The organism is Pseudoalteromonas sp. S4741 (assembly GCF_005886135.1).
GTDB classification, from domain to species: Bacteria; Pseudomonadota; Gammaproteobacteria; order Enterobacterales; family Alteromonadaceae; genus Pseudoalteromonas; species Pseudoalteromonas tetraodonis.
The window spans coordinates 1-57,671 of sequence record NZ_PNCN01000034.1 but is presented as its reverse complement, the minus strand read 5'-3'; the positions used below and the strand labels follow the sequence as shown (position 1 = coordinate 57,671).

At 40.9% G+C, this 57,671-nt stretch carries 56 protein-coding genes, 1 tRNA gene and 2 pseudogenes (1 of these 59 running past the window's edge); 19 read left to right on the top strand and 40 right to left on the bottom strand.

From position 1 onward, the window contains the following. Together pstA and CWC30_RS06565 are read right to left on the bottom strand one after the other, a co-directional pair. Positions 1-385 carry the beginning of a phosphate ABC transporter permease PstA gene (gene pstA, locus CWC30_RS06570; RefSeq protein ID WP_138626698.1) on the bottom strand. Its footprint begins 1,265 nt before the window's first position, so the window shows 385 of its 1,650 coding nt (coding positions 1-385); its start codon is at positions 383-385; its stop codon lies beyond the left edge, outside the window. 15 nt (positions 386-400) lie between these two features. Beyond that, positions 401-2,635 carry an ABC transporter permease subunit gene (locus CWC30_RS06565; protein WP_036980289.1) on the bottom strand — a complete coding sequence of 745 codons (2,235 nt, stop codon included), beginning with the start codon at positions 2,633-2,635 and terminating at the stop codon, positions 401-403. A gap of 327 nt (positions 2,636-2,962) precedes the next feature. Here CWC30_RS06565 and CWC30_RS06560 point away from each other — a divergent pair, with 327 nt between their 5' ends. Then, positions 2,963-3,469, top strand: a complete 507-nt coding sequence (locus tag CWC30_RS06560; protein WP_069439792.1) for a glycine cleavage system transcriptional repressor — start codon at positions 2,963-2,965, stop codon at positions 3,467-3,469. 115 nt (positions 3,470-3,584) lie between these two features. Here the strand turns inward: CWC30_RS06560 and CWC30_RS06555 are convergent, their stop codons facing one another. From CWC30_RS06555 to CWC30_RS19225, 9 genes and pseudogenes are all read right to left on the bottom strand, one after another. After that, the gene (locus tag CWC30_RS06555; RefSeq protein ID WP_138626697.1) at positions 3,585-4,040 is read right to left on the bottom strand and encodes a hypothetical protein; all 456 of its coding nucleotides are present in this window, start codon (positions 4,038-4,040) and stop codon (positions 3,585-3,587) included. Positions 4,041-4,183: 143 nt separating this feature from the next. Continuing rightward, positions 4,184-7,299, bottom strand: a pseudogene (locus CWC30_RS06550) (efflux RND transporter permease subunit). A gap of 8 nt (positions 7,300-7,307) precedes the next feature. Next, complete coding sequence (locus tag CWC30_RS06545; protein ID WP_069439790.1) at positions 7,308-8,807, bottom strand: efflux RND transporter periplasmic adaptor subunit; 1,500 nt, start codon at positions 8,805-8,807, stop codon at positions 7,308-7,310. Beyond that, complete coding sequence (locus CWC30_RS06540; RefSeq protein ID WP_138626696.1) at positions 8,797-10,122, bottom strand: TolC family protein; 1,326 nt, start codon at positions 10,120-10,122, stop codon at positions 8,797-8,799. Before CWC30_RS06540 ends, CWC30_RS06545 begins: the two co-directional genes overlap by 11 nt. A 103-nt stretch (positions 10,123-10,225) precedes the next feature. Then, positions 10,226-10,564, bottom strand: a complete 339-nt coding sequence (locus tag CWC30_RS06535) for a hypothetical protein (protein WP_249929836.1) — start codon at positions 10,562-10,564, stop codon at positions 10,226-10,228. A gap of 99 nt (positions 10,565-10,663) precedes the next feature. Beyond that, positions 10,664-11,272: a paraquat-inducible protein A gene (locus tag CWC30_RS06530; protein ID WP_069439788.1), complete on the bottom strand. Its 609-nt coding sequence runs from the start codon at positions 11,270-11,272 to the stop codon at positions 10,664-10,666. Between the two features lie 53 nt (positions 11,273-11,325). Then, the gene (locus tag CWC30_RS06525) at positions 11,326-12,600 is read right to left on the bottom strand and encodes an EAL and HDOD domain-containing protein (protein ID WP_138626694.1); all 1,275 of its coding nucleotides are present in this window, start codon (positions 12,598-12,600) and stop codon (positions 11,326-11,328) included. A gap of 138 nt (positions 12,601-12,738) precedes the next feature. Continuing rightward, positions 12,739-13,434 (bottom strand): annotated as a pseudogene (locus tag CWC30_RS06520) (IS66 family transposase); the annotation flags it as partial. A gap of 12 nt (positions 13,435-13,446) precedes the next feature. After that, positions 13,447-13,602, bottom strand: a complete 156-nt coding sequence (locus CWC30_RS19225) for a hypothetical protein (protein ID WP_502704748.1) — start codon at positions 13,600-13,602, stop codon at positions 13,447-13,449. Positions 13,603-13,889: 287 nt separating this feature from the next. Between CWC30_RS19225 and CWC30_RS06515 the strand changes: the two genes are divergently transcribed. Together CWC30_RS06515 and CWC30_RS06510 are read left to right on the top strand one after the other, a co-directional pair. Then, positions 13,890-14,456: a PhnA domain-containing protein gene (locus CWC30_RS06515; RefSeq protein ID WP_138626693.1), complete on the top strand. Its 567-nt coding sequence runs from the start codon at positions 13,890-13,892 to the stop codon at positions 14,454-14,456. Positions 14,457-14,591: 135 nt separating this feature from the next. Next, entirely contained in the window at positions 14,592-15,398 is an 807-nt protein-coding gene (locus CWC30_RS06510; RefSeq protein WP_138626692.1) for an META domain-containing protein, read from the top strand. A 69-nt stretch (positions 15,399-15,467) separates the two neighbouring features. On the opposite strand, the gene CWC30_RS06505 is transcribed toward CWC30_RS06510, so the two are convergent. After that, positions 15,468-16,307 (bottom strand): 23S rRNA (adenine(2030)-N(6))-methyltransferase RlmJ, encoded by an 840-nt coding sequence (locus tag CWC30_RS06505; RefSeq protein WP_138626691.1) that lies wholly within the window; start codon positions 16,305-16,307, stop codon positions 15,468-15,470. A 238-nt stretch (positions 16,308-16,545) separates the two neighbouring features. Here CWC30_RS06505 and CWC30_RS06500 point away from each other — a divergent pair, with 238 nt between their 5' ends. From CWC30_RS06500 to CWC30_RS06460, 9 genes are all read left to right on the top strand, one after another. Then, the gene (locus CWC30_RS06500; RefSeq protein WP_008113449.1) at positions 16,546-16,776 is read left to right on the top strand and encodes a hypothetical protein; all 231 of its coding nucleotides are present in this window, start codon (positions 16,546-16,548) and stop codon (positions 16,774-16,776) included. Next, a complete protein-coding gene (locus CWC30_RS06495; protein WP_013466007.1) occupies positions 16,776-17,081 on the top strand; it encodes a cell division protein ZapA in 306 nt (101 codons plus the stop codon). The genes CWC30_RS06500 and CWC30_RS06495 overlap by 1 nt, the downstream gene beginning before the upstream one ends. A 56-nt stretch (positions 17,082-17,137) precedes the next feature. After that, entirely contained in the window at positions 17,138-18,157 is a 1,020-nt protein-coding gene (locus CWC30_RS06490) for an MBL fold metallo-hydrolase (RefSeq protein WP_138626690.1), read from the top strand. Positions 18,158-18,213: 56 nt separating this feature from the next. After that, positions 18,214-19,662: a transglycosylase SLT domain-containing protein gene (locus CWC30_RS06485; protein ID WP_138626689.1), complete on the top strand. Its 1,449-nt coding sequence runs from the start codon at positions 18,214-18,216 to the stop codon at positions 19,660-19,662. Positions 19,663-19,727: 65 nt separating this feature from the next. Further along, on the top strand, positions 19,728-20,216 hold the full coding sequence (locus tag CWC30_RS06480) for an FKBP-type peptidyl-prolyl cis-trans isomerase (protein WP_138626688.1): 489 nt from the start codon (positions 19,728-19,730) through the stop codon (positions 20,214-20,216). Between the two features lie 21 nt (positions 20,217-20,237). Further along, complete coding sequence (locus tag CWC30_RS06475) at positions 20,238-20,966, top strand: SDR family NAD(P)-dependent oxidoreductase (RefSeq protein WP_013466010.1); 729 nt, start codon at positions 20,238-20,240, stop codon at positions 20,964-20,966. After that, entirely contained in the window at positions 20,963-21,802 is an 840-nt protein-coding gene (locus CWC30_RS06470) for an amidohydrolase family protein (RefSeq protein ID WP_138626687.1), read from the top strand. Before CWC30_RS06475 ends, CWC30_RS06470 begins: the two co-directional genes overlap by 4 nt. Positions 21,803-21,850: 48 nt before the next feature. Beyond that, positions 21,851-23,413, top strand: coding sequence for a S41 family peptidase (locus CWC30_RS06465; protein ID WP_138626686.1), 1,563 nt, complete (start codon positions 21,851-21,853; stop codon positions 23,411-23,413). Between the two features lie 3 nt (positions 23,414-23,416). Then, positions 23,417-23,797, top strand: a complete 381-nt coding sequence (locus CWC30_RS06460; protein ID WP_069439783.1) for a hypothetical protein — start codon at positions 23,417-23,419, stop codon at positions 23,795-23,797. A 51-nt stretch (positions 23,798-23,848) separates the two neighbouring features. Here CWC30_RS06460 and CWC30_RS06455 read toward each other — a convergent pair whose 3' ends face one another. From CWC30_RS06455 to CWC30_RS06440, 4 genes are all read right to left on the bottom strand, one after another. Then, complete coding sequence (locus CWC30_RS06455; RefSeq protein WP_010391702.1) at positions 23,849-25,024, bottom strand: mandelate racemase/muconate lactonizing enzyme family protein; 1,176 nt, start codon at positions 25,022-25,024, stop codon at positions 23,849-23,851. Positions 25,025-25,051: 27 nt separating this feature from the next. After that, positions 25,052-25,819 carry a class II aldolase/adducin family protein gene (locus CWC30_RS06450; RefSeq protein ID WP_033103740.1) on the bottom strand — a complete coding sequence of 256 codons (768 nt, stop codon included), beginning with the start codon at positions 25,817-25,819 and terminating at the stop codon, positions 25,052-25,054. A 134-nt stretch (positions 25,820-25,953) separates the two neighbouring features. Continuing rightward, on the bottom strand, positions 25,954-26,277 hold the full coding sequence (locus CWC30_RS06445; RefSeq protein WP_010391700.1) for a c-type cytochrome: 324 nt from the start codon (positions 26,275-26,277) through the stop codon (positions 25,954-25,956). A 171-nt stretch (positions 26,278-26,448) separates the two neighbouring features. After that, positions 26,449-26,988, bottom strand: coding sequence for a DUF2058 domain-containing protein (locus CWC30_RS06440; protein ID WP_010391699.1), 540 nt, complete (start codon positions 26,986-26,988; stop codon positions 26,449-26,451). Positions 26,989-27,182: 194 nt separating this feature from the next. Here CWC30_RS06440 and CWC30_RS06435 point away from each other — a divergent pair, with 194 nt between their 5' ends. Continuing rightward, a complete protein-coding gene (locus tag CWC30_RS06435; protein WP_138626685.1) occupies positions 27,183-28,331 on the top strand; it encodes an MFS transporter in 1,149 nt (382 codons plus the stop codon). Here the strand turns inward: CWC30_RS06435 and CWC30_RS06430 are convergent. After that, positions 28,298-28,798, bottom strand: a complete 501-nt coding sequence (locus CWC30_RS06430; protein ID WP_138626684.1) for a prolyl-tRNA synthetase associated domain-containing protein — start codon at positions 28,796-28,798, stop codon at positions 28,298-28,300. The two genes, CWC30_RS06435 and CWC30_RS06430, sit on opposite strands and share 34 nt — an antisense overlap. A gap of 1 nt (position 28,799) precedes the next feature. Further along, the gene (locus tag CWC30_RS06425) at positions 28,800-29,186 is read right to left on the bottom strand and encodes a hypothetical protein (protein WP_138626683.1); all 387 of its coding nucleotides are present in this window, start codon (positions 29,184-29,186) and stop codon (positions 28,800-28,802) included. Between the two features lie 165 nt (positions 29,187-29,351). On the opposite strand from CWC30_RS06425, the gene CWC30_RS06420 reads away from it, so the two are divergent. Then, positions 29,352-29,427, top strand: a tRNA-Ala gene (locus CWC30_RS06420). Between the two features lie 179 nt (positions 29,428-29,606). Here the strand turns inward: CWC30_RS06420 and CWC30_RS06415 are convergent. Together CWC30_RS06415 and proB are read right to left on the bottom strand one after the other, a co-directional pair. After that, positions 29,607-30,854, bottom strand: a complete 1,248-nt coding sequence (locus tag CWC30_RS06415) for a glutamate-5-semialdehyde dehydrogenase (protein ID WP_138626682.1) — start codon at positions 30,852-30,854, stop codon at positions 29,607-29,609. Beyond that, entirely contained in the window at positions 30,851-31,957 is a 1,107-nt protein-coding gene (gene proB, locus CWC30_RS06410) for a glutamate 5-kinase (RefSeq protein ID WP_036980350.1), read from the bottom strand. Before proB ends, CWC30_RS06415 begins: the two co-directional genes overlap by 4 nt. 861 nt (positions 31,958-32,818) lie before the next feature. Between proB and CWC30_RS06405 the strand changes: the two genes are divergently transcribed. Beyond that, the gene (locus tag CWC30_RS06405; protein ID WP_138626681.1) at positions 32,819-34,678 is read left to right on the top strand and encodes a cation:proton antiporter; all 1,860 of its coding nucleotides are present in this window, start codon (positions 32,819-32,821) and stop codon (positions 34,676-34,678) included. 133 nt (positions 34,679-34,811) lie between these two features. Here CWC30_RS06405 and CWC30_RS06400 read toward each other — a convergent pair whose 3' ends face one another. The 15 genes from CWC30_RS06400 to cutA all read right to left on the bottom strand — a co-directional run bounded on the left by CWC30_RS06400 (position 34,812) and on the right by cutA (position 50,320). Continuing rightward, positions 34,812-35,450, bottom strand: a complete 639-nt coding sequence (locus CWC30_RS06400; protein ID WP_013466021.1) for a tetratricopeptide repeat protein — start codon at positions 35,448-35,450, stop codon at positions 34,812-34,814. 123 nt (positions 35,451-35,573) lie between these two features. Then, positions 35,574-36,887, bottom strand: coding sequence for an adenylosuccinate synthase (locus CWC30_RS06395; protein ID WP_024601937.1), 1,314 nt, complete (start codon positions 36,885-36,887; stop codon positions 35,574-35,576). A gap of 208 nt (positions 36,888-37,095) precedes the next feature. Next, entirely contained in the window at positions 37,096-37,974 is an 879-nt protein-coding gene (hflC, locus tag CWC30_RS06390; protein ID WP_008113491.1) for a protease modulator HflC, read from the bottom strand. A 5-nt stretch (positions 37,975-37,979) separates the two neighbouring features. Continuing rightward, complete coding sequence (hflK, locus tag CWC30_RS06385) at positions 37,980-39,149, bottom strand: FtsH protease activity modulator HflK (protein ID WP_010391686.1); 1,170 nt, start codon at positions 39,147-39,149, stop codon at positions 37,980-37,982. 100 nt (positions 39,150-39,249) lie between these two features. Beyond that, the gene (gene hflX / locus CWC30_RS06380) at positions 39,250-40,539 is read right to left on the bottom strand and encodes a ribosome rescue GTPase HflX (RefSeq protein ID WP_036980358.1); all 1,290 of its coding nucleotides are present in this window, start codon (positions 40,537-40,539) and stop codon (positions 39,250-39,252) included. Between the two features lie 16 nt (positions 40,540-40,555). Then, positions 40,556-40,819 carry an RNA chaperone Hfq gene (hfq, locus tag CWC30_RS06375; protein ID WP_008113494.1) on the bottom strand — a complete coding sequence of 88 codons (264 nt, stop codon included), beginning with the start codon at positions 40,817-40,819 and terminating at the stop codon, positions 40,556-40,558. Positions 40,820-40,900: 81 nt separating this feature from the next. Further along, the gene (gene miaA / locus CWC30_RS06370) at positions 40,901-41,818 is read right to left on the bottom strand and encodes a tRNA (adenosine(37)-N6)-dimethylallyltransferase MiaA (protein WP_028835550.1); all 918 of its coding nucleotides are present in this window, start codon (positions 41,816-41,818) and stop codon (positions 40,901-40,903) included. 10 nt (positions 41,819-41,828) lie between these two features. Further along, positions 41,829-43,655, bottom strand: a complete 1,827-nt coding sequence (mutL, locus tag CWC30_RS06365) for a DNA mismatch repair endonuclease MutL (protein ID WP_138626680.1) — start codon at positions 43,653-43,655, stop codon at positions 41,829-41,831. 29 nt (positions 43,656-43,684) lie between these two features. Then, positions 43,685-45,028 carry an N-acetylmuramoyl-L-alanine amidase gene (locus tag CWC30_RS06360; RefSeq protein ID WP_036980362.1) on the bottom strand — a complete coding sequence of 448 codons (1,344 nt, stop codon included), beginning with the start codon at positions 45,026-45,028 and terminating at the stop codon, positions 43,685-43,687. Positions 45,029-45,056: 28 nt separating this feature from the next. Further along, complete coding sequence (gene tsaE / locus CWC30_RS06355) at positions 45,057-45,524, bottom strand: tRNA (adenosine(37)-N6)-threonylcarbamoyltransferase complex ATPase subunit type 1 TsaE (RefSeq protein ID WP_013466030.1); 468 nt, start codon at positions 45,522-45,524, stop codon at positions 45,057-45,059. A 126-nt stretch (positions 45,525-45,650) separates the two neighbouring features. Then, positions 45,651-46,991: an acetyl-CoA carboxylase biotin carboxylase subunit gene (gene accC / locus CWC30_RS06350; protein ID WP_010391679.1), complete on the bottom strand. Its 1,341-nt coding sequence runs from the start codon at positions 46,989-46,991 to the stop codon at positions 45,651-45,653. 26 nt (positions 46,992-47,017) lie between these two features. Further along, positions 47,018-47,479 carry an acetyl-CoA carboxylase biotin carboxyl carrier protein gene (accB, locus tag CWC30_RS06345; protein WP_138626679.1) on the bottom strand — a complete coding sequence of 154 codons (462 nt, stop codon included), beginning with the start codon at positions 47,477-47,479 and terminating at the stop codon, positions 47,018-47,020. Positions 47,480-47,512: 33 nt separating this feature from the next. Continuing rightward, entirely contained in the window at positions 47,513-47,965 is a 453-nt protein-coding gene (gene aroQ, locus CWC30_RS06340; protein WP_036980376.1) for a type II 3-dehydroquinate dehydratase, read from the bottom strand. A gap of 229 nt (positions 47,966-48,194) precedes the next feature. Beyond that, positions 48,195-50,000 carry a protein-disulfide reductase DsbD gene (locus tag CWC30_RS06335; RefSeq protein ID WP_138626678.1) on the bottom strand — a complete coding sequence of 602 codons (1,806 nt, stop codon included), beginning with the start codon at positions 49,998-50,000 and terminating at the stop codon, positions 48,195-48,197. Further along, positions 50,000-50,320, bottom strand: a complete 321-nt coding sequence (gene cutA / locus CWC30_RS06330) for a divalent-cation tolerance protein CutA (protein ID WP_036980381.1) — start codon at positions 50,318-50,320, stop codon at positions 50,000-50,002. The genes CWC30_RS06335 and cutA overlap by 1 nt, the downstream gene beginning before the upstream one ends. A 240-nt stretch (positions 50,321-50,560) precedes the next feature. On the opposite strand from cutA, the gene CWC30_RS06325 reads away from it, so the two are divergent. The 4 genes from CWC30_RS06325 (at position 50,561) to rnk (ending at position 53,726) form a co-directional block, all read left to right on the top strand. Then, positions 50,561-51,040, top strand: a complete 480-nt coding sequence (locus CWC30_RS06325; RefSeq protein WP_069439776.1) for an FxsA family protein — start codon at positions 50,561-50,563, stop codon at positions 51,038-51,040. Between the two features lie 109 nt (positions 51,041-51,149). Next, entirely contained in the window at positions 51,150-51,437 is a 288-nt protein-coding gene (locus CWC30_RS06320; RefSeq protein WP_004587676.1) for a co-chaperone GroES, read from the top strand. Between the two features lie 48 nt (positions 51,438-51,485). Then, a complete protein-coding gene (gene groL, locus CWC30_RS06315; protein WP_036980391.1) occupies positions 51,486-53,135 on the top strand; it encodes a chaperonin GroEL in 1,650 nt (549 codons plus the stop codon). Between the two features lie 177 nt (positions 53,136-53,312). Further along, positions 53,313-53,726, top strand: a complete 414-nt coding sequence (rnk, locus tag CWC30_RS06310; protein WP_138626677.1) for a nucleoside diphosphate kinase regulator — start codon at positions 53,313-53,315, stop codon at positions 53,724-53,726. Positions 53,727-53,807: 81 nt separating this feature from the next. Here the strand turns inward: rnk and CWC30_RS19045 are convergent, their stop codons facing one another. The 5 genes from CWC30_RS19045 to CWC30_RS06300 form a co-directional block, all read right to left on the bottom strand. Further along, on the bottom strand, positions 53,808-54,290 hold the full coding sequence (locus tag CWC30_RS19045) for a methyl-accepting chemotaxis protein (RefSeq protein WP_283956813.1): 483 nt from the start codon (positions 54,288-54,290) through the stop codon (positions 53,808-53,810). Between the two features lie 15 nt (positions 54,291-54,305). Further along, positions 54,306-54,905 carry a HAMP domain-containing protein gene (locus CWC30_RS19040; RefSeq protein ID WP_283956808.1) on the bottom strand — a complete coding sequence of 200 codons (600 nt, stop codon included), beginning with the start codon at positions 54,903-54,905 and terminating at the stop codon, positions 54,306-54,308. Between the two features lie 220 nt (positions 54,906-55,125). After that, a complete protein-coding gene (locus CWC30_RS18685; protein ID WP_502704749.1) occupies positions 55,126-55,287 on the bottom strand; it encodes a PDC sensor domain-containing protein in 162 nt (53 codons plus the stop codon). Between the two features lie 155 nt (positions 55,288-55,442). Then, a complete protein-coding gene (locus CWC30_RS18680; protein ID WP_249929834.1) occupies positions 55,443-55,715 on the bottom strand; it encodes a hypothetical protein in 273 nt (90 codons plus the stop codon). A 118-nt stretch (positions 55,716-55,833) separates the two neighbouring features. Further along, on the bottom strand, positions 55,834-57,336 hold the full coding sequence (locus tag CWC30_RS06300; protein WP_138626676.1) for an NAD(P)H-hydrate dehydratase: 1,503 nt from the start codon (positions 57,334-57,336) through the stop codon (positions 55,834-55,836). Between the last annotated feature and the right edge of the window lie 335 nt (positions 57,337-57,671).

Sequence of the window (57,671 nt, the reverse complement as noted above, 5' to 3'; positions counted from 1 at the left end):
CAAATACCGCGAGTGCTTTTGGTGCTGAGCTTTGTGTAATATCAGTTTCAAGTATCCAGCGAAAGTCTAAATCTACATACTCACGGTTACCGGTTTTAATTAGTAAACGCTCAACCTCGTCTTTTTCAAATTTAGAAACATCAATACCGGTTGCCGCTAAACGCGACTTAGGTACTAATTCACGGTCGTAAATTTCACCAATAACGGTTTGTTTAGTAACCGAGCCTTCAAGCTCATATTGCATAACTTGAGATGGCCAAAAAAAGCTTAATCCCTTCCATGCAATCATGGCGAGTAAACCAATTACTGAAATTAAACTGATGCTGACGGCACCACCGGTCATCCAAATCCAAGGAGAACCAGACTTAAACCACTGTTTTACCATGTCGTGTTTCTCCACTTACATTGAGCTATATTTTTCACGCAGCTGCTGACGAACAAATTCAGCAACGGTGTTGAAAATAAAGGTAAATATGAATAATACAAAGGCGGCTAAGAATAGAATTCGATAATGCGAACTCCCCACTTCCGACTCCGGCATTTCGACGGCAATATTAGCGGCTAAGGTACGCATACCTTGGAAAATACTCCAATCCATAATCGGCGTATTACCGGTTGCCATCAGTACAATCATGGTTTCGCCTACGGCGCGACCTAACCCCATCATGACCGCAGAGAAAATACCTGGGCTAGCCGTTAGTAACACCACGCGAATTAGCGTTTGCCACTGCGTTGCACCTAATGCTAACGAGCCATTCGATAAATGCTTAGGAACGCTGAATACCGCATCTTCCGCAATTGAGAAGATAGTAGGAATAACTGCAAAGCCCATCGCAATACCCACTACTAATGAATTACGCTGATCGAAGGTCATGCCTAATTCATTTGTTAGGTATTGACGCACATTGCCATCAAACATCCACAGTTCAATACTTTCGCTCATCGCAAATGACAACCAACCAATAAATAACACCACAGGAATTAATAAAATTGAATGTGAGCCTTCAGGAATTTTATGGCGAATAGCTGCAGGTAATTTAGTCCAACCTAAAGCGGTTGCTAAAATACCTAATGGTAGTAATACGAGTAAGCCAACAATAGCCGGCAGGTGCTCTTCAATTAAAGGCGCTAACCACAAGCCAGCTAAAAAGCCGAGTATTACCGTTGGCAGAGCTTCCATTATTTCAACGGTCGGCTTAACCACGCGACGTAATTCGCTCGACATAAAATAAGCGGTGTAAATAGCGGCTGAAATAGCAATAGGCACAGCAAATAACATTGCATACATAGCAGCCTTTAAAGTACCAAATGAAATTGGTACCAGTGAGAACTTAGATTCAAAATCATCACTTGCAGACGTTGATTGCCAAATATAACCCGGCTCAGGGTAACCCTCGTACCATACTTCTTGCCAAAGCGCTGACCACGTTACTTCTGGGTGTTCGTTATGAATTTCTAATACCGTTAGCTTGTTATCAGCCAAAATCAGCGCGACATTTGAACGCGGAGCAATAGCAAACTGTTCAATTGCACCTTCACTGACTTTACCTTGCCACAACTTTGCTTCACTGGTTGTGTAATAAACACCTAGCTCACCATTTTGACCGGTTGTGAAAAAGGTGCGACGGTAAAACTCAGTAAAAATATTTAACTTACTTTGCTTAGTGGTTTCAAACGAACGAATTTTTTGAAACTCGCGACCTGAGTCAGTGTTTACTTCAAACCACTGCGATATTTCACCATTATCATTGGCCAGCATGAGTGAGTTTGCGCCAGCTAATAATTGTGATGACACGATATTAGCGTTTTCTTCGTTAGCAGATAATAATTGGATTTGCTCTACTTCACTTGGGTAGCGAGTATCGAATACGTAAATTTGATTAGCAGAGCGAACAAATGTGCGGGTGGTATCCGGCGACATTAATAACTCATCTACGCGACCATCAATGTTCAATTCGGTACGTTCAACTTGCCATTCGACTTCACCGGTAAACATATTTTCTTCGGCTACAAAGCTGCTAAATACCACACGTTTATCGGCGGTAAGTGCCACAACGGCTGTTTTGTCCTCATAATGACTAAAGGCAAAACGCTTAATAGCAGCACCTTGCTCATCAACTTCGAGTGCCATCTCACCCGGTGGATAACCTAAACGCGGAGTTAGCTTACGTTCATTATTAGGAAAGGTGACTAAAAACTTAGGCGCTACAATTATCACTGTGCCATTTTCTAAGCCATACGCATAATGACCTTGAAAAGGGGCACTATTTGCAAAGCTGGTTACCTTCGCAGGTAAAGTGGCATTAAGTGTTTTTAGTTTTTTACCAAAGTTTGCTTTATCAACACTATAGAAGTTAACTTGACCTTGATTATCAAGTAAGTAAGCAACCTCAGTTTGTTCTTCAACACCAAGCCCAACTATTTGCTCAGCATTAGCAACATTAAAGCTAGCGCGCTTTTCAACTTTAGCTGACTCAAAAATAGGCTGCACTACATAAAGAAGGTAAAAAAAGATCAATAGCAGTGCTATCAATACCATTATACCGCCTGCGGTTATGCCAAACTTAGCAAACCGGTCTTTAAATAGACGGCTTCGATCCGTATTAAAAGTCGGTTTATTCGGATTTGAAGTCATCAAAACACCCTTATATCTTAACGTTGGGCGCATTATATTTCATCAAAGTGACAGTAATGTTACAGTCGTAATAATTCTTTACTGGAACCACGAAATAATATTAACGTATTGTTTTATTAAATAATTGTATTTATTTATGTGTTATTAATAAACTAAATCAATTATTAATTGGACAAACTATTTATCCAAGACAATACTCAATGGGCATCTAATATAACAATCCTTTTGTGGTTAGCTTTTACATACATTAAGAATCACATACATTAGATCGCATCACTTAATGCCTATGCATTTATTTTTTCATTTGGGCTTAAAAAGAGAACTATTATGAAGCAGTTGGTAATAAGCATTATAGGGGAAGATCGCCCCGGTTTAGTAGAAAGTATTTCATCGGTTATATTGGAAAACCACGGTAATTGGTTAAGCAGTAATTTAAGTCATTTACTTGGCCACTTTGCTGGCATTATACAAGTTGAGGTGGCTGAAGAGCATTTACAGGCATTTCAAGATGCGCTTAATGGACTTCCTAAATTAGATGTCCGCATTGAAAAAGGCAACACCGAAATTGAGCCTGTTGAACTCGAGCAGCTTAATTTTGTGATCACCGGGAACGATCGTCCCGGTATTGTCCAAGAGTTGGCAAATGTTATTCGTCATAAAGGCGCTAATATTACGAACTTAAACTCTAGGCAGCAAAGTGCGCCAAACTGGGGGGTGCCAATTTTTAGTGCCGTTGCCACCGTTAGCCTGCCTAATGGGCTTAACAAAGACGAAGTAATTAACGCTCTTGAGTCAATTACGAGTGACTTAATGGTTGATGTTGAACAAAGTTAAATGTGCTCTATTATTTTCAATACAAAAAGGCGCTAATTACAGCGCCTTTTTTATATTTGCTTTTTATATCAATTATACAATCGCGGTATTAATCAGCGACAAATAACACATAGTGCTACATGTCGGCGTGGCGGTTAATACTTTGTATCATTTGCTTTAATCCTTGCTCTTCAAGTTGCAACAGCTCACTTAGTTTTTCTTGAGCCTCAGGTGATTGTGCTTTATCAGCCAAATAACTATATGCGTTCAATACTTTTTGATGCTGCTTTGATAAATATTCTTGAATTACTTGCTCATCTAACTGGTTACTGCGATCTAAATCAGTAAAGTTAATGATTTCTGAGTTCTCTGAAAAATATTCATAACAATACGTATCTAAAGTGTTTATTTGCGTGATGGCTTTAAAGCCAATCAAATCCTCAGCGAGCTTTTTTTCATACTCTACACAATAATCAATTAGCTGTTTGTTATGTTCCCCGAGTAAATCCCTTATACTAAAAAAATTAGCGGCCATTTGTGTGTGAAACTGGACGGTCCAATCGAACACTTCTTGGATTGTTTTAACTTGCATGTGCGTTCCTTACTATTTAACCCTAATGATTAAATAGATGCGTGAATCATGCCAATAAAAAATATAATAAAATCAGTGGCTAGACTAAGTTTGGGTAACTTGCACTGATTTTTACAGTACAAGTTACACAACCAGTGTAAAAATTATAGGTTTCGCTTTCGCCATAATAAATACACAGCAGGCAATACCAGCAATGTTAAAACAATGGCGCTAAACATACCGCCAACTATAGGGGCGGCTATTCGACTCATTACTTCACTGCCCGTGCCTGTGCCATATAACACCGGTAACAGACCAATCACTATGGTTGCTACTGTCATCATTACAGGGCGAACGCGCAAACCGGCGCCTTCTAATATGGCGTGCTTAAGCTGCTCAATACTCATGCTTTTTCCTAATTGAGAGGCGGCCTCTACCTGCGCTTTATACGCTTGGTTTAAATACACCAACATAATAACGCCTATTTCTACGGCCACCCCAGCAAGGGCAATAAAGCCGACCCCCACAGCAACAGAGAAGTTAAAGCCTTCTAAGTACATGAGCCAAATACCCCCTATCATCGCCAGTGGTAATGTCGCCATAATAATAAAGACTTCAGTGAAGCTTCTAAAATTCAGGTAAAGCAGTACCACAATAATGGCTAAGGTAAGCGGCAACACATAACTCAGTTTGGCCTTAGCGCGCTCCATATATTCGTATTGCCCTGCCCAAGTTATAGAATACCCTGCGGGTAAAATTAGCTGCTCGTTTAGTAACTGCTGAGCACTTTCTACATAGCTGCCAATGTCAGTATCTTTAATATCAATAAAGCTCCAGCCATTTAAACGGGCATTTTCACTTTTTATGCCAGGAGGGCCATCGCTAATGTATACATCAGCCACGTCGGCAAGTGCAATACGTTGCCCAGCAGGGGTTACAATAGGCAGTAGCATTAACTCCTCTGGCGAATCACGATACGCTTGCGGATAACGAATATTAACTGGGTATCGCTCTTGACCCTCAACCGTTTCAGTCACGTTCATTCCCCCAATGGCGGTTGCGACCACTTGCTGCACATCTGCAATATTTAAACTATAACGCGCTGCTTTTTCGCGGTTAATATCGACCTTAATATAACGCCCACCCGCTACTCGCTCTGAGTAAACCGACGCCGTACCGGGAAAGTCTTTAAGCAGTGCCTCTATTTGTTGACCTATTTTTTGAATTTCATTCAAATTAGGCCCCGCGACTTTTATACCCACTGGGGTTTTAATCCCTGTAGCCAGCATATCTATTCGCGTTTTAATAGGCATTACCCAAGCGTTTGTGAGTCCTGGGAACTTTACTAAAGCATCCAGCTCTTGTTTGAGCTTTTCGGTGGTCATGCCCTCGCGCCATTGATCTTTAGGCTTAAACTGTATAAAGGTTTCAATCATGGTCAGTGGTGCCGGATCGGTTGCCGTTTCCGCTCGTCCAATTTTACCAAATACGGTTTTTACCTCGGGCACAGTGGCAATCAGCTTATCGGATTGCTGTAATAGCTCGCGCGCTTTACCAATAGAAATCCCAGGGTAAGTGGTTGGCATATACATTAAATCCCCCTCATCAAGAGGTGGAATAAACTCACTGCCTATTTTATTTACCGGATAAAGGCCCACTAAAGTAATAATCAGTGCCACCAACAAGGTGCTTTTGGGGAACTTTAAGACCATATTTAACAGTGGCTTATAACTATTTACCAGTAAACGGTTTACCGGATTTTTATTTTCAGATATCACCTTACCGCGAATAAAGTACCCCATCAGTACGGGTACTAAGGTAATTGCTAAGCCGGCAGAAGCCGCCATTGCATAGGTTTTTGTGTACGCTAATGGCGCAAACATTCGCCCTTCTTGAGCTTCTAAAATAAACACCGGCATAAAGCTAACTGTAATGATTAATAAGCTAAAAAATAATGCAGGCCCTACTTCACTGGCAGAATCAATCACCACTTGCCAGCGGTTTTCATTTGTTAGCGGCTTTTTCTCCATGTGTTTGTGCATGTTTTCAATCATCACAATCGCACCATCTGTCATGGCACCTATCGCTATAGCAATCCCGCCTAATGACATGATATTGGCATTAATCCCTTGCCAATACATGATAATAAAGGCGGTGAGTATGCCTAAAGGCAAGGTAATAATAGCCACCAACGATGAGCGTACATGGAATAAAAACACCACGCACACTAATGCCACTACAATCAGCTCTTCCATCAGTTTAGAGGTAAGGTTATCAATAGCGTCTTTTATTAAATGAGAGCGATCGTACACAGGTACAATTTCAACCCCCTCAGGCAGGCCTTTTTTAAGTGACTCCAATTTAGCTTTGACGAGCTCTATGGTTTTTTGCGCGTTTTCACCAAAGCGCATCACTACTACGCCACCAGCCACCTCGCCTTCGCCGTTAAGCTCGGCAACACCACGGCGCATTTGAGGACCTAAACGCACATTAGCAACATCACGTAACTGTAGTGCAGTACCGTTAGCGTTTATACCTAAAGGAATAGCTTCTAAATCAGCCCACTTTTTACATAACCAGTGCTGGTAACCATGTATTCGGCCTCTGCCATTTCAACAACTGATGCCCCCATTTCTTGGTTGCCTTGCTTAATGGCAGTTTGAATAAGGCTTAGCGGAATACCATAGGCACGTAACTTATCGGGCTGTACGTTAACTTGGTATTGTTTCACCATGCCACCTACCGATGCTAATTCGGATACACCGGGCACAGTTTGCAGTTCAAACTTTAAAAACCAATCTTGTAAACTGCGTAGCTGACTAATATCGTGCTTACCTGTGGTATCAGTGAGTGCATATAAATACACCCAACCAACTCCTGTGGCATCGGGGCCTAGCTCTGCAATTGCCGTATTAGGTAAACGCGCAGATACTTGACTTAAATATTCTTGAACACGACTTCGTGCCCAGTATAAATCGGTGTCTTCGTCAAAAATAACGTACACATAGGAGTCACCAAAAAACGAAAAACCGCGTACTGTTTGCGCCCCTGGTACCGATAACATCGCCGTGGTTATAGGAAATGTAACCTGATCTTGCACTACTTGCGGCGCTTGCCCAGGGTAAGATGTTTTAACAATAACCTGTACATCAGATAAATCGGGTAAGGCATCTACTGGGGTGTTTTTTACAGCATACAAGCCGCCACCAATCAATATAGCGGTCAGTAACAGTACAAAAAAACGATTTACAACAGACCAGCGAATAATTGCTGTAATCATAACCACTCCTACTCGTGCTGACTGTGCATAGCATGCACAGAAGTCATTGTATGGATCACAAACTCACCTTGCTCAATACTAAAGGTAAATGTAACTTCATCATTTAGCTTAAACGCCTCAATGGTTACATTTTTTGCTAACACAAAGTCCATAGTTGCAGGTCCGCGCCCCCACTTTTCAATCGCCTCACGACTAATATTCATAACTCGCGTGCTAGGGTCTATGCTATTAATCACTCCATTCACAGTAGCCATACTTGGGGCACTATCACTCATTGTCATTGTGCTGTGCGAAGGTGCTTGCATACGCTTAAAGTCAGAGCTTTTACTCGACTCTGAATCAATTAAAAACTGCGCAGAAGTAACCACTTCATCTTCTGCCATAACACCCGATAAAATCTCAGTATGAGTCGCATCGCTTCGCCCTAAGGTTACTTCAACCGATTTAAAACGCCCCTCACCAAGCGCAATTACAATGCGGTTTTGGCTACCAGTGCGAATAACCGCCTCTTTAGGCACAATTAACTGCTTTTCAGCTTTTTGGCTATGAATACTCACTTGCGCAAACATATTTGGTTTTAACTGGTGACCTTGGTTATTAAAGCGCAAACGCACTCGTAAAGTACGATTTTTAGCATCTAAAGTAGGGTAAATATAATCAACTTGCCCTTGCCAACGTTGACCACTTAAATAATCGAGTGTCATGGTTACCGGTAAGCCAACACGGATCAGCTCAGCTTGGCGTTCAAATACCTCAGCCTCAACCCACACTTCATCAAGCTGAGCAATACTCATCATTGATGTATCTGGTTTAACGTAAAACCCTTCACGAATATTAAGCTCATCAACAACGCCACCTTGGCGAGAATAAAAAGTAATATTTTGTAGCACTTGCTGACTTTTTTGTAAGCGTGAAATAAAACCCTCAGACACATTAAGCGATTTTAAACGTGCTTTAGCCGCACGAATTAACACCGGATTATTGCGCTTTAACGCTAAAACAAACTCTTCTTGGGCATTGACTAATTGCGGTGAATACAAGGTATAAAGTGGCTCATCTTGTTTAACCTGATCGCCCGCGGCCTTCACATACAATGTCTCTACCCAGCCCTCTACCCGCGGGTGAATATGAATGAGCTGATCTTGGTTATATTGTACATAGCCTACCGTGTTGACTTCATTTTCCAGCACTGCAAACTCCACCGGTGCCGTGCGTACACCTAAGTTATTAATCACGGTAGGTGAAATTTTAACACTGCCGGGGCCTTCATTTTCACCACTGTCTGACTCTTCATAAACAGGCACTAAATCCATACCCATAGGTGATAAACCCGGTTCATCACGACGATAATTACTGTCCATTGGTGCCACCCAATAAAGCGGCTCTTTTTTACTACTGGTTTTGTTATCGCTTGGCATAGTGTGCTCAGCTGGCAAGCTCAATAACACCCCGGCCGTCAGCGCTGCACTGCATATAGCCACCAATGACAATTTTAAATTAGTATTCATAGGTTAGCTCCTGCTGTGTTAAGTTCTTTAAGCTGGCGTCATCAGCACTGGCGTAATAATTTAACCGTGCAATAATAATTTTTTGATCAACGTGAATATTAAGTGCGTCTATTTTGGCATTTAATTCGCTGATCCGCGCTTGCATCACATCCGAAAAATTACCATCATCGCGGGTAAAAGCATTAAGGGTCGCTTGGGATTGCTCGGCCATTTGCGGCAATAATTTAGTTTTATAGAGCGCTGCTCGCTGACTTAATCGTGTTAATTGGCTGACTTCCTTAAAATACATTCCTTGTAGCTTTTTAAGGGCAATTAATTTTTGAGTTTTTGCTTCTTCGCTATCAGCAATCGCGGCATTAACGAGTTGATCTTGGCGATTGTCGGTAAATAGCGGTAAATCGATACTCACTCCCACAGAGAAAAGGTCTGCTCGCGAGCCCCCCATTGGCATATCATCACGATAACCATATCCCATATTCACACCAATTTGCGGTTTATAGCCTTGCTCAGCCACACTGATTTGAGTTTGCTTTGCCTCTATTGCATTATCAATCGCCATAATAGCGGGGTGCTTTAATAGCAATGCCATTAATTGCTGAAACTCTAACTCCGTGTAGTTTTTTAACGCTGAAACCTGTGAAAAGTCCTCACCAACAGGCTGGCTTAGCATGTCGATGGGCAACCATTGTGTTAACCGCTTTTTAGCACCTTTAAGCTGTTGATCAAGTTGCATTAGTTTATCTTCAAGGCGGGTTAGCTCTAATTGCGCACGAATAATATCTTGCTGGCGTGTTTTACCCACCGAGCTTACATAACTTGATTCGGTAATATCGATTAGCTGAGTAAACAAGGCTTTGTCCTGCTCAATAAGTGCAATAGTTCGCTGCGCTCTGAACGCATTGAGCCATGACTCGGTCACTGTGGTTTTTACCTGCGCGAGCCTATCTTTACGAATCCAAGGCTCTGCCGCAGCCGACTGAGACAGTGCTTTTTGCTGCAATGCTAAACTATCGCCTCGGCTTAACGATTGGCTAATTCCTACTTTAAATTGGGTCATATTCTCTTGATCAAAAGCAAAACCATTAGTGGGTAAGTTCATTAACCCTAGCGTGAGTACCGGATCAGGTAAGGTACCTGCGGCAATACTTTTTGCTTCAATTGATGTTTGTTTTTGTTTGCTGGCTTTAAGCCAAGGCTCATGGTTTAAGGCATAGTTAATTGCCTCATTTAAACTCAGTTCAGCACTGTGTACAGAGAGACTAATGCTCAATAAGCTGCTCACAAAAACAGCTTTTAATACTGCGAAGTGATTCATCACTTGCTCCACTTAAAATTCAAAAATAAAAAACGATTAATTTTTTAAGCAGATAGATGACAAAAAGCTAAATGACTAGATTTTAAACACACCTATCCTGCGGTTATGCAGGCATAGGAGGGCGATAAAGAGATCGTGCAAAATTAGGTTTGCGCTGCATGACAGCAAGGTGCACTTTTTCAGGGGGTAATTTGGAAGCTATAAATAGCGAGTTTACATGCAAGGCCGAATGCGAATTACAAGCACTCATCGGGCAACTGCAATCTTGACTTAACGTGCTTTGCTCACTACAGCAATCCATAGACATGGTTGTTGTATCAGTGTCGTCACTCATCGCCATTTCACTATGCTGCATCGATGCATGGGTTGCCATGTTCATATGCGGCACATCACATACCATAGATACAGACGCAACGGCTTGACCCACAAAAGTGAGTAACAAAGTTAGCGTGAGTAAAATACAGTAAATACGTTACAATGAATTAACCTAATAATAAATAGACATTTAAAGTTTATGGTAACTGCGTTTAAAACTCAATAATTAACTGGTTTTTACCACTGGCTTTATCAAGCTACTAGCCGCAATAGCGAACAGGCAATAGCCGGTAAAATACCAAAAACCAGTACCAAACTCAGCATGCATATTTAGTAAGTCTTCTGAGTTCGCGTTTGCATTACCAGCCATGTAAGCCACGATTAATGCAATAACAAACACATCCACCATACTCCATTTACTTAAGCCAATTATCACTTTACCAAGCTTGTACTTAAATGAAGTCTCCTTCAGTGCACAATAAAACAATTGAAGTAGCAGCTTAATTGTTGGGATCACTATTGAAAAAAACGCCACTAATATCGCCACTAAGTAGTTTTTGTTATCGGCCAGTTCGTTGACGGTGCCCCAAATACTGCGCGTTTTTTGATAAGCGCTGATCTCGCCTTCAAGTTTGTCTAATCCCAACATACTCGAGATCATCATTAGCATATTGCGGGTGTTTTGATTTCCTTCATCTGCCAGCATTTCAATACCGGCTTGAGCAAGTTTAGATTTATCAATTTTGCCTTCCATACTCAGCACTGGCTGAGTCACCCCGGGGATTAATAAAGCTAAGGCTATTAAAATAGTCGTGATAGGTAAAAATAAACGCATGCTGTTGTACTAAGTAAAATCAATATGTGCCAATCATACCCAAACGCTTTGCGTTAGTCTTGTTCAATAATGGTGGCTAATAACTCATCCGCATACTGGCGTGCATCCAACATGGCGCTAAATACGGTCTCAATATTCGAGGCTGGGCGAATAGTTTCTAACAACTTTTTAGCCATTTGCCAGTTATCTTCTTCTACCGCTTTGACTAAATGCAATGAATTACCCATCATGCCTTCAAAACTTAAAAGTGCACCAGATAATTCAGCCCCTAAACTAAACTCTTTGGCAATAGCTTCCAGTTCCATATCTAAAATAGCATCAAGCACCGACATCAAGCCGACTAAATAACCTTGCTCTGCAATAATCTTTCCGCCAGGCTCTAAAATTATTTGCATAAACTGCGCTCGACATAAGCCTAAACGAGTAAGTTCACTAGGCTTGTCTGAGCCAAGTTCGCTCAGCACCAGTACTCGTACAAACTTTCTAATAGAATCTTCCCCTAAATACACAACCGCTTGTGGAATTGACGTAATCACTAAATTTTTATTAGCAGAGCGAGCATTAACTAGTTTGAGAACACGTGCGGTTAAACCCACATCTTTAGAAATACGTTGATTAATTTCATTAAAATCCAAGTCAGGACGAGATGTGCAGCGCAATAAATCAAAAACCGCCATTTTTAACGGCTCAACATTACCGTAACTGAGCATTTCTGGCTGTGCAAAAAAGAATCCTTGAAAGTAATCGCACCCTGCCTCTTTAAGCTGCCTAAATTCGTCATAGGTTTCAATTCGCTCTACCACTATTTTAACCTCAGGGTGATTGCGTTTGAGCTTTTTAAGTAGCATGGTGGTTTTTATTATAGGCTCTTCTACTTCAAGCTTTATATAATCAACCAAATTGAGCAAAGGTTGCCATTTTTTATGCGCGTCATAATCATCTAACGCAAATACATACCCTGCTTTTTTTAGCTCAGTTACTCGTTGAGTAACAAGCTCGATATTTTCAGTACGCTCAACAATTTCAATTACAGTATTTTCAGGCTGCAATAATGTAGGTAAATCCTCTAAAAGCCCTTCGCTAGATAGGTTTATAAACACGGTCTGATTAAGCGCCAGCTTTTCCACCCCAACCAGCATTAACGCATTAAAAAAAAGTCGCCCAGTGGCCTGCCCGTCGGTTGTTCCCGCAGGAAAGGCATTATTAACTGAATCGCGATAAAGTAACTCAAAGGCAAAAATGCTTCTATCTGCATGAAAAATGGGTTGCCTAGCAATATATTGAGTGACCAAAATAGATGAATTTTTTACGTCTGGATTATTTGGCATTACCCTTCCTGTTTTGCAGTGATGTAAACGTTATTTTATTGTTATACCTAACCAGTATAGTGAAACTTTAAAGACTTGCTGCAATTTTAATTCGAATATAAAACAAGCAACTAAGCCTAAAATAAAAAGCTTTTGTAACTATTCAGCCTCATCTGAAATGAATATATCAGGCAGCTGATTTTTGAATAATAACTCAAGGGCTAGGCTTACAGATACATATTGTTTTTTGCAAGTCGATAAATAGCTTCTCAGCAAGCAGAACATTTCAGCTCCTTGCCTACTTCTAAAACACCCCGGTATTTTTTGATGAACCTTGGTCATCCTAATATCATTCTCGCCTTGGTTGTTGGTAAATGGCACGCCAGTTCTCATCATGAAACGTAAAACATCATCTTGATAATCTCTTAGTCGTTCCAATAATACTCGGGATTGGGTTCGCTTTAATCGGCCTCGCTGACCTTTCACTCGACTATTTTTATCTGGTGGTGGACATTTAACGTCACCTTGAAGCAATATTTTTTGATATTGATCACGATATTTCTGTTTAGCCCCTTTATCTAGGTCGGGATTATCTATTTGAGCTTTATTCATTTCTTTAAGTAAGGTTTGCATATCCTTCGCCCATTGCATGCCGTCTTGCTCCCAAGCCCTTTCTAATTCTCGGATGTGGTGAGCATTACATAATGCATGTTGGCATTGGGTATATTGATAATATGGCTTCCAATGGTCATGGCATAGCACACCGGTAAAGTGCGGTAAAATACCGCCCTCATCCATCGCTATTTTTCCTCTTTTTTCATGAGGATAAAAATAAGTCCACCAAGTCGTTGATGCACCATGAAGCCATCACCGTTTACCGCCAATATTAATGCCAGTCTCATCAACATGCAAAGTTTGATGCGGGTTTTGTAATGCCGCTTTGATGATACCTTCTGCGCCCGATGACTTTACCAGTGCCACTGAGTGTTTTATCTTCTTGTAACTGAATTTTAGTTTGCTCAACTATTTCAGTGATATTTATGCTGTTTAAATTCATTAAAGCTAGAGCGATAGGGTAATCGCTCTAGCTTGGCATACTGGCAGGATCAGCAAATAGCTAAAAATGATCCTTAGAAAATAGTTTGTCTTGGTGAAGAGTTACAATTTATATTCATAAAATAAAAAACCTTTATTAACCTTATTTTTTATAAGGTTTTGCTGCTATCAGCCGCTCTGAGCATACCCAAAGGTTATGGTTATAAGGTATAATGTGTTTATAAATTTTTTATAAACTCTCAAGAGCCCCTAATATGAGCATTGAACAAGCCTTAATAGAGCGTAGCAACAATAAATGTGAACTCTGCGCAGCAACAGATAACTTAACTGTATACGAAGTACCTCCAGTTACCGAAGCTCATTCAGATAAATGCATTTACACCTGTCAAACATGTAAAGATCAAATTGAGGGCACCCGCGATTTAACTCCTACTCATTGGCATTGTTTAAATGACAGCATGTGGAGCCAAACACCGGCGGTACAAGTTGTTGCTTATCGCATGCTGATACGACTAGCAGCCGATAATGGCTGGGCACAAGACGCACTTGATATGATTTACCTTGAAGAAGACACATTAACATGGGCTCAGCAAGCGCTTGCTGAAGATGATGATATTAAACACATTGATAGTAATGGCGTAGTGCTACAAGCTGGCGATACCGTCACCTTAATAAAAGACTTAGATGTGAAAGGTAGCAGCTTAACGGCAAAGCGCGGTACTGCTGTGCGCAATATTGGCTTAACCAGCAACCCAGAACATATTGAAGGGCGTGTTGATGGACAACGTATTGTAATTTTAACTAAATACGTTAAAAAATAAGTAACGAATCAAGGCGCCTAGCGTCTTTTTTTATATCTCAACTTTCTGTATTGGCTGTATTTACAAGTTAAGCGATGATTAAGTAACTTAGCCGTATGCTATTGTTTATATCCGTAATTATATCTAGGAACTGTTATGTTCTCACCAAAGCCAAACGCAATCTTAAAGTCGGTTGCAGGCCTATGTTTTTTAGCAAGTGGCACTCTTATGCTTAGCGCATGTAACGATGACACCACACAGCAAAATAGTGCTGTGAAACAAACAACAGCCTTTCTACCAGTACAAGTTAGCTACCTAGATCGCAGCCTATTAGCGCCTAATTCACAGCTAACCATTACCTTGGTTGATGTGTCAAAAATGGATGTAGCAGCAACCGTTATTTCTGAGCAGGTAATTGATTTAGTAGGCGCACCTCCGTATAAAGTAGAGCTTGAATACAACCTTGAAAAAATTGATCCAGCCCATCGCTACAGCGTGCGCGCAACCATTAATAATCAAGGAAACTTACTATACACCAGCACAACAAGTAACTCGCCTTTTGCTAATACGGCCTCATCAGAGCCTTTAGAAATTATTGTTTCAAAAGTAGCGCCAAAGCCAGACGTTGACTTAGTAAATACCTACTTCAAAACCGTTTCAATCGACGGCAATCCCGTTGAAGTGAATACTAAAGAGCCATTTATTCAATTTAATAGTGACAACACTGTGCACGGTTTTTTAGGGTGCAATAACTTTAATGGCGGTTATGAAGTATCGAAGCAAACGGTTACTTTTACGCAGTTAGCTACCACGCAAAAAATGTGTCATGAAAATATGGAACAAGAAAGCGCCATGGCGGGTGTGCTGCAAGCAGCAACGCAATGGCAAATTAACGGTGAAAAATTAGTATTACAAAATGAGGCAGGCAAGCAACTTGCAACCTTTAACGCTGTTTACTTTTAACTAAGCGTAACAATACTCCGCACCTAAGCAGATCACGATAAAGCCCAGTTAAACTGGGCTTATTTATTTTTATTCGGCAACTAACTGCTCGCTGCGATAAAAGCCACTTGGCTTACTCAACAAACTTACTAGTTCAGGTAGCACGTCATCCATTGCTTGTTTTAATTTCCAGGGTGGATTTATCACTATCATTCCAGAGGCAGTCATACCATGTACATCAGTATCGGCTTCGGTACCTAATTCAAATAATTGAATATTTCTAATTCCCGCGTCAATTAAACCCTGCTCCATATTATCAATACGTTCTCTGTCCACAACCGGATACCAGATCATGTAAGTCCCTGTTGCAAAGCGTTGATGCGCTTTAACAATGGTTTGTACTACCGTATTGTAATCGTCTTTTATTTCATAAGGTGGGTCTATTAACACACAGGCTCTGCGCGAAGCTGGCGGTAACAAACCAATTAAGCCTGCAAATCCATTTTCGCCGCGTACACGAATAGAGCGCTTACCTTGCATGTTTTCTTCAAGTAAGACTAAATCTCGCGGATGCAGCTCAAAAAACCAGCCCTTATCTTGACGGCGTAAAAAGTGCTCGGCTATTTTTGGTGAGCCTGGGTAAAACGCCAGCGATGCGCTCTCATTAAATGATTTTATTAGCTCAATGTAGTCATTTAAGGCACTGTGTTGGCTAGTATATTGCCACAGTTTTTCAATGCCATCTTGGTACTCTTGGGTTTTTTGCGCGTCAGGTGCAGCAAGCTCAAAAAAACCAGCCCCCGAATGCGTATCAATATAGTCAAGCGGCTTATCTTTAATTGTTTGATAACCCAGTACTTGCGCTAACACTAAATGTTTAAGTACATCAGCAGGGTTACCCGCATGAAAGGAGTGTCTGTAACTAAGCATTATTTATTTTCACCATACGCTATTTAATAAAATCAGTGAACCATAAGCACACTACTTTGACAGTCGATACCAGCAAAAGCGGGGGTTTACGTGAACCGCTTCTGAATGAAAAAGCCAATAGCGTGAATTATCCCTTAACATAGAATAAAAATCACCTAAAACCAGCGTAAATGCTGGCAAATAAACACACTTTGCTTTACATTTGCATGACATTAATTACAGTTATATGAGCGCATTTATGAACAACAACACTCTTCAACAACTCGAACAACTGATCGACCAACTAATTACCCGTAATAATCAGTTACAAACTGATATTACAGAGCTTAAAGAGCAAAACAGCAAGCTACTTGATGAAAATGAGTTATTGCAGTTAGAAGCCCTTGAAAATGAAGAAAAACAAAAAGATGCAAGTACCACCTTGTCATCATTGTTAGATAAATTACAAAGCGCGCAACAGGCAAGCTAATGTCTGAGCTGCAAAACCAGCGAGTCACTGTTGAATTGCTTGGTAAAGAGCAGCAATTTGCTTGTCCTGCGGGGCAAGAAGAGGCACTAAAAGCGGCCGCCAAAAATCTGAATGATTTAGTTGAACAAATGAAACAACGTTCAACAGTCAGAAACGATCAAAAAGCATTACTTATGGCTGCCTTAAATTTAAGCCACGAATTGCTTGAAGCGAAAACTCAAAAATCAGTTGAGCTTGAATATCAAGATCAACTGATTGATAAATTGAGTCAATACTTAAGCTCGAACTCTGAGCACACTAAATAAAAGCGCATCTTGCGCTTTTATTGTTTTTACCGTCAAAAATACAGCTAGAAATAAAGATGCAACCATTTTTAAGTAAAACTCAAAAAATAGGTAAGTGCTTACTGCCTTTAATTTGCTTGCTTATGCAAACAAAAAGCGAGGCAGCAATTGAGTGGCAACCGTTGTCAGCTAATATTCAATTTCTTAAGCAACCTGAAAGACTTCGTTTTTACGATTCTAACCAAGTATTAATTGAAGGCAGTGAATGTGCATTACTCGTTGATGCCAGTGGTAACTTTGCGGTGGTAGAACAACTGGTAACCGAGCTAAAACAACGTCTAAAGACGCCTTTGTGTTATTTAGTTGCAACCCACTTTCATGACGATCACTTACTGGGGATGGCGGCTATGCAGCATTACTTCCCAGACGCAAAACTTATTACTCATCAACAAGTCGCTAACGACTTTTCGCTTTACCAGCAAGCCTTAACAGACAAGCTAGAGGGATTCGAGAAAAGCATTGAGCTGAGCTATCAACGATTAGCCACCTTACCCGATGCTGAGCAAGTTCAATGGCGAGAAAAGCTTACCCGCGCTAAAAAGCGCTTATTTCGCTGGCAAGACTATCAATTAACACCACCAAAAATGAGTATTAGTGAATCTAAAACGTTAGATTTAGGTGGCTATACACTCACTATAAACCCGCATCAGGCACATACCAATGGCGATCTAACACTACTTGCCGACAAAGGTAAAACCTTAATTGGTGGTGATATCATCGATTGGTTACCTTACCCTGGGCATGGCGAGCTTAAGCAATGGCAACGCTTATTAAAAAAATATATAAATAATAATACGCTGTCACTTTTTATTCCTGGACATGGCGATTTAGTCAATAAAGTTAAACTAAAACAGTCACTCACGTTTTTAGAAGCAATTACGGAGCATGTTAAAAACAACTCTGAAGCCAGTATTGAGCAATTACAAAAAAACTTCCCTAGTGAGGCACTAAAACCTTATCAACAAGAACCACTTGATATAAAATCAAGTCACTTATTTTTGCAATCGGGATTACTTCGCGCTAAAAACAGTCAATAACTGAACACAATGGATTGTGTTAAAATATGGAAATATATTTTTTAAAAAGGAACAAAATGCGTCACTTGATCTTATGCTTTGCCATTGTATTGCTATGCAGCTGTAAAACCACTCAGCCAGAGATCATTGCGCCTGCAGTTCCCACACCTGTAGAGTCAAAACCGGCATTATCAAATACGCCGACCTCTAAAAACACTCACAAAGTCATTAATAAAAAAGCCACAGCCAAAGCCCCTGAAATAGCTCAACCCACAGAGTTATGGGCACATATTGCTGATAACTTACATTTACCGGTTGAGCAAAATCAGGCGTTAAAAAAACGCATTAACTGGTATTTAAAACAGCCTAATTATTTAAAAATAGTGTCTCGACGTGCAGCGCCTTTTTTATACCATATTGTAAAAAAAGTTGAGCAAAAGCGCTTGCCGATGGAGCTCGCCTTATTACCGTTTGTAGAAAGTGGCTTTAGACCTACCGCACGCTCAAGCGAGCACGCTGTGGGAGTGTGGCAACTCGTTGCAGCAACCGCGCATCATTTTGGGGTTAAATCAGATCAATGGTATGACGGACGCCAGGATGTATTAGCCTCAACCGATGCGGCACTTGATTATTTAAGCTATTTACATAAACGTTTTGATGGTAATTGGCTACATGCACTTGCGGCCTATAATACCGGTGAAGGCCGAGTTAAGCGCGCTATAAAACGCAATCAAAAACGAGGTAAATCAACTGACTTTTGGGCACTAACACTGCCAAAAGAAACCGCAGACTATGTACCAAAACTATTAGCACTGAGCTATTTAGTGAAACACCCTAAGGCAAATTTTAAACGGCCAAAGCTTCCTTATAAAGCACTGACTACCTCACTAAATGTGGCAAAACAGTTTGATTTTTCAGTTATGGCCAAGCTCTCTGGCATGGGCGCCAAACAACTGCATGCCCTTAATCGGGGTTATTTAAAAAATCAAAGCTCTCCCCATGGACCGCACACTCTGTTATTACCTATAGAGCAACAAGCTTTATTAAAAAACCGCTTTTTTAAAGCCAATTTTGCAGGCGAATACATCGTTAAGAAAAATGACACGCTGTACGGTATTGCTAGGCATTTTGGCTTGCCTTTAGAAGTATTAAAACAGCTCAATAATAAGAAAAATAACTTTATTGGCGTTGGCGAAAAGCTTATTTTAGGGGAGCCGCAAACTTTGCCTGAGTCGCTCACTATTAACTATAAAATAAGCCCTTATCTAGAACAAAAAGAGCAAATCATTCCAACCATCGAGGTAGATTACCACGTAAAACCCGGTGATAACCTTTGGAATATAAGTCAGTTATACGGCGTTGCTCATAGCGATTTAGCGCGTTGGAATAAATTATCTGCCTCAAGCGTATTAAAACCTGGGACTCAGTTGGTTTTATTTATACCTCAAGCCGCGACACCTAAAACTACACCGGCGAAAAAAGACCTGTTACTCGACTTACAAAATACATTAAATCATCCACGTTAAGTTTCTAAAGCGCAGTATTTCGCGTAAAATTGCCTTTAATTAATTTAAAACTCAAAGAGACAAGCATGCAAATCAGTAAAAATTCGGCCGTTGAATTTCATTACACCCTAAGCGAAGCGGGTGAACAAATCGAAAGCAGCCTAAACGACGCGCCATTAAGTTATATTCACGGCAGCAAAGGCATGCTTCCAGGTTTAGAAACCGCACTTGAAGGTAAAGCCGCTGGTGATAAATTTAGCGTTACGTTATCTCCAAGTGAATCATACGGTGAGCGTGTTGATGACTTAATTCAGCGCATTCCGCTTAAGCACCTTCAAGGTGATGTAAAAGTATGGAAACCAGGCATGACTGCTATGGTGCAATCAAACCAAGGTCGCCACCAAGTAACCATTGTAAAAGTAGGCCGCTTTAATGCTGATTGTGATTTAAACCACCCATTTGCTGGTAAAACACTGACTTTTGATGTTGAGGTTGTCTCAGTTCGAGAAGCAACAAACGAAGAGATTTCTCACGGCCATGTTCATGCTGAAGGTGGTTGCGGCCACGCACATTAATTGCTAATTAAAGGAACAAGTATGTCAAAAGTTGCAATAGTAACCGGTGGCTCTAAAGGCATAGGCTTTGCTGTGGTTCAGCGATTATTAACGAGCGGCTATCAGGTTCATAACCTAGATATTGAACCCAGTGAGAGTGGTGTTTTTCATCAATGTGATGTTAGTAATGTAACCGCCGTACGCCAGTGTATACAGGCTATTATTGAAAAAACACAACGCATTGATGTACTTGTTTCAAATGCTGGCAAGCACCTAAGTGCCACAATTGAGCAAACCGATGAAGCGACATTCGATGCGTTAATGGCACTGAATGTTAAAGGTGCGTACGCGGCTATACAAAGCGTATTACCAGCCATGAAAGCACAGCAAGATGGCGCTATTGTGTTAATTGCCTCAGATCAGGCCATTATTGGCAAACAAAATTCATTTGCTTATAACCTGACTAAACATGCACTGGCTTCGATGGCTAAAACCACCGCCTTAGATTACGCAAGCTTTAATATTCGCACTAATGCCGTGTGTCCTGGCACCATAGAAACACCGTTATTTCATAATGCGATTGATGCATACTGCAAAAAAAGTGGCGCAAATAAGGCAGATATTGTTGCCGAAGAAGCTGCTTTACAACCACTTAATCGTTTAGGCCAAGCCGATGAAGTTGCAGCACTGGTAAACTTTTTAGTAAGTCCAGAAGCCAGCTTTATTACCGGCAGTTTGCAACGCATTGATGGCGGTTACACAGCGCAATGAGTACTAAAATTATTGACCCGCATGTGCATTTTTTTAATTTGCTGGAGGGTCAATACACCTGGCTGCAAGGTGCTAACCCACCCGCTTGGCCTAACTTAGATAAAATAAAACAACCGATTAGCGTTGCTGAACTAATCAAAAGTACGGACTTTGAACTCGTTGGTTTAGTGCATATAGAAGCTGGCTTTGATAATGAGCAACCTATTAATGAATTAAACTGGTTAGCAAAGCATATAAAAAGGCTACCTTACAAAGCGATTAGCTTTGCAACAATTAACCAGCCAAATAACGCATTTAAACTAGCACTTAAATATCTAAAACATTCATCCCTTATCGGCATTAGAGATATCACTGAAGGTCATGATGCCACGCGCTTATTGAGCCCTCATTGTCTCGATAACCTGCGCCACTTGAGCCACTTAAAACTGCATTTTGAAGCGCAATTTGAAATAGAAAACCTCAACATCACCGAGCAACTTATTTCTTATGCCAACCAAGTTAGTGACTTACAAATCATCATTAATCACGCAGGGCTTGCACACAACCTTGCTAACTGGCAACGCGCCATTGAATTACTCGCACAACAGTCTAATGTTGCGATGAAGTTTTCAGGCTTTGAATTACTCATGCTTAATAGCGAGCAGCAAACCCAATGTTTTACACATATTTTAAAGCATTTTGGTATGCAAAGAGTGATGTTTGCCAGCAACTTCCCCGTGTGCCAAATTAACATTAACTACAATGAGTTATGGCAACATTATCGAAGCCTATGTAGCGATGATCTTACATGGCAACATTTGAGTTACAAAAATGCTGCGCGCCTCTATCAACTCTAAATAAAAACCGCTATATTTAGCTCAACAGTTTAAAAAACGAGCATGCGTATGGCCATTCTTAACTCATCTTCTTTTAAATACACATTACTCTCTTTATCGCTAGCCGCTTTATTAACAGGTTGTGGCGGTGGGGGCAGCGACAATGCGACCAACCCAACAACTAATAACGGTGGCTGGACTTCTGGTGTTTTTGCTAACTCAGGGCAATTTAAAGGTCAATGCCAAGCAATTAATGAAAAAAACTGGCTACGCTCTTGGAGTAACGAAACCTACTTATGGTACGACGAAATTATTGATACTAATCCGGCATTAACGTCAGGCGTCATTGATTACTTTAATACTTTAAAAACGGAGCAATTGACTGAGTCGGGTGCGAAAAAAGATAACTTTCACTTTAGTTTGCCAACCGATGAGTGGCAAAGACAAAATCAATCAGGCCTAAGCTTTGGTTATGGCTTTAATATAAAAATAATCGCTGGTAGTGCGCCGCGCCAAGCAATTGTTAGCTATACAGAGCCAAATACCCCTGCTAGTAATCAAAATATTATTAGGGGCTTTGAGCTTTTAGAAGTTGATGGTGTTGATTTTATTAACACGACCTCATCAAGCGAGGTAGCTATTATTAACGCAGGTTTATTCCCAGAACAAACAGGTAAAGTTACCGAATTTGTATTTAGGGATATCAGCACTAATGAAAATCGCATTGTTACGCTCACATCTCAAAATATCGAGTCGCAACCAGTAATGAACGTACGTACTGATTTAGCAAACGGCGATGTGGGTTACTTTCAATTTAATAGCCACAACGCGATAGCCGAAACGCAGCTTTACAACGCCTTTAACCAACTCGCTGCCAGCAGCATTAAAGATTTAGTCATTGATGTGCGCTATAACGGCGGTGGTTTGTTACAAATGGCCAGCCAAGTAGGCTATATGGTGGCAGGTGACAATACCCAAGGCAAAATATTTGAACGCACTATTTTTAACGATAAATACCCCAATACCAACCCTATCACAGGGCAAACACTGACCCCCATGCCCTTTACAAATCGTTTTGTCGGGTTTGAAAATAACCCTGCAATAGCTGCAGGCACCCCATTACCAACGTTAAATTTAGATCGGGTATTTGTACTCACCACCAGCAGTACCTGCTCAGCCAGTGAGGCTATAATTAACGGGCTGCGCGGAGCCGATGTTGAAATCATTCAGATAGGGGCTGGCACCTGTGGTAAACCGTATGGCTTTTACCCAACCGATAACTGCGACACTACTTATTTTACCATTCAATTTACTGGCGAAAATAATAAAGGTTTTGGTGAATATTCAGATGGCTTTGCACCGCAAAATACCATTGATAATGCGCGCCAGCCCGTACTTATTGCAGGCTGTGCTGTTGCCGATGACTTTAGCAAACGCTTAGGTGATGCAAGTGAAGGCTTACTTAATACCGCACTTAGTTATAGAGCAACCGGCAGTTGCCCAGCCCCAAGCTCAATAAATAGTGTTCTCGGTTTTGCGCCCACTATCGCCACCGATATGCCTGAAGTAAAAGACGCGCGAATTCAGACTGTACTAAAACAGAATATTATTCTTAGCGATAACATGAGATAAGCAATGAAGATTTTATTAGCAATAACTGCAATTTCGCTATTTTTAAGTGGGTGCTTAGCACAAAGCTCAGAGCCCACACCTAAATTGCAACATGCGTTACTAATTGAGCCTAATAGCGCTAAAGTAGCCGACGCAATTGCGCAGCTGCTGCATAGCTCGCAGGTTCAATTAGCAGACGATGTTTTTGTCACCTCAAGTACAGTTACCCTTGAGCAACTTAATCATAAAGATCCTCAGGGCAACCCTATTATGGGCAAGCAACTTAATATGCCAGATCAATTTGAGCTCGTGACTAAGGGAGAGCGCTGTTTTGTTCGCCACCTTGATAGCAAAGCAACCATTGAACTAAAACAAGTACTTTGTAAAATAAACCCACAGCGATAAAAAAGCCGGTAAGTGACAACTCACTTACCGGCGATTCCTCCACAGAGTAAACTATTTTATTTCTACACGTTGTGAGCGCATTACAATTTCATCGTTAAGCTCAATCCCAAGACCTGGTTCTTCAGATACTTCAAAAAAGCCATTTTTAGGTTGTGGATCTTGTAAGCATAGCTCTCTATTCCACTTTTTAATCGCGTAAGTATGATGCTCGTGAATTAAAAAGTTAGGGATCGCTGTTTCTAAGTGCAATGATGCCGCCGTTGCAACCGGCCCACCACATACGTGTGCCTGAATACGCACATCAAAAATATCAGCGTAATCACATACTTTTTTAGTTTCAGTAAAGCCACCACATAAGCCGATATCTGGCTGTAGTACATCAATACTTTGATCTTCTAAATAAGGACGTACACCCCAGCGGTTATACAAGCGCTCGCCGCCTGCAATAGGCACAGCCACTTTATCAGCCACTTTTGCATGTAATGAATGGTTTAGGTAATTCACCGGCTCTTCAAAATACATACAGTCAAATTCTTCTGCAATTTCACCAATTTGAATTGCCGATGTCGCCCCTGGTAAGCTATGACATTCAAAAATAATATCTACTTCGTCACCCACGGCTTCACGAATAGCCTGCATACGAGCGCGGTATAGTTTCATTTCTGGACGAGAAATAATATTTGTGCGGTCGTAATAGGTGTTGCCGTCTTTATCGTATTGAATTGGATCGACCTTTACCGCATCGTAACCTTCCGCCACCGCTTTTAGTGCCGCTTCTGCATATTCTTGTGGCTGTACCAGCGCTTTAAATTCACTGTCCCAGTCAAACTGCAGCTGTGATGCATAAGTACGCAACTTGTCGTTAACTTTACCGCCAAGCAACTGATAAACCGGTAAACCCAATGCTTTACCTTTTATATCCCAAAGCGCCGTATCAATCGCACTCATTGCTGCGTAAACCACCGGCCCACCACCTAAACCCCAAAAACTTTCACGTAACATGCGCGACCATAGTTTTTCAGTTTGAAACGGGTCATGGCCAATTAAAAAGGCATCGGCCATTTCTTTGATCATCGCAGCAGCGGCACTGTGACCTAAATCGTACGCAAGACCTGCTTCACCCACACCGCTAATACCTTCATCGGTATGAATTCGAACAAATACCGGCGTCCATGCAGGCCGATCAGGGCAATGAATATCAAAGACTTCAACGCGATTTACTTTCATAAAAATTCCTTATTAACCTTCAGTGGGTTATTTTGCAAAACTAGGATCAAGACGATACGCTTTTCGTAACATGGCAGGCCATGCTAGCTGGCCCCCTGTACTGCCGCTGTGAACGACGTTCGCTTGGTTATAAATGTTATCAATAATAGCTTGAGGCACAGCAGTCGCTTCTTGCGCACTTGATTGAATGGCTAACTGTATTTCACAGGCACGCTGAAGGTCATAAAAGCGCATAAACGCATCGCCTACCGTCGGGCCTACTGTTAAACCGCCGTGGTTAACCAATAGCATATGATTGGTGGTGCCTAAATCTGTTTGCAGGCGTTTACGTTCATCGTCATTCACCGCTAAACCTTCATAGCCATGGTAAGACAGAGACGGCAATGAAAACATCGAATACTGACTTAACGGTAACAGCCCTTCTTTTTGTGTTGCAACCGCAATGGTTTCTTTGGTGTGCAGGTGTATAACGCAATGTGCATCCTCACGTACTTCGTGAATGGCACTGTGAATAGTGAACCCTGCAGGGTTAATATTAAAGGGTGTATCGTCAATAATGCGGCCATTTAAATCTACTTTGACTAAGTTAGATGCAGTGATCTCATCAAACGTTAAGCCAAAGGCATTCACTAAATAATGATCAGTGCCCGGTAGGCGAGCAGAAAGGTGCGTATAAATTAAATCCCCCCAACGAAAATGGTCAACTAATCGATAACATGCGGCTAAATCAACACGTAGTTGCCACTCTTGTTCTGATACTTTATTTTTTAAATTGAGCTGGGGTAAATCAAACATAACAAGCCTTTTAAAACACAGCATAGCGCTAGTGATTGTAGATGTTTAGAAGTCTAAATGAGTATTTGCATGATGGCAATCACCAAATAAAAAAGCCACACATAGGTGTGGCTCTTTTTAATTAGCGTTAACGATTATTGTACTTTTGATAGGTAATCGGCAATCGCTTCAAATTCTTCATCAGTCACAGTCGCAACCATCGCTTTCATCGCCATAGACATACCGTTGTTACGAGCGCCTGACTTGATGTCTTTCATTTGCGCTACTAAATATTCTTTGTTTTGGCCATTTAGTTTAGGGTACATCGCCATAATAGGTGCTTTACCTTCTGCACCATGACATGTTTGACAATTTTTAGCTGTGTAAAGTGCAGCGCCATCTGCAGCGGCTGCTGAAAATGAAAAACTTGCGGCTAAACCAATACCCGCGCCTAATAAAAGTGTTTTTATCTTGCTCATTGTATTTACTCTTCTTTTTACGGTTAAAAAAAACGGTTGTGATTATTGTAGTCAATAAATCTTTAAAAAGCATACGTCCTTGGTAAGGTTTGACGATCAATCAGAACAAATACGTGTATCCCTCATAAAACACATACTAGCTTGCTTTAACTGAGCAGATACTTAATAGGCTTACCAAATAAGATCGTCTGGCACTTCAAAATCAGCATACGGATCGTCTTCATCTTTGGCTTTATTTTCAGGCTCAACATGAAACACAATATACTTTTCATCCACCTCAGCCACTTTACGCGCAGGCTCATCTTCTAATACGTAAAACTGACCTTCTAAAACACAAATAGCTAAACGTCCGCCCGAGAGCGCCTTTTGCGTTTGCTCATTCACATCAAGCCCTTTCACTTTATTTTCATAAGTGAAGTTAAAGGTACGCTCACCGCGAATTGACTCTTGATTATGATGCTCTAAAATTTGCTTCACACGCGCTACTTGTTCGCGCTGCTTTAATTCTTCTTGGCGCGCTTTATTGAGCTCTTCAGCTTTTTGCTGCTGCTCCAACTTAGTTTGCTGAATATGCTTTTGTAAATCGTTCGGGTTGCTCGTCGCTCCCTTCTTTTGCTTTTTCTGTTGCTTGCGCTTTTCTGATTTAGCAACTTTAGCTTTATGTGATGTTGTTAAACCAGCTTGGAGCAATTGCTCTTGTAGTGACCCCATGGCGTGTTCCCACTAAAAACGAATATTAATGCTATTTTAATCACCAACGAGCGTAAATAACAGCGCTATTGGTATTAATCTAACAAACTACTGAAAACAAAGCATGATTTAGCGCAATAAAGGTTAATTTATGAAAACCCTAGCAGTTTTGTATATAATGCAGCTCAACTAATAAGCAATGTTAACGGCAGTCGATGCGCTTACCTCACTTACTCTTTTGTTCTGTTTTCATTTTTTTTGTTTTATACGCACCACAGCCATTATTAAGTTTATTTGCTACTGAATTTAATGTTGCTCCTGCTGTTGCGGGCAGCTTAATGACGGCCACTATGCTGCCTTTAGCCATTGCCCCTTTGGTATATGGTTTGTTTTTAGCCAAGCGAAACCCATTATTAATTTTACGCACTGCAATGTTATTCCTCGGTGTCGGCTGCTTATTATTTATTTATGCTCCTAGTTTTGAGCTACTGTTACTTGTTCGGTTTTTACAAGGGCTAACTTTACCTGCCGCTTTAACCGCTATGACCAGTTATATTGGTATGAGTTATCAAGCCGATACATTACAAAAAAATATGACGCTATATATAGGTAGTACGATTGTCGGTGGTTATTTTGGCCGAGTATTGGCTGCGCTCTTTAGCGATGTTTGGTCGTGGCAGAGTTTTTATTACCTAATAGCAGCCATGCTGATTATTCTAGCGTTAAGTATTCCCCATAAACGTTTTAATCTCGTTAAATCAACCGAGGTTTTATCGCCATTAGATTATATAAAACAACTTAAAGAGGGCTCTGCACTTAAGCTCTATGGTGCCATTTTTTGTATGTTTTTTTGCTTTGCAGCATTATTAAACTACTTGCCTTTTATTTTAAAAAATACCTTTTTAATTAATAACACGCGCGACATTGGCTTTGTTTATAGTGGCTATTTGGTGGGTGCTTTGGCTTCTATTTTCACTCCTTGGCTATTAAAAAAAATGACTTCAGCCTGGCGATTGTTGGCCGCGGTATTCGTGTTTTATAACCTCAGTATTGTATTATTAATGAGTCATTCACTGTTGTTGTTTTTAATTGCATTCACACTCTTTTGTGGCGCTATGTTTGTAATTCATTCCACAGCGGCACCACTGGTTAATAAAATCAGTCACGCACCGCCAAGCGTTACCAACGGATGCTATGTATCATTTTATTACAGCGGCGGCGCACTGGGCTCGTTATTACCTGGGGTGGTTTATCAAGCTCATGGACAAACGGCGTTTATGACAACATTACTCGCTGTGTGTTTGTGTGGACTGGGGCTTATTTTGTGGGCTCAGCGCGATGGCAAAAACATCACCCGCGGCTGATGCTCAGTAAAGTCAAAAAAACGCAGTAAATCAGGCTTAGTTAATAACCATGTTTGGGTATTTTCAAACGGGTGGCAATGAAATAAATCGCCAAACCAAATATCTTGGTCAAGCCAAAGCGTTACATCTCGTTGCTTATCGTTCATTAAGCTGAGCATTGACACACAACCAGGTGCAACCTTTAAGTACTTAGCCAAGCGCTCATTAGAGGCAAACCCTAAGCGCGATAGGCCTTGCTGTTTAGACAACGATTTTAAATCGAGTTGTTTATCATGCGCAGTGATCACTAAAAAATGGCGCTTACCTTCGTTATCTCGCAAAAATAGATTTTTTAAGCGTGTTCCAGGGCGATTCACCATCAGCTCGTCGGCATCTAAGCTGCCATATAGCGCTGGATGTTCTATTACGTCATATTCTATATTTAGTTGGGCTAACACCGCCGCTAATTTTTGTTTATCCGCTAACATACTACAAACAACGCCCTCTTAATTGCACACTTAAATCACGCCATAGTACTTCGTTTATTTCATGCTTACCTGCACAATAGTTACGCTGTGCTAGTTCTTTATTAAGAAACTCTACCGCTTGATCTTCTAATTGTAATTTTAAAACACTCGACTCTTCAAAATGCTCTTGCTCAGCAAAACGCTGAACATCACTACGGGTTAGTTTTTTATTGATATTAATTTGCTCACGACTTTTAGCCTTTACAGAAACCACATAAGCAAAATGCTTGTTACCTTGCCCATCAAGGGTGTCATAAAATTGTTTATTATTAATTTCGTAGGGCGGTTCATCTACTGAACTGGCACAACCAAAAAGGAAAATCATGAAAACTAACGCGTATTTTTTCATTATGTATTGTCGTTTTAGTAAATATTGAGCTCGAGTTTAACAAAAATTAGTTAAAACGGAAAAATTTGTGAAAAAATACTTGACCAAAATCGTAAAAATATTTAAAGTTCACCCCGCTTGAGACTCAGCACTTAAGCATTTACATTATATGTAAATTAGGAATGTGGGGCTATAGCTCAGCTGGGAGAGCGCCTGCCTTGCACGCAGGAGGTCAGCAGTTCGATCCTGCTTAGCTCCACCACTTTCCTACTCTCTCCTTTAAGTAATTTACTTGTTTTATATTCTAAATAAATTTCTCTGTTAATCATTTTTTGCCCTGTTTTAATCTTTATGTTTGCTTAGTTGTTTGATTTTGCTAAATCGAGATCAAAAATGCCGAGCAAAAGCTCGGCATTTATATCGTTTATAAGGTTGGGTAAGTTATTCGCGAACTTGACCAACACCATTAACTAAATATTTCTCAGTCGTTAGTGACTCAAGCCCCATTGGACCATAAGCATGCAGCTTAGTCGTTGCAATACCAATCTCGGCGCCTAAACCTAGTTGTGAGCCATCAGAGAAACGTGATGACGCATTAACCATAACAACCGATGCATCCACACTACGTTGGAATAACTCTGCCGCAGCCTCGTTTTTAGTACAGATAACTTCGGTATGATTTGAGCCAAATTGAGCAATGTGCTCAACGGCTGCATCAAAGCTTGGCACTATACGAATAGCAATTTCTAAATCTAAATATTCTTCACCAAATTCGTTATCTGCAAGCACAGTGGCATTATCAAAATACTCAGCCGCTTTGGCATCAGCATTTATTTTTACGCCTTCTTGGCGAAGCACTACCGCGCACAGGTTTAAAAACTCATCAGCAACATCTTGGTGTACTATTAACCCTTCTAAGGCATTACATACGCCAGTACGTTGAGTTTTACCGTTAAGTAGTAGATTAAGTGCCACTTCTAAGTCTGCATCTTTATCTACGTATAAATGACACACGCCTTTAAAGTGCTGAATAACAGGAATTGTACTGTTTTCTGTTACATAGTTAATAAGCCCTTCACCGCCACGTGGAATAATTAAATCAATACTGTCGCGTTGCTGCATTAATTCCATTAGTAAAGCACGGTCAGGATCTGGAATAACTGAAACTAGCGCCGTTGGCAAACCATGTTTAGTAAGCACGCTGTGCATTACACTAGCAATGGCTTGTGAGCTTTTAAGCGCTTCTTTACCACCGCGCAAAATAACACCATTACCCGACTTAAAGCACAATGCGCCAGCATCAGCCGTTACATTAGGTCGTGCTTCGTAAATCATGCATACCACGCCCAGTGGTACACGCATTTTTCGGATTTTAATGCCATTTGGACGTTCAGTGATATCACGTAACTGGCCAACCGGATCATCAAGTGAAACAATCACTTCGATACCTTCAGCCATCGCTTCAATGCGCTCATCATTCAATGTTAAACGGTCTATCATTGACGCTGCTAAATTATTGTCACGCGCAGCGCTTAGGTCACTTTCGTTTTCTTTGATTATAAATTCTTTTTGATCTCTTAATGCCGCTGCCATATCGGTTAACACGTTGTTTTTAGTCTCGGTATCGAGTAAAGCAAGTGTATGTGCAGCTTTTGCTGCTTGGCGTGATATATCCGTAATTAAACTCATGAATTCTCCAATAATGCGATATCTTTTTCTGAAATAATTGGTCCAATTGAATCCTGCATTTTTTCGCTGAATTCACTCTGCTCGTTGTCTGCAATAAAGTTTAACAAGCAGCTACTGTAATTTGCTGTGGCTTTAGCTAAACGCGTACCATCTTCACTGCGAACTAAGATAGTATCGCCCACAGCAAACTCGCCATGTACTTCCTTGATCTCATCGCCTCGTAAACAGCCGTCTTCGCCTTCTAGCGAATCATCAAATGACCCATCGACAACCACTTCACCTTGTTCATTTGCGGTATGTGTCATCCAGTGAATAGAGTCTTGCATTGGTTTTTCATAAGGCAAGAACACACTACCTGGATTTTCGCCCGCTAATAAACGAGTAAAGGTTTCTTCTTTAAAGCCATTAATAATATACGTTGCAATACCATGTGATGTGGCTTTTTCTGCCGCTTCAATCTTGGTTTTCATACCACCGGTGCCTACTGCACTGGTAGCACATCCTGCCATAGCATAAATAGAATCATCAATTGATTTTATTTCAGGCAATAATACGGCATCGTCATGCAGATTTGGGTTTTTGTCATACAGCCCATCTACATCTGAAAAAATCATTAATGCGTCGGCATCAGCGGCTGCTGCCACCATCGCTGATAAGTTATCGTTATCACCCACTTTTAAATCATCTGTTGTCACCGCATCATTTTCATTAATGATAGGTAGCACGCCGTGTTCTAACAAGGTAAATACAGTTTCACGAATACTTTGATAGCGCTCACGGTCACGTAGGTCACCATGAGTTAATAGTAGCTGCGCCGAAGGAAAATCAAAGAAGCGATCCCACATGGCCATCATTTCTGTTTGCCCTGCTGCTGCCATGGCTTTTTTCATAACAACTGAGCGCGGCTTCTCTGATGGAAATAAATGCGAGCCTGCCGCTACAGAGCCTGATGACACTAAAATAACCTCAATACCACGTGCGCGACAGTGAACGATAAACTGTGCGATGGTTAACAAGTAGCGTGAACGACAGCCATCTTGATCGGGTGCAATTAAGGCACTGCCCACTTTAAGTACGATACGTCGCCAATTTAACTTTTGCATAAATGCTCAACTTTCCATTTTATTTGTATTCATCACACTGATGAATGAAACCAGGTCGCTATGTTTAAAACATAACGTCGAATTTGTTTATCATTGCCCACACTTTTTTACACACGCGTACACCGTCTCTAAAACCATTGTTTTAAATTGAGATGCAAAAAATAAATAGTATTAACCCAATAAAATTGGATTGTACTAACTAAAAAAATATAAAGTGTTGTTTATGTATCGCTGTAAAAAGCTGTGTGCGGCTTTTTTATTAACAACATACATAGAGCCTCTTAAGTCTGGTACACCAACAGATAGGGTGATGACTTAAGGACCGAGATTTAACCGCCACGATGGGGGTTAAATATTGAAAGGTAATAGTTCAACTCAAACTTTAATTTATATGCGTTAAGCAAATAAACACCTTGAGCAAAACTATACCAAAGAGTTCGGTAAATGATATTTTATGTTCGAACATTATAAAACATCGCTGAAACAATCACTAAGAGAGTTAAGATGTTTATATCTAATACGTTTACTTACTTAAATAACAAACTTTATTAGATAACTAATTATTCGAACACGAAGTATAATACGTTAAAATAGCCGCTTAGATCAAGGCTAAAATTAAAGCTAAATAGGTCACAACAGACAAGGCATGCGCATTTTTCAATAGATATCATAAAGTTAGACTACTATAAATAGTAATTATAGAGACTATAACTTTGATAACACTCTCAAAAAAGACGTTAACACTAAATGAATAAACATTATTTATTAGCTAAATTTAATTTACACGTGTATACCCACTGTATTACTGGTTGGTAACCGTTATACTTTTAAACATTATTAAAATTAAGGAGTTTTTACTCTATGTCAGCAATTTATATAGCCGGTATTGCACTGTGTTCAGTGTTAGCCCAATGGGTCGCTTGGGCGTTTAGAGTACCCGCTATTCTGTTTTTATTGCTTACAGGGCTTTTATTAGGGCCATTTAGTGGCGTATTAGACCCTGATGCATTATTAGGTGATTTACTTTTTCCTGTGGTCTCTTTGAGTGTCGCTGTGATTTTATTTGAAGGGTCCTTAACCTTACATTTTCGAGAACTTAAAGGGATCAGTAAAGTCGTCAGAAACCTCTGCTCTATTGGTATGCTTACAACTTGTATTGTTATTAGTTTTAGCGCTTATTGGTTACTCGAGTTAAATTGGCGCGTTGCTGCAGTACTTGGCGCAGTGCTTGTTGTTACGGGGCCAACCGTTATTGCTCCATTACTTAACTCGATGCGACCTACCCAGGATATCGATCGTATTTTACGCTGGGAAGGCATAGTAATAGACCCCATTGGCGCTTTATTTGCAGTACTAGTGTTTGAAGCCGTAATGCTGGTTGGTCAGGGTGAAGTACTTAGCCACACTATCGTTGCACTGGTTAAAACCGTTGGCGTTGGTTTAAGCATTGGTGTGGTTTCGGGTTGGATCACGACGCAACTAATGCGCCGAGAATGGTTGCCATTTGAGCTACATAAGTTTGGTATTTTAGCGTTAGTGTTAATTAGCTTTTCTATTTCAAACCACATAAGCCATGAGTCAGGCTTACTGGCTGTGACGGTGTTTGGCATTTGGTTAGCTAATCAAGATGACTTGGAAATAGATTCGGTACTCGAGTTTAAAGAAGACTTGTCGATGATTTTAATCTCAACTTTATTTATTTTATTGGCTGCAAGACTACAACTCTCTGATTTAATGATGCTCGACAGCGACGTATTTATATTTTTAGCTATTGTGCTATTTATTGCGCGCCCATTGTGTATTGCTATTTCAACCTTTGGTACAGACTTACCGATGAAATCACGCCTAGTACTTGCTTGGATTGCACCTCGCGGTATTGTTGCAGCAGCCGTTGGTTCAGTATTTGCGCTGAGTATGATGGAAGCGGGAGTGGCCGATGCCGAAAAAATGGTGCCACTCATATTTACTGTTATTATTGTTACTGTGGTACTGCAAAGCTTAACGGCTATCCCTGTTGCGAAACTACTTGGAGTGCGTCAACCATCCCCTAATACTATTTTAATCATAGGTGCAAACCATGTATCGCGTGCAATTGCACGTGGCTTAAAAGAGCAAAATATTCCTGTTCATCTATCAGATCCTGCTTGGGAGAACTGTAGAATGGCGCGTATGGATGGCCTGCCTTGTTATTACGGTAACCCGCAATCGGAGCATGCTGAACGTTATTTACCTTTAACCACGATTCGCAGTGTTTTAGCGCTTTCACCTAATCGCCACCATAACGCATTAGGGGTGCAGTACTTCTCTCATTTATTAAATGAAAAAAATGTATTTTCACTACGTTCCTCTTCTTCGCACGCCAAAGCAAATAAAGACAGTGCGACGTTTTTATCACGACAAATTCTGTTTGGCGAGAACGGTGCATATGCACGCTTAAGCAGTGTTATTGCCAAAGGCGGTAAAGTGAGTGCAACACGTATATCTGGAGAGTTTAGCTGGCAGCAGTATTTAGAAATGAATCCTGAAGCGATCCCACTGTTTATTCTCAAAGGGGATAAAGACAGTGCTGAAGACGCACCAGTGAAAATGAGGCCTTTTACCAGTGATATGGAAAAGCCACCACAAGAGGGTGAACGAGTAGTTGCATTGCAACCGCCTAAAATATCGCTATTAAAAGATCCGGCCAATAACAAAGCCAAAGACAATAAAAAAGACGAGTAATAACTAAAAAGCGAGAGTGCTAAAAAAAGCACTCTCGCTTTTTTATTTACAAACCTAAACTCTGATTAAGAGATTTACTAACATATTAAATCATAGCCATAATTAGGTTTATTTTCTCTAGCCAGAGTTTAGGTTACATAGGTAAGCGCGCGCGAGTAACGACACTAGCTGGCATTTTTTCAGCAAGTTTAGTTAATGCTCGCTCTATTTTTTTATGTGTCGCTTTGTCGGCTACCGTGGTGTTAAACAGCCAACGATAAGCATCTTCAAAGTCTCTTGGACTTCCATAGCCTTGATTAAACAAGCCCACTAATCGTAATTGCGCTTTTAAGTTACCTTGCGCTGAGGCCTCACGGAGGTAGGTTATTGCCATGGCTTTGTCTTTTTGGACTAACTGACCAACATCGTAATAGCGACCTAACTGCTCTAATGCTGCCGCTAAGCCCTGCTCAGCCGCTTTTTTCATGTAATACACACCTAAAGCTACATCACGCTCAACACACACCTTGTAGGCGAGCATATCACCATATAAAAATTGATACGACGGCAATGCCATTTTATTGGCTCGCGCTTCTATATCTTGCACTAACTGGCAATTATCTGCCTTCACGCGGGCTAGATGAGTGTTCTCATTAATCAAAGCTATTAACTCAGATTCAGTATACAGCGGCACAGCTGCAGGGCTTTCTTCAGCTAAGCTATTGCTTATATTAAATAAAGAAAGTGTAAGTAGTGATAATGACCACACTGAGCAACGAGAAGATAAACGCATATTAACCACTTTAAAAATAAACTTACTAAATAATATACAAAGATCGTTCCACTATTAATAGGTGTGCTTTTTATAGGCATAAAAAAAGCTGCACATGGCAGCTTCTTTTCAACATAAACCCAATTATGCAAATGGGCTACGAAGTATCATGGTTTCAACACGATCTGGACCTGTAGAGATAATATCAACAGGGACGCCAGTGATTTCTTCAATACGTTTAATGTAATCAATTGCTGCTTTAGGTAAACCTTCAAGCGATGTTACACCCACGGTATTTTCAGACCAACCAGGCATTTCTTCGTATACTGGTGTTACTTTATCGTAACCTTCAGCCGCTAATGGCGTAACGTTAGTCACAGTACCATCTTCAAGCTTATAACCAGTACAGATTTTAAGTGTTTCTAAACCGTCTAAAACGTCAAGTTTAGTTAAACAAAATCCTGAAATGCTGTTAATTTGAACTGCACGGCGCATAGCCACTGCATCTAACCAGCCAGTACGACGTAAACGACCAGTAGTAGCACCAAACTCATGACCTTTGTCACCTAAATGCTTACCTACTGGGTCTTGTTTTTCAAGGCCATCGTAAAGCTCCGTAGGAAAAGGACCTGAACCTACACGTGTTGTGTACGCTTTAATGATACCTAGTACATAATCAAGGTGTAATGGGCCAAAACCCGCACCTGTAGCAACGCCACCAGCAGTCGTGTTTGAAGATGTAACATAAGGATAAGTACCGTGATCGATATCAAGTAATGTACCTTGTGCACCTTCAAATAAGATGTTGTCACCGGCTTTACGCGTTTGATCTAAAAGCTCAGTTACATCAACTACCATTGCTTTTAAGATGTCAGCAACAGCCATTGCGTCATCAAACGTTTTTTGAAAATCGACTGCATCTACTTTGTAGTAGTTCACTAATGTGAAGTTGTGGTATTCCAATACTTCTTTTAACTTAGTAGCAAATAATTCAGGATTGAATAAATCGCCAACACGTAAACCACGACGTGCTACTTTATCTTCATACGCCGGACCGATACCACGACCCGTTGTACCGATTGGTTTATCGCCACGCGCTGTTTCGCGAGCTACATCTAATGCAACATGGAAAGGCAATATTAGCGGACATGCTTCACTGATTAAAAGACGTTCGCGTACTGGTACGCCACGCTCTTCAAGCATGCCAATTTCTTTCATTAGCGCTTCAGGTGATAAAACAACACCATTACCAATCACACATTTAACATTGTCACGTAATACACCCGATGGAATAAGGTGTAGAACTGTCTTTTCACCGTCGATCACTAAGGTATGGCCAGCGTTATGACCACCTTGATAACGAACTACTAAAGATGCTTTATCTGTAAGGAGGTCAACTACCTTACCCTTACCTTCGTCACCCCATTGGGTGCCTAGTACAACAACGTTTTTACCCATTGCAAATTCACTTAGAGAAAATTAGGACGAGATTTTACCAGAAAACTAAAGCAAAGTTCACCCCGTTTAGCTTATTTTTTCCTCGAGCCCTTAGTAAACATCAGTGTTTAGCTAATAATCACATAAATAACAGTCATTTATAAACTTAAAATTCAGATAACAAAAAGCCCTGCAATTGCAGGGCTTTCAAGTTTAACTAAAGCTATGATTACTGAGCTTTCGCGCCTTTCATGTATTGGAAGAAGTCGCTATCCGGTGATAACACCATCACGTCTTGCTTTCCTTTGAAAGTTTGCTTGTAAGCTTCTAAAGAGCGGACAAAGCTAAAGAACTCAGGGTCTTTATTATAAGCACTAGCGTAAATCGCAGCAGCGTCAGCATCACCTTGACCACGAACAGAACGCGCATTACGTTCTGCATCGGCAAGCATTACTGTTACTCGGCGGTCAACACCTGCACGAATCGTCTCTGCTTTTTCCTGACCTTCAGAACGGTGCTCTTTAGCAACGGCAGTACGCTCAGCACGCATACGTTGGTAAATAGAACTACTCACCTCTTGAGGTAAGTTAATTTGCTTAACACGTACATCAAGTACTTCAATACCCAGCTCACTAGCACTTTCAGAGGCTTGTACTAACGCTTCTTCCATCAGCTCGCTGCGTTCACCCGATACAATTTCACGAATAGTACGCGTACCAAAGTTAGTACGTAGGCCATTATTTACTTTTTGCTTAAGCAGTGTTTCAGCGTATTGCTTATCACCACGTGCACGCAGGTAAAAAGAGCTAAAGTCGTTAACACGCCATTTTACAAACGAATCAACAATTAAGTCTTTTTTCTCGCTAGTTACAAAGCGATCCGGTGTGCCATCTAGCGTTTGAATACGCGCATCAATGCGGCGCACTTGGCTAAAAAATGGCACTTTTAGATGTAGACCTGGACCATAAACTACCGCTTGATCATCGCTGTCTTTTTGTACTTTACTAAATAAAAGTACAATCGCCTTTTGGCCTTCAGAAACCACAAATACTGACGAGAAAGACATCACAATGGCGGCTAATAGGATTACTAAACTAAAGTTTTTCATTGCTCTTATCTCCCGTCGTTAAAGCGATCATTGTTAAAGCGATCGTTACCACTATTAACAGTGCTGTTGCGTGACGTATTTACCTTGTTACGTAAATCGTTAATATCGCTTGAGCTAGGTAAAGCAATACGTGTTGATGAACCCTGTTTTTCCATGATTTTATCAAGTGGTAAGTACATCATGTTGTTGCCGCCTTTAACATCAACCAACACTTTAGAGCTATTACCTAGCACTTCTTGCATCGTGTCTATGTATAAACGCTCACGTGTTACTTCTTTAGCTGCTTGGTATTCTGGAAGTAATTTCTCAAAACGAGCCACTTCACCTTGCGCTTCTAAAGTAATACGCTCTTGGTAACCTTCAGCCTCTTGCGTCATACGCGTTACTTGACCACGTGCACGCGGTTCAATTTCACGGGCATACGCTTCGGCTTCACGAATAAAGCGTTGTTCATCCTCTTGGGCTGCAATTGCATCATCAAACGCATCTTTAACTTCCATTGGCGGACGTGAATCCTTGAAGTTAACGTCAGTTACGATTAAACCTAAGTTATAAGGTTCGATGATTTGATTTAGCTCATCCCAGGTATTTTGACGCACAACTTCACGGCCGTTAGTCAGTACTTGGTCCATTTTTGAATGGCCAACAACATAACGCAGCGCACTATCTAATGCTTCTTCAAGACTGCTGTCAGCGTTAGTGACACTAAACTTGTATAAGTATGGGTCGATTACTCGATACTGTACTTCAAACTCAACGCTTACTACGTTTTCATCTTCAGTTAGCATAAAGCCTGATGCTGATAACGAACGAACAGCTTCGATATCGACTGGAATAACCGTCTCAACAAAGGTCATTTTCCAACGCAAGCCTGGATCTGCAATTCGGTCAAACTTACCAAATTGAAGAACGACACCGCGTTCAGCTTCTTTCACCGTATAAATACCACTTAACGCCCACACAATGGCAGCGATAATAAGTACAAATGAAATACCGGCTCCGCCAAGTCCACCGCCGCTACCATTGCCGGATTTTTTACCGCCAAATAAGCCGTTAAACTTGTTACTGAATTTACGGAACACCTCGTCTAAATCAGGTGGGCCTTGATCACGTCCGCCTTTGTTATTCCACGGATCTTTGTCATTGCCATTATTACCCGGTTCATTCCAGGCCATAGCTATACTCCATTGTTATCTAAATAAATTCGGAAATTGTGTTAAATCTAACAAATCTTATGCATTTCTTATACTAAAACCGACATTAATCTTTCAGTTTTTAGTCGCAGCTAATAAAACTTTCAATCTCTGGGCCAAAATCTTTAATCAAACGATTCCACTCAATCATAGGTAATCGCACATCTAGCAACCAATTACCTTGCTCATCAAAACGTTCGTTATGTACTGCACTTAAGTTAAATAAAGATGCTCTTAAACGTCCATACTGAGGAGCCAGTAGTAAAGTTTCACTCAACATCTTTTTAGCTAGTAGGTCACTAATAGCCTCACTTAGCAGCTCGCAACCTTCACCTGTTTTTGCTGATAACCATACCCTTATAGGTTGGCCTTCGTCATCGCGATCAATACGTGGGGTTACATCATCCAGCGCATCAATTTTGTTGTATACAAGTAATTGCGGTACATCATCAGCTTCAATTTCTTTGAGTACTTCTTGTACTTGTTCAATATTTTCTTTTCGACGAGGGTCGGCTACATCAATCACGTGTAATTGTAAATCAGCCTCTCGCGTTTCTGTCAGCGTTGCTTTAAATGCAGCCACTAAGTCATGCGGTAAGTGGCGAATAAACCCTACAGTATCCGCTAAAATAACCGAACCAACATCGCCAATATCTAACTTGCGTAAGGTTGGGTCTAGTGTTGCAAACAACTGATCAGCGGCATACACATCAGAATTTGTAATACGGTTAAATAAGGTTGATTTACCCGCATTAGTATAACCCACTAAAGAAACCGTTGGGATCTCATTACGAGTACGTGCTCGTCTACCTTGCTCACGTTGTACGCCAACTTTAGCCAAACGGGCGCGTATATTTTTAATACGCGCACGTAATAAACGTCGATCGGTTTCTAACTGCGTTTCACCAGGACCACGTAAACCAATACCGCCTTTTTGGCGTTCAAGGTGGGTCCAACCTCGGATTAAACGAGTCGACATATGACGAAGCTGCGCTAACTCAACTTGAAGTTTACCTTCGTGAGTACGTGCGCGCTGAGCAAAAATATCAAGGATAAGTGTGGTTCTATCAAGTACCCGACATTGACAAACACGCTCTAAATTTCGTTCTTGAGACGGGCTCAACTGATGGTTAAAAATGACAACATCGGCATTGTGGATTTTGACAATTTCAGCTATTTCTTCCGCTTTGCCGGTACCGACAAATAGTTTGGGATGTGGTGCTTGACGGCTGCCTTGCACAACCGCCAAACTACTAACACCAGCAGAAGATACCAACATTTCTAATTCATGAAGATCTTCGCGATCCCCATCTTTAGGTAAGTCGATATGGACTAAAATTGCCTGTTCGCCAGATTCATAGCGGTCAAACAAGCATTACGCTCCTAATTTAAAAGTTTCCTGGTTCAGTTTCTTCGGTGTCTTCATTTCCCTGTACACCTTGAAAGTTGACTGCGCGTGCAGGTACAACTGTTGAAATTGCATGTTTATACACCATTTGATTAACAGTGTTTTCCAGTAAAATTACAAATTGGTCAAATGACTGAATTTTACCTTGTAATTTTATGCCATTTACCAAAAAGATTGATACTGGAATGCGCTCGCGGCGTAATGCATTTAAAAATGGGTCTTGTAACGATTGGCCTTTTGCCATGTTATTATTCCTTCGTTCTAGGTGTTATTATAATTAAGTGGCTGAACTGATTTAACAAAGCTAAATTTTGTCCAGCTACTACTAGCTTAGCGAACTTACTACACGATGCAAGTTTTCTTCATCACCGGTTGTTAACCATGTAACATCAGGCCAGCTTCTTAACCACGTTAATTGACGTTTAGCCAATTGGCGTGTGGCTGCAATGCCGCGAAAAATCATTTCATCATGATCAATTTCACCCGCAAGGTAATCCCACATCTGTCTATAACCTACACAACGAATAGAAGGCATATTGGGATGTAAATCCTCACGTAGATATAGGGTCGAAACTTCTTTTTCAAACCCCTGTTCAATCATTATTTTAAACCTTTCTTCAATTCGATGATGTAATTCACTGCGATCATCGGGTGCAATTGCAAATTGATGAAAAGTATAGGGTAATGCTGGCTGCTTTTGCTTTTGCAATTCAGTCATCGTTTTACCTGTTATACGGTAAACTTCCAAAGCACGATTAATTCGCTGCGAATCATTTTCACTCATCTTTTGTGCGGCTTGCGGATCAACTTTAACCAGCTCTTTGTATAAATAAGGCCAACCATGCTCTTTAGCTTGTGTTTCTAGTTCGGCTCTAACGTTTGCATCGGCCTCAGGTAATGGCGACAACCCATCAATAAGGGCTTTAAAGTACATCATTGTACCTCCAACCAGTACAGGCACTTTACCTTGTTGATGAAATTTATCAATTTTTTCTATCGCATCGCGTCTAAAATCAGCTACTGAATAGGTTTCGCTTGGGTCGAGTAAATCAATTAAGTGATGGGGTGCACGTGCTAGTTCGTCGGCATCCGGTTTAGCGGTACCAATATCCATACCTTTATAAACCAGTGCCGAATCAACGCTGATAATTTCAGTATTTAAATACTCACACAGTGAAATTGCCAATGCTGTTTTACCAGCAGCGGTGGGGCCCATTAAAAATATGACCGGTAAATTACTCAACACGAATACCCTAATTAAATTGCGCTAGATAAGACTTTAGATCTATTTTAACTGCTTTTTCACGTAAACGTTCAATTGTTTGCGCATTATTTTGTAAGCGAGTTTGCTGTACTGCAAAGGCTTTACTGGCATAGAAGCGTGTAGGTATTACATTTACCTGCCACGCTAGCCACTGTTCAATACTTTCTAACTGAGCTTTACACCCATCAAGTAAGGCATCGACTGCGGCACTCACGTCAAGTAAGTACAAGCAAACAGGCAACCTCTTGACCATAACAAATTGTTTTTCAATTAAAAGTTCAAAGCCAAGCAAAGTAAACCATGATTGTTGCGTAGCCAGCAGTTCGGTATCTTGTTTTGACACATTGACCCGTACGGGTAATAACAATGCTTTGCCCTCAAGGCTGCCTTGCTCTTTAATTTGTGCAAGCCAATCATCCGCTAATGCGTATTTAAAGTGTGAACAATAAAGTTGATTTTCATTATTGAACACGCAAACGCCCTTTTCAATGCTTATTATATCGACAGTGCGCAGTGCTGTATCTGATACTTGCGTCTCATTAGATTGTACAAATGCTGCCGCAGTATCAAAGTGCTGCGCTTGTTGCTCATTCACGCCCTGATAAAACGCATTCACATCATGGTAATTTTGGCTTTCAGTACGCACCTGTCTACCCTCACCTTGACGACTGCCACCATAAGAGGCACTACTTGTAGATGGCGAATGACTTGGTTGTAATGACGACTTAGGATAATCAAAAAGTTCACTACTGGAAGTGTGTTCTTGGTTAAACGATGTAACTGGTGAATGAAGAGCGTGAGCGGCTGGCGAATTAACAAACTCAGCTTGCAGGGGCACAACAACTTGTTTTATCGCTTGCAAAATAAAGTCGTGTACTAAGCGCCCTTGATGAAAGCGCACCTCATGCTTTGCCGGGTGCACATTAACATCCACTTGGCGTGGGTCTATATCAATGTAAATCACAAATCCGGGAAGTTCTTGCTCGCCACTGACCTCTTCAAATGCTTGGCGAATAGCATGCAGAATAAGTTTGTCGCGCATCATACGATTATTTACATAGGTATACTGAGTAGTATTAGCCGATCCAACTGGCAATACCCAACCGTGTAGTTGCAACCCAGCCTCACCCGATTGAATATGCAATCCTTGCTCAGCAAACGCTTTACCCGCCACTTGTGCGACTCGCGTAATCGCTTGAGCGGGATCAGTTTTAGCGCGATACTGGCGCACCACTTTTTCATTATGGGTTAATGTAATTGATACATCAAAACGGCTCAGCGCAATACGCTTAATAAGCTCATCAATATGACTAAACTCAGTTTTTTCGGTACGTAAAAACTTGCGCCGTGCTGGGGTATTAAAAAATAAATCTTTTACTTCAATTGTGGTACCGCTGGGATGTGCCACAGGCTTTACCTCTACGGCCATATCTCGGCCTTGTGCAAAGGCTTGCCACGCAGCTTCTTGATTTTCGGGTTTAGAGCTTAAGGTTAAGCGAGATACCGAACTAATAGATGCTAAGGCTTCCCCCCTAAAACCAAGAGAACAAATATTTTCTAGGTCGTCTAGGGACTTTAGTTTACTGGTTGCATGGCGAGAGAGCGCTAATGTGAGCTCATCCTTTGCAATACCCGCTCCATTGTCGCGAATACGAATTAACTTGTGGCCCCCGCGTTCAATATCTACTTGAATACGTGTCGCGCCTGCATCAAGGCTGTTTTCTACTAACTCTTTAACCACCGATGCGGGACGCTCAACAACTTCACCCGCCGCAATTTGGTTTGCTAAGCGCGCAGGTAATATTTCAATACTCATAACAACCTTAAATGTGTGCGCTTTTAAAATTAACTCTGAGGAATATCAAGTTCCTGACCAATAAATAGCGTATTTGAACTGAGCTTATTAACTTGTTTTATTTTACTGATACTCACGCCATATCGACCTGCCAACATGCTCAGTGACTCACCAGGGCGTACTTTATGTTTTGTTGGGTATTGAGACTTTAATGACGCAAACAGTGAGTCGTCAGGCGGGTTACGTAAATAGTAATTTTTAATTGAGGTAAACATGGCTTTAGCTAAGCGCTCTTGATGATTGGCACTTTTAAGCAGTCGCTCTTCACGTGGATTAGAGATAAACCCAGTTTCAACCAAAATAGACGGAATATCTGGCGACTTCAATACTGCAAGGCTGGCATGTTGCGGCGCCTTTTTGTGCATTTTTGCTACTTTTTTTAATTCTTTTATCACTTCATCTGCAACACTTAGCCCTGTTTTCATGGAATGATCCATCGACATATCAAGCAAGGCTTGTGCTAAGTACTTTTCATTTGCAGTATCTTTAATTACATCGGCAGCACCGCCAAGTAACTCTGAGTGTTTTTCTTTATCCTCAATCCATTTACCAATTTCCGAATTGGCACGTCGCAGCGACAACACCCATACAGAAGCACCATTTGGCCCAGGGCTGGTAAACGCATCTGCATGAATAGAGACAAAAAAATCGGCTTTTTTCTGGCGAGCGCGATTAGTTCGTGTATTAAGTTTAACAAAGTAATCGCCACTACGAACCATACGCGAAATCATACCGCGCTCAGCATCAATCATGCGCTCTAAACGCTTGGCAATTTGCAAAGTGATGTCTTTTTCGTAAGTACCTGATGGGCCAATGGAACCTGGGTCTTCACCACCATGGCCTGCATCAATAGCAATTACAATATCGCGCTCTTGGCTTAACTGGCGTTTTTTAGCCGCCGTTTGTGCCGGGCTAACCGCCCCTTTTGATTGGCTTTTATCGTATAAGTCGACCACCAGCCTATTTTTATAAGGGCCTGTGGGGGCAAGTGCAAATATAACCGGTTTAACTGGCCCATTTAATTCAAATACTAAACGCACGCTGCGTTTATTTTTAGGTTTTGAATAGCGTAACTTGCTAACAATTTGGTGTTTTGGTGGCACACCTGGCAATGTTTTTAATTCATCAGTGCTTTCTAAATCAACCACTAAACGACTTGGGTTTTTTAGCATAAAGTAACTGAAGTCGGGTTTATCGTCGAGATCAAACACCACCCGAGTGCTATCAGGTGATGGCCAGACACGCACACTATTAATAGTGTTTTGCGCCCACAATGGCAAGCTCACTAAAAAAACCATGAGGTAAATAAAAAGTTTAACTAAACCACGACTCATTTTGATAATCACTGCCTTAACTATTTTATTATCTATTATTTAGTTTTTCGACAATTGCTACACCACGCTCACTGGCACTGTTAATAACAATTTTACGCTCATCACCTACATAACTTAGCGTAGCATTTAGATCGGGAACAGGAATAAATTCTCCGCCTTTTTCCGGCCACTCAACAATACAAGTTGCCGTTTCTGAAAAATAATCACGAATTCCCATAAATTCAAGCTCTTCTGGGTCACCTAATCGGTATAAGTCAAAATGATAGACATTGCCACGCACAAGCTCGTAAGGTTCAACAAGTGTATAAGTGGGACTTTTAACCTTACCTGTATGACCAAAACCTTGCACTATACCGCGAGTAAATGTCGTTTTACCGGCCCCCAAATCACCATGCAAATAAATAACTGCGCCCTGTTCTATTATGGCAGCTAATTTATTACCCATAGCAACAGTGGCATTTTCATCGACTAAATGAAAATCAAAACTACACGACATGATTACCTCAAAATTTACGAAAAGCGCATATTTGTTAATCATACCAGATTATTTATTTAAGGTGATACTGCCTCTTTTTTAAAGATAAAAAAACCGGCCTGAGCCGGTTTTTAATTAGCATGAACTTTACAGCCCTAATTTCTTCTCAAGGTAGTGGATATTTGTGCCACCATTTTTGAAGTTTTCATCTGCAAGAATACGTTTATGCAGTGGCGTATTGGTTTTAATACCATCGATAACGAGTTCATTAAGTGCATTACGTGCTCGGGCGATAGCGACATCACGGTTTTCACCGTAAGTGATCAGCTTACCAATCATAGAATCGTAATGTGGAGGAACGGTGTAGTCAGCGTAAATATGACTGTCCCAACGAATACCTAAACCACCAGCTGGATGAAAACGGGTAATTTTACCAGGTGATGGAATAAAGGTTTCTGGGTCTTCAGCATTAATACGACACTCAATAGCATGGCCACGAATAACCACATCTTCTTGAGTGAATGATAAAGGCTGACCAGCGGCAATTTTTAATTGCTCTTTGATTAAATCCACACCGGTGACCATTTCAGTTACTGGGTGCTCAACCTGAATACGGGTGTTCATTTCAATGAAGTAAAATTCACCGTTCTCGTATAAGAACTCAAACGTCCCCGCACCACGATAACCAATTTCGATACATGCGCGTGTACAACGCTCACCAATGAACTTACGTACTTCTGCAGTAATCCCTGGTGCTGGCGCCTCTTCCACTACTTTTTGGTGGCGACGTTGCATTGAACAATCACGCTCACCTAAATGAACCGCGTTACCTTGACCATCAGCCAATACTTGCACTTCAATGTGGCGTGGGTTTTCAAGGAATTTTTCCATGTAAACCATGCTGTTGCCAAAGAACTGCTTTGCTTCTTGTTGCGTAAGCGAAATTGAATTGATTAACTCAGCTTCGTTGCGAACAACACGCATACCGCGGCCACCGCCGCCGCCAGCTGCTTTAATAATTACCGGGTAACCAATACGCTTAGCAATTTGCATGTTGCGTTCTTTATCATCCGATACCGGACCATCAGAGCCAGGTACACAAGGAACACCGGCTTTACGCATCGCTTCGATTGCCGATACTTTATCGCCCATTAGACGAATAGTATCGCCACGAGGACCAATAAATACAAAGCCACTTTGCTCAACTTGGTCGGCAAAGTCGGCATTTTCAGCAAGAAAACCATAACCTGGGTGAATAGCGACCGCATCAGTTATTTCAGCTGCGGCTATAATGCGTGGAATGTCTAAGTAACTTTCAGTTGCTGCTGGTTTACCAATACAGATAGTTTCATCTGCTAGTAATACGTGCTTAAGATCGCGATCCGCCGTTGAATGCACAGCAACCGTTTTGATCCCAAGCTCTTTGCAGGCGCGCAATATACGAAGTGCAATTTCACCTCGGTTTGCAATGACTACTTTATCTAACATGAGAGTTGGCCTTTTACGTTGCGCTATTATTCAATGATGAATAAAGGTTGATCAAATTCTACTGGCTCGCCGTTTTCTACTAAAATAGCTTTTACTGTACCGGCTTTATCTGACTCAATTTGGTTCATCATTTTCATTGCTTCAACGATACATAGTGTGTCGCCAACTTTAACCTGTGAACCGACTTCAACATATGCTGGCGCTTCTGGAGAAGCTGCTGCGTAAAAAGAACCTACCATAGGAGATTTAACTTGGTGTCCTGTAGGACCTGCCGCTGGTGCTTCAGACTCTGCTATAGGTGCTGCTGGTGCAGCCGCAGGAGCGGGTGTTGGAGCATATTGCTGTGGAGCAAATTGCGCGTACGCAGGACCGGCACTCATGTTGTTACGGTTAATACGTACTGATTCTTCACCTTCAGTGATTTCTAGTTCTGCAATACCTGATTCTTCTACTAATTCAATTAGTTTTTTGATCTTGCGAATATCCATAAACGACCCGCCTATTAGTTTGTTAGTTTAAATTTAGTTTGAGTTTTGCAATCGGCTCACCGCTGCATGTAAAGCAGCGTGATAGCCCATTGCACCTAATCCACAAATAACGCCTTGCGCCACATCAGAAAAATAAGAATGATGGCGAAACGTTTCACGTGCATGCACATTACTTAAGTGCACTTCAAAAAACGGAATATCAACGCTTAGCAATGCATCACGTAATGCGACGCTTGTGTGCGTAAATGCTGCAGGGTTAATAATGATGTAATCAACCGCTTGCCAAGCATCATGAATGCGTTCAATGAGCGCTTGCTCACTATTACTTTGAAAATGCGTTAGCGTCACATCTAAACTATTAGCAGCATTGTTTAAATCGCTCATAATATGCTCTAAAGAGTGTGAACCGTACTTATCGGGCTCACGCTTTCCTAGCATGTTTAAATTTGGGCCATTTATAACTAAAATCTTTAATTTTGCAGCCATAATACGCGATATATCCTATAAGTAATGAGTTAAGCGGTTACTAGCTAAGTTTTCACTAAAAAGTAAGCTGAAAAAAGTAAGATAGCAACAATTTCTCACGTTAACCAACTATTATAGTGATTTCGAAGTAAATAGCAGCAAAATACTGGTCTAATCTCTGTTTTGGGAACAAATCTTGAGGGGTAATAATGGCACAACATTAACAATCATGTTGTGCCATATAGAATGGTCATTCAGCGCTGGCACGCACTGCAGCAAGGTGCTTAGCGAAATCATCCGCATTTAAAAAGCCAGTGACACGTTGTGCACTTAGCTCTTCACCTTGAGTATTAAAGAATAAAATACTCGGTAAACCAAACACTGAATATGCTTCCATTAGCTCAATTGTTTCATTATCGCTTTGAGTTAAGTCAATTTGCATCAGTTGATAATGGCTAAACTCACTTTGTACTTGCGGGTCGGGAAAGGTGTAATGCTCAAACTCTTTACACGCTACACACCAGTCGGCGTATAAGTCCACCATAACCATGCGCCCTTCGCTATTTGCTTGTGATACGGCTTGTTTAAGCTCGGCTAAATTGGCAACCTGTTTAAACTCATTGTTTTGCGAGGTTGTTTGTAAACTCACGGCTTGTGTTGGCCAAAAATAGCTTTTGGTTAAATTAAAGCCAGTAAGCATCAATAAAACAGCCATAAACCACAATAAGGTTTTTAATTTACCTTGTGCTTGAGCGCTTTGCCAATAATGGAAATAAAGCGCTGTGGCGATAGCTAATAAGCCTGCCATAAGCATAATAATTTCAATATCTATAATGCGCTCTAGCAAAATAAGTGGCACAACTAACATAATAAAACCAAATAAGGTTTTGACTTGTTCCATCCAGCCGCCAGCTTTCGGTAATAGCTTACCTCCCGATGTACCTAATAATAACAGCGGTAGCCCCATACCTAAACTCAGTACGTAAAGTGTTAGCCCGCCTACTAGGTAATCGCCGCTTTGTGCCACAAATAATAATGCGGCTGATAAAGGCGCTGTAGTACAAGGAGATGCAATAAGCCCTGATAAAACCCCCATCAAGAACACCCCAATATAGTTACCGCCTTTTTGGTTGTTGCTCACTTGGGTTAGCTTGTTCATCATGCGGCTGGGTAACTTTATTTCGTACCAACCAAACATCGACATAGCCAGCAGTACAAACAATAAGCTAAAGCTAATTAATACATATGGATGCTGTAAATAGCCTTGCACTTGTCCGCCTAACGCAGCAACCACAAGCCCTAATGCTGCATAGGTAACCGCCATGCCTTGAATATAAACAAATGATAGGGCAAATGCTTTTTTAGTAGACAGGTTCTTTTGACCCGCAATTAAGCTAGATAAAATAGGGAACATCGGAAATACACACGGTGTAAATGCCAGACCCACACCCACGGCAAAGAAAATAGCTAAGTTAACCATTAAGCTTTGGCTAGCTAACTGCTCTGTAAATGTGAGCTCTTTATCAGGTGTTGATGCAGTTGCTGGTTTTTCTGGAGATTGGCTAAGTGCTGCAAATGCACTGCTTGCTGCGGTATTGTCATTAGTATCAGTTTCACTTGCCAGTACACTTAATGGAATGCTGATGATTTCAGGTGGATAACACAGCCCTGCTTTTGCACAGCCTTGATAACGCACCTTCACAACGCCATCTTCACTTACATTACTTAGTTTGCTGATAACGCTAAGAGAATTAAAAAACACCTCAGTTTTGCCAAAAAATTCATCTTCAATTATTTCACCAGCGCCCAACTCAGGCACGTCAATGCTGGCACCTTTGGCAATAATTTCTATTTTATCTTTATATAGGTAATAGTCATTAGCGATATCCCAACCAACAAATAACGTACTTCCTTGCTGGTCAAAATCAAATACAAACGCTTCATTTACCGGTAAAAATGTGTGCTGAGTCGGTTTTAGAAAATCATCAAGGGTATTTTGTGCCGCCCAAGCAGGCGCCATTAATACGCTTAATAAAAAAAATAAAATAAAGCGCATTAATGAAGCACCTCGTCCATCCAATTAAAGTAAGCCAAGTTACCCGTTGCAACATCAACAACTTGTATTTCTGGTACTTCGTAGCTGTGAAGATCTTTTAAGGTTAAAAATACATCGTTCATTTTGTCAGCCTTAGTTTTAATTAGCAGCTTTACTTCTGTTGCTTCAGCTACTTCACCTTCCCATATGTAAATAGAAGTCATGGCCGGTAAAATATTTACACAAGCGGCTAGTTTCTTTTCAATTAGCGCCATAGCCAATAAACGGGCTTCATCGTTATTTTTGCAAGTGGTAAAAATAAGTTTAAATTGCGTTGTCATAGTGAACCTTTACTTGTTTACGGGGGTCTAGCCCCATAGTAGCTGATAGCGGGTATAATGTGTAGACACGAACTCTGTCTACATTTTGGGTCTTTGCAGTAAATTGATTTAAACCCGCTACCGTTAACTCAACTAACATTAAAGTTTATTACTTACTCTTATTAGCTTGAAAATAGACCCGACAACCCTCACTTATATTTCATTAGCACCTTAATAAGTGTCATTTTTTTAGAGAGTCTTATGTTTAGAATTTTATTTTTGCTGTTTATCATCATCCCAATTATTGAAATTGCCTTGCTAATTCAGGTTAGTGACGTGATAGGTGGCTTCGCAACAATCGCTTTAGTGGTACTAACCGCGATTGTGGGTGCGAAAATGGTGAAACAGCAAGGAATGGGCGCACTACAAAACGTACAAGTGCAAATGGCTCAAGGACAAATGCCTGCTAAAGAATTATTTACCGGTATTTGCGTAATTATTGCAGGGGTACTTTTATTAACACCCGGCATTATGACAGATGTATTTGGCTTACTACTCCTTACCCCTGCTATTCGTAACAAATTAGCTGCAGGACTTGCTAGTCAAGCAACTGTAAGAATGAGCGCTAGCATGCATCAAACTGGCACTTCAGGGTTTTCACAAACTCATCAATCAATGCATCACGAGCAAAATGAAAACCGCCCTAAAACCATAGATGGTGAATACGAGCGAAAAGATTAAAAATTTATCATTTTTTCTCTTGGAATTTTTCACTCCACCCCCATTAATGAATGCAAATTAGAAAAGCTTTTTTCTGTACTGTTCAGAAACTGTTAGGAGAACTAAAAACATGAACATTCGTCCTTTACAAGATCGCGTAATCGTTAAGCGTCTAGAAGAAGAAACCAAGTCTGCTGGCGGTATTGTATTAACTGGCTCTGCAGCTGAAAAATCAACTCGCGGAGAAGTTATTGCTGTTGGCAATGGTCGCGTTCTAGATAACGGTGACGTTAGAGCTTTAGAAGTAAAAGCCGGTGACACTGTGTTATTTGGCTCATATGTTGAAAAAACTGAAAAGATCGAAGGTCAAGAGTACCTGATCATGCGTGAAGACAACATTTTAGGCATTGTAGGCTAACCCTACTTTTCGTTTAACAAACATTTAAGAATTTAGAGGAAATTAAAGATGGCAGCAAAAGAAGTACTTTTTGCAGGTGATGCACGCGCTAAAATGCTAACAGGCGTAAATATCCTAGCAAACGCAGTAAAAGTTACATTAGGTCCTAAAGGCCGTAACGTAGTACTAGATAAATCATTTGGCTCTCCAGTAATCACTAAAGATGGTGTATCTGTAGCGAAAGAAATCGAACTTGAAGACAAGTTTGAAAACATGGGTGCACAAATGGTAAAAGAAGTTGCATCTAAAGCAAATGATGCAGCGGGTGACGGTACGACTACCGCAACTGTACTTGCACAATCTATTGTAAACGAAGGTCTTAAAGCAGTTGCTGCAGGCATGAACCCAATGGATCTTAAGCGTGGTATTGATAAAGCAATTACCGCTGCAGTAGAAGAACTTAAAACGCTATCTGTACCATGTGCTGATACTAAAGCGATTGCACAAGTAGGTACTATTTCAGCTAACTCTGATAAAGAAATTGGCGATATCATTGCACAAGCAATGGAAAAAGTAGGCCGTAACACAGGTGTTATTACGGTTGAAGAAGGTCAATCACTAGAGAACGAACTAGATGTTGTAGAAGGCATGCAGTTTGACCGTGGCTACCTATCTCCGTACTTTATCAATAACGCAGAAAAAGGCGCGGTTGAGCTAGACAACCCATTCATTCTACTTGTAGATAAAAAAGTATCTAACATTCGTGAGCTACTACCTACATTAGAAGCTGTTGCTAAAGCAAGCAAGCCACTATTAATCATTGCTGAAGACCTAGAAGGCGAAGCACTTGCTACTTTAGTAGTTAACAACATGCGCGGTATTGTTAAAGTATCTGCGGTTAAAGCACCTGGCTTTGGCGACCGTCGTAAAGCAATGCTACAAGATATTGCCGTATTAACTGGCGGTACTGTTATCTCTGAAGAAATCGGCTTAGAGCTTGAAAAAGCAACGATTGAAGACCTAGGTACAGCTAAGCGCGTAGTAATCACTAAAGATGATACAACTATCATTGATGGTGCTGGTGAAGAAGAAGGCATTAACGGCCGTGTTGCTCAAATCAAAGCACAAATTGAAGAAGCGACATCTGACTACGATAAAGAAAAACTACAAGAGCGTATGGCTAAACTTGCCGGCGGTGTTGCAGTAATTAAAGTAGGTGCAGCGACTGAAATTGAAATGAAAGAGAAAAAAGACCGTGTTGAAGATGCATTACATGCAACTCGTGCAGCGGTTGAAGAAGGCGTAGTACCTGGTGGTGGTGTTGCTCTAGTACGTGCTGCTAGCAAGCTAGCTGAGCTACTTGGCGACAACGAAGACCAAAACCACGGTATTAAAGTTGCACTTCGTGCAATGGAAGCACCACTTCGTCAAATCGTAACTAACGCAGGTGATGAAGCATCTGTAGTTATTAACGCAGTTAAAGGCGGTGAAGGTAACTACGGTTACAACGCAGCCTCTGGCGAATACAATGACATGCTTGAAATGGGTATCCTAGATCCAACGAAAGTAACGCGCTCTGCACTACAATTTGCAGGTTCGATTGCGGGTCTAATGATCACTACCGAAGCAATGGTTGCTGAAATCCCTAAAGAAGAAGCTGCTGGTGCCCCTGATATGGGTGGCATGGGCGGAATGGGTGGTATGGGCGGCATGATGTAATCATCCCCTCACACACTTAGCTCAAATAAAAACCCAGCTTCGGCTGGGTTTTTAGCAATAGAGATAAAATAAATTCACCAAGGCACAATAAAATTATCTCAGTGTATTCCAATGCAACTGAGTTCCTGCAAGCTATACCCAGAGTAAATTTTATTTAACATGATTAAGGATATTAAGTTGAATACTAAACCTGAAATAATCATCTCATCACTGGATGCAGATCGATTGTATGCGCTAATGGAATCGTTACCTGCGAACAGTTTTGCGGGTGAAAAAGAACTTGAAGCAGAACTTGGTAGGGCTAACATCGTTGAGCCACACGAAGTTCCCTCAACCGTGGTAACCATGAATTCAACAGTGAACTTTGTTGTTGAATCTACAGGTGAGGAATTTACTTTAACGCTTGTTTACCCGAAGAGTATTGACTCAAGTGGCAAAAAAATATCAATTTTAGCCCCTGTTGGTAGTGCATTACTTGGCCTTTCACAGGGAGATCAAATTGAATGGCCAAAGCCAGGCGGTGGGTTAATAACAGTAACTATTAAAGAGGTAACTTATCAACCAGAAAGAGCTGGCGAGCTTCATAGATAGACTTTTAAATCCTCACAATTTTAAATTAATAAACAAATTTATATAAAAAAATCCAAGCCTTGCTTGGATTTTTTTATTGAGTTACTGCTGACTAATGTCGTATAGCCTTTGTGCTTGACTATTAGAGGCCTTACTTACTTCTCTAAAGTCTTCGGCATCGGCGGCATTTTGCCCTGATATTTCTCGGATCCGTTCCGCTAGTTTTTTAACATTGACGGTTACTTGAGCCTGTTCTTCAGTGGCTACGGCAATACTTGCTGAGCGCCCTTTAATGTCGTTAAATGCATCAACTATATTTTCATATTGCGTGCGTGTTGTATTTGAACGATCATTGACCACTTCTGAGAACTCTCGGCATTCTTGAATAACACAGACTCCTTTTGCAGCCGCTTGTTGTAACTGACTTATCATGGTTTCAATCTCACCAGCTGATTGTTGTGTTCTTTGTGCCAGTGCTCTAACTTCATCAGCAACGACCGCAAACCCCCTTCCAGAATCACCAGCACGAGCAGCCTCAATAGCAGCATTAAGCGCAAGCAAATTAGTTTGCTCAGAGATATTCATAATCACATCTAATACCTAACCAACCTGCTGTGAATCTTCAGATATTTGTGATATTGCATTAGACGACTCAGTTAGTTTATTGAACAACAGCTGGATAGATTCTGCGTTTTGTTCAATAACATTAAAGCCAGAGTTTACAAGATCTGATGACTTAGCGGTAATATCTGCAACGCCACCAATATCTTCTGATGCCGATGAAGCCGCTATCGACATTTCATTGATAGCCGTGGCTAACAATTCATTTTCTTGCATTAGTTCATGTGCGCGTTGCTGACTATTACTACTCAAGTTATCAATAGATTCAGCATTGTTTTTTACTGAGGCCGCCTCTTCTTTAATCAGCCCAAGAATTTTAATAAGATGATCACCGTAATCATTAATAGCTTCGCAAAGATGACTCATTTCATCATCCCCCGATATTGGTAATTTAGAATCTGTTTGCCCTTGCATTAATGACCTAACTTGCGCCGAAGTCTGCTCTATTTGCTCAACTAATCGCTTATCAAAGACTAATAATGCCGATATAAATATAACAATGAGTACAATGAATGAACCATACAAATAGTATGTCAGCGTATTAGCTGCTTTTTTTGCAGTCGCTGTTGGAATTATCACTCCAGAGCGCCACTTTTGCTCCGGCAGTGAGAATGTCACTAGAATTGAGCTATCCCCCTATATGACACCAGAACTAAACTCTGCTACGAGTCTATCTTCATTTTTCAAGGCGTTAACTAAAGGCTGTAAAGAGCTATCTTTACTCACAACTTGTGAAAAATTTAGCATGGCTAAATTCGTATCTCTAAATGCAGGAATAGAAACAAACTGCTGCGCACTATCAATAAAAAAAACTGTAGGTACCGGTTGCTTGATTTTCAGCAAGAAGTGACTTTTCAATATGAGAAAGCTCTATATCTAAAGTAGCGACTCCCCAAAACTGATTATTACGCTCAATTTTAACAGAACAAGTTACCATAGGCACATTCGAGACTGCATCAATATAAGCCTCAGACCAAACACATACGCCTGGTTGAGCGTTAGCAGTGTATACCAGCTTTCTTATTGATATGGACTGCTATCAGCTTGGTTGTAGTCATCTAATAAAGTGTATTGACCATTATCGCCCTTAGGCCAAAACAAAGATGCCCTTTGTGCTTATGCATCTAACATATTTGGCTCTGGCCATATTCCACCACCGGCAATGCCTGAACCACTAGCAATTAACGGTGCCAAATTTTTAATAAATTGATCTTTATCAAGGGGAAGTGTTTGAGCAACAACATAAGCTTTAGTTAATGCTGCACTTTTTCCTAAATCCTTAGCAAATGATTCACCTATTACTTTAGCCTGTAACTTAGCTGCAGAAATAGCTTCATTTTTTATAATTGGCGTTATTACCCATTGCATAATTACGGTTAATTCCCGCATACATTTTTTTCTGTATTAACATTTTTAAGCTCAGTTACAATCAAACAGCGCTAACTAAGTATAAGAAGGTTAATGGATTTATCAAAAAAAGAACAAAATTAATATGAATGCTTTTATCTTATGGTTTTATATTATTAATTAACCGCCTCACTATACAAAACAGATCGCTAGGTAGCATACCTCGCTCTCCATTTTTTTGCCCAGCAATATCACCCGCTTTAGCATGCAGTGTAACACCATAGCAAGTTGCCTCAGCACAATCTAACCCTTGAGCAAATAATGCCCCTACAATACCAGTAAGAACATCACCGCTACCGCCAACAGCAAGCGCAGGGCTTCCTTCTTCACAAACCCAAGTATGCTTACCATCGGCTATTAAAGTTCCTGCGCCTTTTAAAACACAAACTGCTGAGTAACGTTTAGCACATTGTTGAACATAGCTGAACCGATCAGACTCTATCTCCCCAGTCGTCACCTTTAATAATCGAGAGGCTTCGCCCGGATGCGGGGTAAGTACACACCGCGTGGGCATTTTCAGTGAAGCTTGTTTAGCAAGTAAATTAAGTGCATCAGCATCAATAACTAAAGGCATATTATTACGTGTACAATACTCAATGACTTGATTAAAGGTATTTTGCGCCCATTCGTCTTGTCCAAGGCCTGGGCCAATAACAGCACAGCTTGCCCACTCCAATGCATGTTGCAAGTTATTACCACTTACCATAAGCTCTGGTCGGCCAAAACTGACTGGCATAATTGAGCTTTCATGGGTATACACTCTGACCATTCCAGCACCAGCTCTAAGCGCTGCCTCGCTTGTTAACCTGATCGCACCTGCCGTTCCTTGATTCCCACCAATACACAGTAATTTTCCATAACTACCTTTATGACTATTCAAAGCACGTGGACCCAAGCCTTTAAAACTATTGATATTAATAAGCTTACCCGAAGGGCTTGCTAATTCTACGAATGACTCGCCAATAGCCAAGTCATCAAAGATAAGTTCACCAACATACTGTTTACCCGCAGCCGTTGTTAACCCTTGTTTTACCCCTACAAAAGTAATTGTTTTAGTGGCTTTAATTGCAATACCTAAAGGTTGGCCTGTATCAGCATTTATACCTGATGGCACATCAATACTGAGTATTGGTTTAGTGCTTTCATTCGCCGCTTTAATTATAGTGGCAATATTATCGCGTACCGTATTTTCAAGACCAGTGCCCAGTAATGCATCAATGATTACATCACACTCATCGAGTGCATCAGCGCTAAAGTTACAAATTTTACCACCGGCATCAATCCAGCGCTTTTGTGCTTTTGCAGCATCACCGGTTAATTCTTTATTTTCATCTACGACACACACCACGACATGTCTATCGGCTTGCTTAATAAGGCTAGCCGTAATATAGCCATCTCCTGCGTTATTGCCACTCCCTACGAGCACTAGAGTCTGCTGTGCGTTGAATGATTTCCAATTTAAAAATGCGGCATGCCCCGCTCGTTCCATTAGGGTAAACAGATCACAACCACTGGCTTTTGCAGCATTACCCTCATACTCTCTTATTTGCTGTGCTAAATATACGAATTGCTTAACGCTGGAAGACGAAGGTAATAACGACATGATAGGCTCTATAAAAATAAGTGTTGATTAAGTAGACTTTGGGCTCATTGGTTTTTTTTCAAGTAAGACCAGAAATGTATCAATCAGAATAAGGGCGCAACCCCCTTATTTGAGTATTTATTACCAATTTATACCAATTCGCTTAATTAAGCGGTCTATTTTGAGGCAGGAAAAACGGGGTAATCTGCAGACGTAAAAAAGCCCGACGATTGCTAGTCGGGCTTTCTTTAATTTGGAGCCTGGTAGTGTCGTGGTGCCCACAGCGGTAGAGAGCCACATAGCAAATGTATAGAGTCGGCATTAGGCGCTTATTATTTTCCTTTTACCTGATACCT

Coding starts and splice junctions, on each gene's coding strand:
- CWC30_RS06325 (WP_069439776.1), top strand. CDS start 50,561: ATGTTTAGAATTTTATTTTTGCTGTTTATCATCATCCCAATTATTGAA.
- CWC30_RS06460 (WP_069439783.1), top strand. CDS start 23,417: ATGAAGATTTTATTAGCAATAACTGCAATTTCGCTATTTTTAAGTGGG.
- CWC30_RS06335 (WP_138626678.1), bottom strand. CDS start 50,000: ATGCGCTTTATTTTATTTTTTTTATTAAGCGTATTAATGGCGCCTGCT.
- CWC30_RS06300 (WP_138626676.1), bottom strand. CDS start 57,336: ATGTCGTTATTACCTTCGTCTTCCAGCGTTAAGCAATTCGTATATTTA.
- CWC30_RS06450 (WP_033103740.1), bottom strand. CDS start 25,819: ATGTTTGATTTACCCCAGCTCAATTTAAAAAATAAAGTATCAGAACAA.
- CWC30_RS06545 (WP_069439790.1), bottom strand. CDS start 8,807: ATGAATACTAATTTAAAATTGTCATTGGTGGCTATATGCAGTGCAGCG.
- CWC30_RS06425 (WP_138626683.1), bottom strand. CDS start 29,186: ATGAAAAAATACGCGTTAGTTTTCATGATTTTCCTTTTTGGTTGTGCC.
- CWC30_RS06540 (WP_138626696.1), bottom strand. CDS start 10,122: ATGAATCACTTCGCAGTATTAAAAGCTGTTTTTGTGAGCAGCTTATTG.
- accB (WP_138626679.1), bottom strand. CDS start 47,479: ATGGATATTCGCAAGATCAAAAAACTAATTGAATTAGTAGAAGAATCA.
- CWC30_RS06500 (WP_008113449.1), top strand. CDS start 16,546: ATGAACAACAACACTCTTCAACAACTCGAACAACTGATCGACCAACTA.
- tsaE (WP_013466030.1), bottom strand. CDS start 45,524: ATGTCGTGTAGTTTTGATTTTCATTTAGTCGATGAAAATGCCACTGTT.
- CWC30_RS06415 (WP_138626682.1), bottom strand. CDS start 30,854: ATGAGTTTAATTACGGATATATCACGCCAAGCAGCAAAAGCTGCACAT.
- proB (WP_036980350.1), bottom strand. CDS start 31,957: ATGCAAAAGTTAAATTGGCGACGTATCGTACTTAAAGTGGGCAGTGCC.
- CWC30_RS06455 (WP_010391702.1), bottom strand. CDS start 25,024: ATGAAAGTAAATCGCGTTGAAGTCTTTGATATTCATTGCCCTGATCGG.
- CWC30_RS06445 (WP_010391700.1), bottom strand. CDS start 26,277: ATGAGCAAGATAAAAACACTTTTATTAGGCGCGGGTATTGGTTTAGCC.
- CWC30_RS06525 (WP_138626694.1), bottom strand. CDS start 12,600: ATGCCAAATAATCCAGACGTAAAAAATTCATCTATTTTGGTCACTCAA.
- CWC30_RS06555 (WP_138626697.1), bottom strand. CDS start 4,040: ATGCAAGTTAAAACAATCCAAGAAGTGTTCGATTGGACCGTCCAGTTT.
- hflK (WP_010391686.1), bottom strand. CDS start 39,149: ATGGCCTGGAATGAACCGGGTAATAATGGCAATGACAAAGATCCGTGG.
- CWC30_RS06510 (WP_138626692.1), top strand. CDS start 14,592: ATGTTCTCACCAAAGCCAAACGCAATCTTAAAGTCGGTTGCAGGCCTA.
- mutL (WP_138626680.1), bottom strand. CDS start 43,655: ATGAGTATTGAAATATTACCTGCGCGCTTAGCAAACCAAATTGCGGCG.
- hflC (WP_008113491.1), bottom strand. CDS start 37,974: ATGAAAAACTTTAGTTTAGTAATCCTATTAGCCGCCATTGTGATGTCT.
- CWC30_RS06495 (WP_013466007.1), top strand. CDS start 16,776: ATGTCTGAGCTGCAAAACCAGCGAGTCACTGTTGAATTGCTTGGTAAA.
- groL (WP_036980391.1), top strand. CDS start 51,486: ATGGCAGCAAAAGAAGTACTTTTTGCAGGTGATGCACGCGCTAAAATG.
- CWC30_RS06405 (WP_138626681.1), top strand. CDS start 32,819: ATGTCAGCAATTTATATAGCCGGTATTGCACTGTGTTCAGTGTTAGCC.
- CWC30_RS06485 (WP_138626689.1), top strand. CDS start 18,214: ATGCGTCACTTGATCTTATGCTTTGCCATTGTATTGCTATGCAGCTGT.
- CWC30_RS06515 (WP_138626693.1), top strand. CDS start 13,890: ATGAGCATTGAACAAGCCTTAATAGAGCGTAGCAACAATAAATGTGAA.
- CWC30_RS06465 (WP_138626686.1), top strand. CDS start 21,851: ATGGCCATTCTTAACTCATCTTCTTTTAAATACACATTACTCTCTTTA.
- CWC30_RS06440 (WP_010391699.1), bottom strand. CDS start 26,988: ATGGGGTCACTACAAGAGCAATTGCTCCAAGCTGGTTTAACAACATCA.
- CWC30_RS06475 (WP_013466010.1), top strand. CDS start 20,238: ATGTCAAAAGTTGCAATAGTAACCGGTGGCTCTAAAGGCATAGGCTTT.
- CWC30_RS06480 (WP_138626688.1), top strand. CDS start 19,728: ATGCAAATCAGTAAAAATTCGGCCGTTGAATTTCATTACACCCTAAGC.
- CWC30_RS06400 (WP_013466021.1), bottom strand. CDS start 35,450: ATGCGTTTATCTTCTCGTTGCTCAGTGTGGTCATTATCACTACTTACA.
- hfq (WP_008113494.1), bottom strand. CDS start 40,819: ATGGCAAAAGGCCAATCGTTACAAGACCCATTTTTAAATGCATTACGC.
- CWC30_RS06470 (WP_138626687.1), top strand. CDS start 20,963: ATGAGTACTAAAATTATTGACCCGCATGTGCATTTTTTTAATTTGCTG.
- cutA (WP_036980381.1), bottom strand. CDS start 50,320: ATGACAACGCAATTTAAACTTATTTTTACCACTTGCAAAAATAACGAT.
- CWC30_RS06320 (WP_004587676.1), top strand. CDS start 51,150: ATGAACATTCGTCCTTTACAAGATCGCGTAATCGTTAAGCGTCTAGAA.
- CWC30_RS06505 (WP_138626691.1), bottom strand. CDS start 16,307: ATGCTTAGTTACAGACACTCCTTTCATGCGGGTAACCCTGCTGATGTA.
- CWC30_RS06360 (WP_036980362.1), bottom strand. CDS start 45,028: ATGAGTCGTGGTTTAGTTAAACTTTTTATTTACCTCATGGTTTTTTTA.
- CWC30_RS06560 (WP_069439792.1), top strand. CDS start 2,963: ATGAAGCAGTTGGTAATAAGCATTATAGGGGAAGATCGCCCCGGTTTA.
- CWC30_RS06395 (WP_024601937.1), bottom strand. CDS start 36,887: ATGGGTAAAAACGTTGTTGTACTAGGCACCCAATGGGGTGACGAAGGT.
- CWC30_RS18680 (WP_249929834.1), bottom strand. CDS start 55,715: ATGCGGGAATTAACCGTAATTATGCAATGGGTAATAACGCCAATTATA.
- CWC30_RS06565 (WP_036980289.1), bottom strand. CDS start 2,635: ATGACTTCAAATCCGAATAAACCGACTTTTAATACGGATCGAAGCCGT.
- CWC30_RS06490 (WP_138626690.1), top strand. CDS start 17,138: ATGCAACCATTTTTAAGTAAAACTCAAAAAATAGGTAAGTGCTTACTG.
- CWC30_RS19045 (WP_283956813.1), bottom strand. CDS start 54,290: ATGAATATCTCTGAGCAAACTAATTTGCTTGCGCTTAATGCTGCTATT.
- CWC30_RS06530 (WP_069439788.1), bottom strand. CDS start 11,272: ATGCGTTTATTTTTACCTATCACGACTATTTTAATAGCCTTAGCTTTA.
- aroQ (WP_036980376.1), bottom strand. CDS start 47,965: ATGGCTGCAAAATTAAAGATTTTAGTTATAAATGGCCCAAATTTAAAC.
- CWC30_RS06430 (WP_138626684.1), bottom strand. CDS start 28,798: ATGTTAGCGGATAAACAAAAATTAGCGGCGGTGTTAGCCCAACTAAAT.
- CWC30_RS06435 (WP_138626685.1), top strand. CDS start 27,183: ATGCGCTTACCTCACTTACTCTTTTGTTCTGTTTTCATTTTTTTTGTT.
- accC (WP_010391679.1), bottom strand. CDS start 46,991: ATGTTAGATAAAGTAGTCATTGCAAACCGAGGTGAAATTGCACTTCGT.